The 50,092-nt window shown below is 42.4% G+C and carries 37 protein-coding genes and 1 other RNA gene (1 of these 38 running past the window's edge); 21 read left to right on the top strand and 17 right to left on the bottom strand.

Annotated features, from left to right (window positions below):
• From JMX91_RS07200 to JMX91_RS07160, 9 genes are all read right to left on the bottom strand, one after another.
• On the bottom strand, positions 1-184 hold a 184-nt coding region (locus JMX91_RS07200; protein WP_201548312.1), incomplete at its 3' end, for a transposase.
• 74 nt (positions 185-258) lie between these two features.
• Positions 259-2,703, bottom strand: a complete 2,445-nt coding sequence (locus tag JMX91_RS07195) for a site-specific recombinase (RefSeq protein WP_201548311.1) — start codon at positions 2,701-2,703, stop codon at positions 259-261.
• Between the two features lie 237 nt (positions 2,704-2,940).
• On the bottom strand, positions 2,941-4,725 hold the full coding sequence (locus JMX91_RS07190; protein WP_057760379.1) for an acyl-CoA dehydrogenase C-terminal domain-containing protein: 1,785 nt from the start codon (positions 4,723-4,725) through the stop codon (positions 2,941-2,943).
• Between the two features lie 348 nt (positions 4,726-5,073).
• On the bottom strand, positions 5,074-6,867 hold the full coding sequence (locus tag JMX91_RS07185) for an acyl-CoA dehydrogenase C-terminal domain-containing protein (protein WP_201548310.1): 1,794 nt from the start codon (positions 6,865-6,867) through the stop codon (positions 5,074-5,076).
• A 608-nt stretch (positions 6,868-7,475) separates the two neighbouring features.
• A complete protein-coding gene (locus JMX91_RS07180; protein WP_201548309.1) occupies positions 7,476-9,188 on the bottom strand; it encodes a putative bifunctional diguanylate cyclase/phosphodiesterase in 1,713 nt (570 codons plus the stop codon).
• A 173-nt stretch (positions 9,189-9,361) separates the two neighbouring features.
• Entirely contained in the window at positions 9,362-10,258 is an 897-nt protein-coding gene (locus tag JMX91_RS07175) for a 16S rRNA (uracil(1498)-N(3))-methyltransferase (RefSeq protein WP_201548307.1), read from the bottom strand.
• A 300-nt stretch (positions 10,259-10,558) separates the two neighbouring features.
• Positions 10,559-11,407, bottom strand: coding sequence for a methylenetetrahydrofolate reductase [NAD(P)H] (gene metF / locus JMX91_RS07170; protein WP_201548305.1), 849 nt, complete (start codon positions 11,405-11,407; stop codon positions 10,559-10,561).
• 13 nt (positions 11,408-11,420) lie between these two features.
• On the bottom strand, positions 11,421-12,845 hold the full coding sequence (gene ahcY / locus JMX91_RS07165; RefSeq protein WP_201548303.1) for an adenosylhomocysteinase: 1,425 nt from the start codon (positions 12,843-12,845) through the stop codon (positions 11,421-11,423).
• A 350-nt stretch (positions 12,846-13,195) separates the two neighbouring features.
• Positions 13,196-15,103, bottom strand: a complete 1,908-nt coding sequence (locus JMX91_RS07160; protein ID WP_201548301.1) for a TonB-dependent receptor plug domain-containing protein — start codon at positions 15,101-15,103, stop codon at positions 13,196-13,198.
• Between the two features lie 498 nt (positions 15,104-15,601).
• Between JMX91_RS07160 and JMX91_RS07155 the strand changes: the two genes are divergently transcribed.
• The gene (locus JMX91_RS07155) at positions 15,602-17,527 is read left to right on the top strand and encodes a mechanosensitive ion channel family protein (RefSeq protein WP_413786783.1); all 1,926 of its coding nucleotides are present in this window, start codon (positions 15,602-15,604) and stop codon (positions 17,525-17,527) included.
• Between the two features lie 60 nt (positions 17,528-17,587).
• Here JMX91_RS07155 and JMX91_RS07150 read toward each other — a convergent pair whose 3' ends face one another.
• From JMX91_RS07150 to JMX91_RS07130, 5 genes are all read right to left on the bottom strand, one after another.
• On the bottom strand, positions 17,588-18,220 hold the full coding sequence (locus tag JMX91_RS07150; protein ID WP_201548299.1) for a DNA-3-methyladenine glycosylase family protein: 633 nt from the start codon (positions 18,218-18,220) through the stop codon (positions 17,588-17,590).
• Positions 18,221-18,427: 207 nt separating this feature from the next.
• Complete coding sequence (locus tag JMX91_RS07145) at positions 18,428-19,159, bottom strand: Smr/MutS family protein (protein ID WP_057760364.1); 732 nt, start codon at positions 19,157-19,159, stop codon at positions 18,428-18,430.
• Positions 19,160-19,267: 108 nt separating this feature from the next.
• On the bottom strand, positions 19,268-20,137 hold the full coding sequence (gene trpC, locus JMX91_RS07140; protein ID WP_201548298.1) for an indole-3-glycerol phosphate synthase TrpC: 870 nt from the start codon (positions 20,135-20,137) through the stop codon (positions 19,268-19,270).
• A 170-nt stretch (positions 20,138-20,307) separates the two neighbouring features.
• Positions 20,308-21,429, bottom strand: coding sequence for an anthranilate phosphoribosyltransferase (gene trpD / locus JMX91_RS07135; protein WP_201548297.1), 1,122 nt, complete (start codon positions 21,427-21,429; stop codon positions 20,308-20,310).
• 97 nt (positions 21,430-21,526) lie between these two features.
• On the bottom strand, positions 21,527-22,150 hold the full coding sequence (locus JMX91_RS07130; protein WP_201548296.1) for an anthranilate synthase component II: 624 nt from the start codon (positions 22,148-22,150) through the stop codon (positions 21,527-21,529).
• 827 nt (positions 22,151-22,977) lie between these two features.
• Between JMX91_RS07130 and glnA the strand changes: the two genes are divergently transcribed.
• Complete coding sequence (glnA, locus tag JMX91_RS07125) at positions 22,978-24,387, top strand: type I glutamate--ammonia ligase (protein ID WP_057760355.1); 1,410 nt, start codon at positions 22,978-22,980, stop codon at positions 24,385-24,387.
• A 202-nt stretch (positions 24,388-24,589) separates the two neighbouring features.
• Positions 24,590-25,333 (top strand): DUF4124 domain-containing protein, encoded by a 744-nt coding sequence (locus JMX91_RS07120; protein WP_201548295.1) that lies wholly within the window; start codon positions 24,590-24,592, stop codon positions 25,331-25,333.
• A gap of 95 nt (positions 25,334-25,428) precedes the next feature.
• Here the strand turns inward: JMX91_RS07120 and JMX91_RS07115 are convergent, their stop codons facing one another.
• On the bottom strand, positions 25,429-26,145 hold the full coding sequence (locus JMX91_RS07115; RefSeq protein WP_201548294.1) for an SIMPL domain-containing protein: 717 nt from the start codon (positions 26,143-26,145) through the stop codon (positions 25,429-25,431).
• Between the two features lie 308 nt (positions 26,146-26,453).
• Between JMX91_RS07115 and ffs the strand changes: the two genes are divergently transcribed.
• The 12 genes from ffs to msrB all read left to right on the top strand — a co-directional run bounded on the left by ffs (position 26,454) and on the right by msrB (position 42,683).
• An RNA gene (gene ffs / locus JMX91_RS07110) (signal recognition particle sRNA small type) lies at positions 26,454-26,550 on the top strand.
• A gap of 266 nt (positions 26,551-26,816) precedes the next feature.
• Entirely contained in the window at positions 26,817-27,413 is a 597-nt protein-coding gene (locus JMX91_RS07105) for a LemA family protein (protein WP_201548292.1), read from the top strand.
• Between the two features lie 13 nt (positions 27,414-27,426).
• Complete coding sequence (locus JMX91_RS07100; protein ID WP_227679321.1) at positions 27,427-30,399, top strand: M48 family metalloprotease; 2,973 nt, start codon at positions 27,427-27,429, stop codon at positions 30,397-30,399.
• 114 nt (positions 30,400-30,513) lie between these two features.
• Positions 30,514-31,407: a DNA polymerase III subunit psi gene (locus tag JMX91_RS07095; protein WP_201548290.1), complete on the top strand. Its 894-nt coding sequence runs from the start codon at positions 30,514-30,516 to the stop codon at positions 31,405-31,407.
• A gap of 91 nt (positions 31,408-31,498) precedes the next feature.
• Entirely contained in the window at positions 31,499-32,626 is a 1,128-nt protein-coding gene (serC, locus tag JMX91_RS07090; RefSeq protein WP_201548288.1) for a 3-phosphoserine/phosphohydroxythreonine transaminase, read from the top strand.
• A gap of 288 nt (positions 32,627-32,914) precedes the next feature.
• Positions 32,915-34,747, top strand: coding sequence for an extracellular solute-binding protein (locus JMX91_RS07085; RefSeq protein WP_201548286.1), 1,833 nt, complete (start codon positions 32,915-32,917; stop codon positions 34,745-34,747).
• A 146-nt stretch (positions 34,748-34,893) separates the two neighbouring features.
• Positions 34,894-35,673 (top strand): hydroxyacylglutathione hydrolase, encoded by a 780-nt coding sequence (gloB, locus tag JMX91_RS07080; protein WP_201548284.1) that lies wholly within the window; start codon positions 34,894-34,896, stop codon positions 35,671-35,673.
• Between the two features lie 85 nt (positions 35,674-35,758).
• Entirely contained in the window at positions 35,759-36,829 is a 1,071-nt protein-coding gene (yejB, locus tag JMX91_RS07075) for a microcin C ABC transporter permease YejB (RefSeq protein WP_201548282.1), read from the top strand.
• Between the two features lie 62 nt (positions 36,830-36,891).
• Complete coding sequence (locus tag JMX91_RS07070; RefSeq protein WP_227679322.1) at positions 36,892-37,941, top strand: ABC transporter permease; 1,050 nt, start codon at positions 36,892-36,894, stop codon at positions 37,939-37,941.
• A 1-nt stretch (position 37,942) separates the two neighbouring features.
• A complete protein-coding gene (locus tag JMX91_RS07065; RefSeq protein ID WP_413786782.1) occupies positions 37,943-39,622 on the top strand; it encodes an ABC transporter ATP-binding protein in 1,680 nt (559 codons plus the stop codon).
• Positions 39,623-39,883: 261 nt separating this feature from the next.
• A complete protein-coding gene (locus JMX91_RS07060; protein WP_201548280.1) occupies positions 39,884-41,188 on the top strand; it encodes an iron-containing alcohol dehydrogenase in 1,305 nt (434 codons plus the stop codon).
• A 280-nt stretch (positions 41,189-41,468) separates the two neighbouring features.
• A complete protein-coding gene (gene msrB / locus JMX91_RS07055) occupies positions 41,469-42,683 on the top strand; it encodes a peptide-methionine (R)-S-oxide reductase MsrB (RefSeq protein ID WP_201548278.1) in 1,215 nt (404 codons plus the stop codon).
• 97 nt (positions 42,684-42,780) lie between these two features.
• Here the strand turns inward: msrB and folE are convergent, their stop codons facing one another.
• Entirely contained in the window at positions 42,781-43,377 is a 597-nt protein-coding gene (gene folE, locus JMX91_RS07050; protein ID WP_191113649.1) for a GTP cyclohydrolase I FolE, read from the bottom strand.
• A gap of 541 nt (positions 43,378-43,918) precedes the next feature.
• On the opposite strand from folE, the gene JMX91_RS07045 reads away from it, so the two are divergent.
• Together JMX91_RS07045 and JMX91_RS07040 are read left to right on the top strand one after the other, a co-directional pair.
• On the top strand, positions 43,919-44,728 hold the full coding sequence (locus tag JMX91_RS07045; protein WP_102091718.1) for an enoyl-ACP reductase: 810 nt from the start codon (positions 43,919-43,921) through the stop codon (positions 44,726-44,728).
• Between the two features lie 134 nt (positions 44,729-44,862).
• Positions 44,863-45,558 (top strand): YoaK family protein, encoded by a 696-nt coding sequence (locus tag JMX91_RS07040; RefSeq protein WP_201548276.1) that lies wholly within the window; start codon positions 44,863-44,865, stop codon positions 45,556-45,558.
• A gap of 82 nt (positions 45,559-45,640) precedes the next feature.
• Here JMX91_RS07040 and JMX91_RS07035 read toward each other — a convergent pair whose 3' ends face one another.
• Positions 45,641-45,802 carry a hypothetical protein gene (locus JMX91_RS07035; protein ID WP_201548274.1) on the bottom strand — a complete coding sequence of 54 codons (162 nt, stop codon included), beginning with the start codon at positions 45,800-45,802 and terminating at the stop codon, positions 45,641-45,643.
• Positions 45,803-46,177: 375 nt separating this feature from the next.
• Between JMX91_RS07035 and JMX91_RS07030 the strand changes: the two genes are divergently transcribed.
• The 4 genes from JMX91_RS07030 to JMX91_RS07015 all read left to right on the top strand — a co-directional run.
• Entirely contained in the window at positions 46,178-47,599 is a 1,422-nt protein-coding gene (locus JMX91_RS07030; protein ID WP_201548272.1) for an SLC13 family permease, read from the top strand.
• A 155-nt stretch (positions 47,600-47,754) separates the two neighbouring features.
• Positions 47,755-48,753 (top strand): alpha/beta fold hydrolase, encoded by a 999-nt coding sequence (locus JMX91_RS07025; RefSeq protein WP_201548270.1) that lies wholly within the window; start codon positions 47,755-47,757, stop codon positions 48,751-48,753.
• Positions 48,746-49,540: a metallophosphoesterase family protein gene (locus tag JMX91_RS07020; protein WP_201548269.1), complete on the top strand. Its 795-nt coding sequence runs from the start codon at positions 48,746-48,748 to the stop codon at positions 49,538-49,540. Before JMX91_RS07025 ends, JMX91_RS07020 begins: the two co-directional genes overlap by 8 nt.
• A gap of 85 nt (positions 49,541-49,625) precedes the next feature.
• Positions 49,626-50,092, top strand: the 5' portion of a protein-coding gene (locus JMX91_RS07015; RefSeq protein ID WP_102093020.1) for a DUF1543 domain-containing protein. Its footprint extends 124 nt past the window's final position; 467 of the gene's 591 nt are visible here — the first part of the coding sequence; it begins with the start codon at positions 49,626-49,628; the stop codon falls past the right edge of the window.

Genomic DNA, 50,092 nt, shown 5'->3' with positions numbered 1-50,092 from the left:
CAGGATCATATTGTTCTGTGCCAATAAGCTTGCCTTGATTGGCTTTGTTCTGCCAGTTCGATAACGTTTGCATCGCTATGCCAAGTTGCTTGGCTGTGGCTGAAACATTACCGTTATTGTCTGCTATTTTCTTAACGGCTTCTGCTTTAAATTCGTCACTGTAGGTTCTTACTTTCTTGGTCATGGTAAACTCCAGTTAATACGCTTAGTTTACCAAGTTTAGTTGTACGGTTTCTTCAGCATAGCTCAACTACCTATTTAACTAGGCAGCTTTGGTGGTTTTTTAGGTTTTGGTAAAGGTGTTTTTGCGTCACCAGTTTGCTTATCATCAGAGTCAGCATGGTGAGGCTCATCACTAACGATATCGCTATCAATCGCACTTATCGTTTTGGTGGCCTTATCGTATTGGATGTCATCGGTATAAGGAACGCTGTTTAGTTCGTCATCGACTAAACCATCGTCCAAATCCATTACCTTTTCAGGAGAGCTATACGGCTGCGTATGCTCATCTGTCGGCTGCTTTTCATAGTTGATGTCGGTGTTGGTATGTGAATGTTGAGCATCAGCATGTTTAGATTCAGGCAGGATTCTGACATCAGACAGACGCCTTACCACATAATTGCTTGGTATAGATTTGCCATTTTTTTGTGCGGAAGTATCATCAAATATCATGTGGCCCTGACTATCGATACGCGCATATTTCATCGGTTTATCACGTGGCCAGAAAAAGTCAGACGGATGACTAATAATATGGCCAAACACCAGTTTTGTGAGGCGACTCCATTCAAAAAAGCGAACTTCTTTAGAACGTAGGGCGACAAACAGTGCCAGTGAAAAGCTAACGATTAAGTTGACCAGACCAATAAGGGCCACGCCAAGTATAGAAATTAGGATGAGACTCCAGCTGATGTCATCAGCAGATATATTGAATAGCCCGTGTGCCAAGTTTGCTGAAGCAAAGGCAATGTGACGGATATCAATTGGTAAGCCGAAGATATAGCCAATAGTCGCGGTACTACCTAAGAACACCCCAAATAAGAAGTTACCCATGATAGCGCCCAAGTTGGCTTCTATAAAGCCGCCTAAACGCTGAAGCCATGAGCTAGGCAATATGTATTTCAACAATCTGTGACGTTGTATACGCGCGCCGACGTTGTTATAAACTGCCAAGTTGTCGTAATAACCGGCAATCAAACCAGATAAGAACAGGTAAACCCCAGCAATGGCAGCGTGGGGCAGTGCTAATGAGTGGAACGGGTCAAGATCATGTAGCAAATGTCCTGCTTTTTCGGTATCGATCATTGGCGCGCCAGTATATTGCAACCAAGCAAAAGAGATAATCAAAGCGACGGGTATCGCTAACATAACGTTACCCATGATAGCGATAAACTGGGTGCGCAAGATATCGACGACCAATTCTGATAGCTTGGTCAACTGATGTGATTTTTTACCAGAGCCTTCAGAAATGGTAGAGGCAATCGCAGCCGCGGTCATGGCTGGCTGCTTGGTCGCGACTGTGCCACGAATAACATGAATAAATACGAAACCCAAACCATAGATCATACTGTTGATGAACGCGCGACCCATAGGTGCGAGTGCCAATTGATAGGCCAATATTTTTATGGTTGCCATAAACGCAATCACAAAACCGCCGATAGAGGCTTTTTTGAACATTTTTTGGTAACCAGCTTTATCGGTACTAATATAATGCTCGCCGACGCGACTGGCATTTTCTGTGACTTTGCGAGAGAGTAGTTTGGTATTGTTATCAATTAAATAACCAATACTATAGCGCTGATTGGACGTAGTGATGAGCGCCTGTATCAGTTCGATCACAGCACGATCTCGCTTTTGATTATCGTCTGTAACCAACTCAGTTAAAATCCGCATACGCTGCAAGCTTTGATCTAAACGCAGCATCATATTAGTCAAACGAATAGAGATACCGGTCTTATAAATCCGCTTGCGTACGGTAGCGACGATATCTTCGCACTGCTCAATCATAACCAATAGCGGTGCAGGATCGACTGCTTGCTCGGGCGTAATATCTGTCAAGGTATCCAGCTCATGTGCTTGACGATATTGATTGACAAAGAGTACAGCTTCTTGATTTTGTGCAACAAAAGACGCTGAGTAGTTCAGTATCTGCGGATATGCCTCCATTAAATCAGGATGCAAGCCGATACCGCTGATGCGATAAGACAAAATGATAATGGCGTTTAAAATACTGTTTTTTGCAGTAGCGACTAGATTTAAGTGTTTCTCTTCTACGCGAACCAGCTCAACCAGTTTGTCCCATTTTTCCTTTTCAATATTGGCAAGCCAACGTTCATCAGAGCGCTTGTCAAATAGATAGCCTACCAGTTCTACGACAGAATCGTCTTGTGGTAGTAATGGTAAAAATCTATGGCCAATCAAACGGCGTAAACTGTTAAAGAACCCTTGGTCAGACATGATACCAGTGTCGGTATACAGTGCGATTTGCCGATATTGGATAATCAGTTTTAGCACAAAACTAGACAACCCATCTCCATATTCTGGATGTTGATGTATGATGTCAATAAGGGATTGAATTTTTTCGTTGGCCAATGCAGGTTCTTTATCACTGACTCGTAGCTCATCAATCAAGCGTTTGAGTACCGCAGGATCTGGCACGTCGCTCAAGGCGGTAATCTGTTGTAAAATGCGTTTTAATTCTGACACGTCGCACCCTTTATCATGGTTGTTTCAATCGTTTTTATTATTTAAATCGGTATAAGTGGTTGAGTGATATTTGCCAATCGTTCAATTGTAGTCGAGCAACATCTTGTCTTGCGTTATTTTAATCGGAACTGCCAATTGATATTGAATTATTTTGTTAGCAGTTATTTTGACAAAAAAAAGGACAGTAACACGACTGTCCTTTTAATCAAGGTATTTTAGGTTAGTTTTAAAGCTAGCTTAGCTTGCAGGAACATCGAAATAAGCAAGGTCAAAGTTCATCATTGGGTCACTACCAGCTTTGACCATCTGTGCATGAGCATCGATACGCGGTAAGACACGACCAACGAAGTAATCTGCAAGCTTGGCTTTGTTGGTATAAAACTCACCTTCTTTGCCATTAGCAGCTTCCACCATCAACGCAAACATGTATGAGTAAGCAAGGTAGCCAAACGCATGCATGTAGTCAACCGCACAGCCATTGATTTCGTTTTTGCGTTCGCCGATATTGTTAAGCACAGTGGTGGTTAACTCTTCGATGGTATCCGCAGCATCTAGAGTAGCTTGTTTGATAGCATGGTCTGCTTGCATATTGTTAACGAAGTCACGAATCTCACCCAAGAAATGAGTGACGTACTTACCATTGTTACGAGCAACTTTACGACCTAATAAGTCAAGCGCTTGAATACCGTTGGTGCCTTCATAAATCTGCGCAATACGTGTATCACGAACGATCTGCTCCATACCCCATTCGCGGATATAGCCATGACCACCAAAGACTTGCTGACAATCAACAGTGGCTTCCAGTGCTTTATCAGTCAGGAACGCTTTAGCAACTGGTGTCAGTAGGGCAACACGAGCTGCAGCCGCTTTGGCTGACTCAGGATCGGTACTAAACTTCTCTTCATCAAGGTTTTTGGCAACGTACATCGCAAAACAGCGTGACGCTTCAGTGTTTACTTTGGCGTTCAATAGCATACGACGGACGTCAGCATGATGGATAATAGCATCAGCGGGTTTTTCTGGGCTCTGTAGCTGGGTATCGCTACGGCCTTGACCGCGGTCATTGGCATATAACGCTGCATTTTGATAGGCAAGCTCAGAACCACCAAGGCCTTGCAAGCCCATAGTGACACGCTCGTAGTTCATCATGATGAACATTGATGATAGACCAGTGTTTTCCGCGCCAACCATCCAGCCTTTAGCGTTATCAAAGTTCATGACACAAGTCGCAGAGGCTTTAATACCCATTTTGTGTTCGATAGAGCCTACCGCTAACGTATTGCGCTCGCCTAAGCTACCATCTGCATTGACCAAGAATTTTGGTACGACAAATAGTGAGATACCTTTTGAACCTTCTGGTGCATTTGGTGTTTTTGCCAATACCAAATGAATGATGTTGTCAGTAAGGTCATGCTCACCACCAGTGATAAAGATTTTGGTACCAGAGATATCATAGCTACCATCATCATTAGGCACGGCTTTGGTTTTGATAATACCCAAATCAGTACCAGCATGCGGCTCTGTCAAGCACATGGTGCCAGCCCATTCGCCGTTGTACATTTTTTCTAGATAAGTTTGCTTTTGCTCTTCAGAGCCAGCTGCATTTAAACAAAGTGTCGCACCGACTGTTAGGTTTGGATACAGGGCAAATGATTGGTTGGCAGTGAAAACCATCTCTTCGGTGAGCATGGTAACCATTTTAGGGAAGCCCTGACCGCCGTATTCAGCATTACCACTTAAGCCGACCCAGCCTGATTCAGCATATTGCTTATAGGCTTCTTTGAATCCTGTCGGAGTCGTGACGACGCCATCACCTTCGAAAGTTGCGCCTTCTTCATCACCGCTACGGTTAATAGGAAGTAGAATGTTTTTTGACAGTTTTCCCATTTCTTCTAAAATCATATCGACAGTTTCCATGTCGACATGAGCCAAGTTTTCGTTGTTTTGCCAAAACTCTGGCGCCTTGAATACGTCATTTAAGATAAAGCGCATGTCATTAAGAGGGGCATTATAAACAGCCATAAACATTCCTTTGGTTCAAATAATTAAAATTGAAGTTGTTAAGATTATCAACTGTTCTTTTGGTATAACCTTAGCGATTAATAATCAAAGTTTAACAAATAAGCTTGTGAGCGAGTGTATTTCTTCGTGAATTGTGCGTACACCAAAAGTTAGCAGCGGCTATTGAAGTGCTTACAGACACCTCACTGATAATTATAATGTAAGAAGGTAGGCGGGTCGGTACTTATAGACTGTTGCTACAGTCAAAACTATGTTGATAGTTATTATAAGCATACGCAAAACAAAGCGGCAACACACCGAAGTATATTGCCGCTCAAGATTATACGATTACGAAGTTTATCGCTTTAATTAAAAGGCAAACTGATCAACGTCCATGCTCATGTATGGCTCTACACCAGTGCTGATACGCTGTACGTGCGTAGTAGTACGTGGCAATAGCTTAGCAAAGTAGAACTGAGCCGTTTTAACTTTAGCGTCATAGAATGCTTTTTCGCCAGTACCGTTTGCGATAGCAGTTTGAGCAACCAGTGCCATGCGTGCCCATAAGTAGGCTAGGGTCACATAACCGCTGAAATACATATAGTCTACCGCAGCGCCGCCGACAGCATCTGGCGTTTCAGTTGCTTGCATACCGATGCGTGCAGTTAAATCGCCCCATTCTTTAAGATGCTTGGCAAGTGGGCGGATAAACTGACCCATCTCGTCATTTTCTTTGTTTTCTTCACAGAATTCTTGGATAACGTTTACAAAGTTCGCAAGTAGCTTACCTTGTGAACCCAAGACTTTACGACCTAACAAGTCAAGCGCTTGAATCTCTGTGGTACCTTCGTATAAGCAAGAAATGCGCGTATCACGCACGTTCTGCTCCATACCCCATTCACTAACGAAACCATGACCACCATAAACCTGAATACCATGGTTGGCAGCTTCCAGACCTGTTTCAGTCAAGAACGCTTTAGCAATTGGTGTCAGTAGTGACAACATTTGGTCAGCAAACTTCAACTCTTTGCCTTCGCCTTTTGCGACGGTATCTGCAAAGTGTGAGAGATAATAAACTAGCGCACGACCACCTTCAGCAAAGGCTTTTTCAGTCAATAGCATGTTACGAACCGCTGGATGTACGATGATAGGGTCAGCTGCTTTTTCTGGTGCTTTCGTACCTGATAGTGAACGCATCGCTAAGCGGTCTTTTGCATAAGTCAATGAACCTTGGAACGCATACTCTGCTGCAGTCAAACCTTGCACAGCAGTACCGATACGTGCCACGTTCATAAAGGTGAACATGCACTGTAGGCCACGGTTTTCAGGTCCAATCAAGTAACCTGTTGCGCCATCGAAGTTCATGACACAAGTTGCAGAGGCTTTGATACCCATTTTGTGTTCGATAGAGCCACAAACGACATTGTTGCTTTCGCCAACGCTACCATCTGCGTTGACCGTCATTTTTGGAACGATAAACAATGAGATACCTTTGGTACCAGCAGGCGCGCCTGGTAGACGAGCTAATACAATGTGGATAATGTTACCGGTTAGGTCATGCTCACCAGCTGAGATGAAAATCTTTTGACCCGTGATGCTATAGCTACCATCTTCTTTAGGCTCAGCTTTGGTACGGATAATACCCAAGTCAGAACCCGCATGCGCTTCAGTTAGACACATGGTGCCTGACCATTCGCCAGTAACCATTTTTTCTAAATAGGTTTGTTTTTGCTCGTCAGTACCATGATGCTCGATGGTTTGAATAGCACCATGTGATAGGCCAGGGTACATAGAGAATGACCAGTTAGCCGTACCAACCATTTCATTGATGACAGTAGACAATGAGAACGGCATGTTTTGACCGCCGAAATCTTCTTCAGCAGATAAAGCAGGGAAGCCAAGCTCACAATACGCGTCATAAGCTTCTTTAAAGCCTTTTGGCGTGGTGACCTTACCATTATCAAACTTACAGCCTTCAGCATCACCGCTTTGGTTCAATGGTGACAGTTCGTTTTCAGCAAAGCTTGCAGCCATTTCAAATAGGCTGTCCATTAGCTCACGGTCAGCTTCTTGGAACGCAGGCAAAGTTTTGTAGTGGCTTTCACTATCGAGTAGTTCATGCATAACGAATTGGATATCACGTAATGGCGCTTTGTATTGCATAACTTCCTGTCCTTTTTGTAATGTAACCGAGTATAGCCAATAATGAGCATATGGTCGCACTATCCTCTAGTGCGTTATTCTTACCTAGCCAATCTGAAAATCTAAATAAAGGATAAACAGTAAAGCAGGTCAACCATGCTATCGATTACATAAAATAGTGTTAAAAAGAGTGGTGATTGTCAGAGTCAATGAGAGAATAAATGTGCTCTAACAAATTCACTATAAAAGATAGGCTTTCATAGGTGATTATACAAGTTTGGTGACAGGACTGATAAGTCATGAACCTATCTTGCATCGGTTATGCAATCGACGTTAGGCGCTAGGAAGCAGCAGCATTAAGCATATGAAAACTCTAATGTTACTAAGACAGATATTCCTCTATATGATTAGTATTAACATGAAAAAATGACAGCCAAAAAAATAGCGTTCGCCATAAAGACAAACGCATCGGTATAAATTACAGCACTATTTGGTAGAACCGAGCATGTAAGTTATGTCACAGATATAAACGTGATAAACATTAAACATGCTCGTATGCTAGGAGTCTGAACATAGTAGCTTATGGTTAATAAGTTATAAGTTATAAGTTATAAGTTATAGCTTAGCGTTTACTCAGAAGCATTTTGTTGAATCAGCATCGCAGTGGCGACATCAGCAGACACGGGTTTGCTAAACCAATAGCCCTGACCAATTTTGCAACCCATATCTAACAACACATCGCGCTGCTGCTCAGTTTCGATACCTTCAGCAACGACTTGCATGTCTAAAGCGACTGCTAAGTCTAAAATGGCTTTTACAATCGCGTGCTGGGTACGATCGGTTTCAATATTGGAGATAAAGCTCTTATCAATCTTGATAAAATCAAATGGATATTCTTGCAAGTAGCTCAATGATGCATAACCAGTACCGAAATCATCGAGCGCTAGACGTACGCCAAGCTCTCTAAGCGAGTTAAGCTGTTTTTTTACATTATCATGACGCTGAATCAAAGACGACTCGGTCACTTCAATATGCAACTGATGGGCAGCAACGTCATTCTCTGTCAGTAGTGTGCTCACCATATCAAAGAAGTCAGGGTGGCTAAACTCAGCAGCATCAGCGTTGATACAGACGTGTTGATGAAACCCTTGCTGTTGCCAAACGGCTAGTTGTTTGACGATTTTAATGGCCAGTTGCGAAAACAAATCAAAGGAGAGCTTGTGCGCGATAATGGCATTGATAAAATGAACGGGCTTGAGTAATCCGCGAGTAGGGTGCTGCCAACGTACCAATGCTTCAAAACCTGTAATAGCACCAGTCTCCAATGAGAACTTTGGCTGATAATAAGGAACAAATTGACCTTCAATGGTAGCAGTCCTAAGCTCAGACTCTAACTCTAAACTGCCAGCGGTAGCGCTTTCAATTGCCTCATCGTACCAACGTATATCATCGCCTCCATGCTGCTTGACATAGTCTAATGCTTTTTCTGCTTTGGTCAATAAACCCGTTACTTCATTATCGTCTTTTGGAAAACAGCTCACACCCACAGAAATATGGTAATAGATATTTGCATCTGTCGCATGGCTCTTGTCAGTAGAGAAGGGACGCTCACACATTTGCATGAGTGTGTCTAGCTGATGGCGTACCATATTGGCATCTTTAACTTCAAACAGTAGCGCAAAATCATCACCCCCAAAGTGAGAAAAAGAGCGTAAATTATGCAGTTTGAGCTTTTCGACTCCTTTTACAAAGTTTCTTATTAAGTCATTGGCACCATCAGGCCCTAGTAGGCTGGCAAGATTGCGATAACGATCAATATTTAAGCGTACAAGGACAATCTCTTGATAACTATCCAATAGCATATCACTTGTCTGACTCAAAAACACCTTGCGGTTAGGAAGACCTGTAAGCTGATCATAGTTGAGTAAATGCGCGACTTGTTTTTGGTCTTTGATAACGGATGACATGTCACGCAGCATACCGACATGGTAAGCCGTCTGTTCGACATAAATCTTGCGATAAGTGACATGACAATCAATAGGTTCGCCATAACGATTAATCATCGAAAAATCAAGTTCGTAAAATCCATGACTGTCTAGATTTTTACTAATGTCTTTTAAGATCAGCTGCTCTGCTTCTGATAAAAACTCAGCAGCATAAATACCAAGGGGCCGACCAACCAAGAACTCTTCTTTGTAGCCAATTATAAGCTCATAACTGGCATTAACCGCTAAATAACGTAAATTATTATCTAGTACAAATATGGCGTCTTCAAGTTGTTCACATAGCGTACTCATCAACTGCTGCTTGATTGATACTGGAAGAGTGTCAAAATTACTCATAATAGTGGCTCACAAAAGATAAAGGCTTATAAAAATAAGAACTGCATTATCAATTTATTTACATTGAGTTGACATCGCGTTTTACCATGTACGATGAAGAACAGACGTTATTTTTGACTATAAGCATAAAAGATGAAAACTACGATAGTCTTACTAGTACTTATCAGTTTTTACTAGGTGCTTAAAGCATGTAAAGTAGCTAATGCTACTACTGGTGCAGTTTCGGTACGCAAGACTCTTGTGCCGATTTGCCAACGCTCAAATCCAACACTTTCCGCTTGCTGACATTCATCTTGACTCAGACCACCCTCAGGCCCGATCAACAGTTTGATATAAGGGGTCTGTTGTTTAAGAATATCAGATAGAGCGTTAGGCATGGCAGGTTGTCCTGCTGCTGGTACACTCATTTGCATACATAGATCTGCAGCGTTTGCTAATACTTGGTAGTAAGGATCATGACTAAGTACAGAAACGATAGAACTGACGGCCATTTGCGCCTTCGTAACGTCAGTAGCCATAGCCTCAGTAGTCTTAGCGTCAGAATTGGTATTGCTTAGCCATTCGTTGATAGATTGTGGCGCAAGAATAAGAGGTAGGCGGTTAAGGCCGCATTGTTCACAAGCTGCGATCGCTATTTGTTGCCAATGCGCCAGTTTCTTTTCAACTTGAGCAGGTTTTAATGTGACTTCGCCATGGTGGCTGCTGAGCAACTGAATAGCAGTTACCCCAAGCTCAGTTGCTTTTTGAATAGCATAGTCCATACGCTCACCGCGGCTCATTACCAAACCAATCTGAGTGATAGTAGGCGGCGTACGATCGTCGTCTATATGTGTAAGCAAAGTAGCAGTGGCATTTTTTTTACTGATTGCCTGTAGCTTTACTATATATTCGCCGCCAAATCCATCGAATAAAATCCCTTGATCACCAATATTGGCTCGTAGTACACGGCACCAGTGATGGACAACACTATCGGGTAATTCGACATTACTACCTAGCGGTAACTCACCCAATTTAGGTAGTGGTGAGGCATCAGCATTGTCGTTGTTAACGGCATAAAAAAAACGTCGCACGTGGTCTTATTCCTATTGTTTGATTGATTATAGTTATTATTAGATCTATAGAATATCACTTGAGACAATTAATGACATTTGTTTTATGAGAATTTTTCTTAATAAAGATAATTATTTTTAGAGCAGCATTATTACATAGTGAAGAAATTTTTAAAAATCAAATAAGATAAAGTGTATGAATAAAACGGTAAAGGGTTATTGGTCAAAATTTTGACAATAAAAAACTGGCGCTCCTAGAAGCGCCAGTCATTAATAATGTATTCAAGAATGATTAAAGGATATTATAGAATGCTTAAGTGCTTAAGCAGTCAATCCCAAAGCTTCTACTAAGCGTTTGTTTGGCTCGACTTTATTCATGCTATAAAAATGCATGGCAGGTACGCCCTCGGCAATCAAGCGTTCACACAAGCGATAAACCACATCAAAGCCAAACTCACGAATAGCCTTACTGTCATCACCAAAATCTGTCAACTGCTTACGTACATAGCGCGGAATATCAGCACCACAGCTATCAGCAAAACGCAAGAGATTACTTGAATTAGTAATTGGCATGATACCAGCGACCAAAGGCTGAGCTACTGTATCAATACCGCGTTTCTCTAACTTATCACGCAAGTACAGATAGCTGTCAGCGTTGTAGAAAAACTGGGTAATCGACGCATTGGCACCAGCTTGGTATTTATTTACCAAGTTATCAATATCAAACTCAAAGCTACGCGCTTGTGGGTGCATTTCAGGGTAGGAGGCCACTTCGATATGGAAGTGATCACCTGAATGCTCACGAATGAACTTGACCAAATCTACTGCAAATGGCAGCTCACCCATACCCACCTGACCGGATGGCAAATCGCCACGTAGTGCGACAAGACGTCTGATGCCTAAGCTTTTATAAAACTCAAGTAACTCAGCGATTTGCGCTTTGTCATCGCCGATACAAGACATATGCGGCGCAATTTCAGTCTCACTGCGCGCGCTTAGTGCTTGTACAATGTCTAAAGTACGGCTGCGAGTTGACCCGCCCGCACCGTAGGTTACCGAAAAATACGCCGGTGACAACTTATTCAGCTCATCATAAGTGCCAAGAAGCTTTTCGTGACCTTGCTCGGTTTTTGCAGGAAAGAACTCAAAGGAGAAAGCAGGCTTACTCACAGTCAGGCTCCTTTTAGTATTTATAAGCGTCAGGCTTGAATGGACCTTCAACTGGCACACCCAAATACTCAGCTTGCTTTTCAGTTAGTTTAGTTAGCGTACCGTTAAAGCCTGCAACCATCGCAGCGGCCACTTCTTCGTCTAATTTCTTAGGCAATACTTTTACGTATAAGTTGTCAGTACGTTGGTCAGCTGGCAAATCAGCAAATTTTTCTTCGAACAGATACATTTGAGCCAATACTTGGTTAGCAAATGAGCCGTCCATCACGCGTGATGGGTGACCAGTAGCATTACCTAGGTTTACTAGGCGACCTTCGGCAAGTAAAATCAAGTAATCGTTTTCATCATCTGAGCGGAATACTTGATGAACTTGTGGCTTGATCTCAACCCAGCGCCAGTTATCACGCATAAACTGAGTATCAATCTCGGTATCAAAGTGACCAATGTTACATACAACCGCACCAGGCTTAAGGGCCGCTAGCATATGACGGTCACAAACGTGATAGTTACCAGTCGTGGTGACAATCAAGTCTGTGTCTTCAAGCAAGCGTTTGTTGATATTGTCCGCGCCGCCAGTGTTGTCACCGTCGATGTATGGTGATAATACTTCAAAGCCGTCCATACATGCCTGCATGGCACAGATAGGGTCAACTTCTGAGACACGGACAATCATGCCTTCTTGGCGTAAGCTTTGTGTAGAGCCTTTACCTACATCGCCGTAACCGATAACCAACGCACGACGACCCGCAAGGAACATGTCGGTAGCACGTTTGATAGCGTCATTTAAGCTATGACGGCAGCCATATTTGTTGTCGTTTTTAGATTTAGTCACTGCATCGTTGACGTTGATGGCTGGTACTTTAAGTGTACCTTTACCAAGCATCTCAACCAAGCGATGAACGCCAGTAGTGGTTTCTTCTGAGATACCATGGATGTTATCAAGAAGCTCAGCATAATCATCGTGAATCAAAGCAGTCAAATCACCACCATCATCCAAGATTAAGTTGGCATCCCACAGCTGGCCTGATGCTTCGCCGCCAACGTGTACTTGCTGTCGCAAGCACCATTCGTACTCTTCTTCTGTTTCGCCTTTCCACGCATAAACAGGGATACCAGCAGCAGCAATCGCAGCAGCAGCATGGTCTTGCGTTGAGAAGATGTTACATGAGGTCCAGCGGACTTCCGCACCTAGCGCGACTAGTGTCTCGATGAGGACAGCAGTTTGGATGGTCATGTGGATACAGCCAGCGATTTTCGCGCCTTTAAGTGGCTGGTCAGCTTGGTAGCGACGACGCAAACCCATTAGGGCAGGCATTTCGGCTTCGGCAAGGGTGATTTCACGGCGGCCATAATCAGCAAGGCTGATGTCAGCAACTTTATAGTCAGTGAAAGAGGGGTCGATCGTATGGGCAGAGGGTGTAGTAGACACTGCGTCCATAATATGCTCCTATCAGTGGTTAACGAATGATAAAAAGAATAAAAACGCAGGTGCCGTTGTTTGCGCTGTGAGCGACCAAAAACATGGTCTCTCGACAGTTAACCGAGCCTAACATAACCTGTGATTGCATAACGATAGAATGTCAAGGCAGTAAATCACTGTTATGGCGCAACACCTCTCGGAGGTCGTTATTGTAATAGATGAGGGGTTAATTGTCACCTATTGACTGAGATAAATGATAAGCAATCATGGCATAAGCACCTGTATGTTTTTCATAGGTATAAAAAAAGCCACCTGTAGATGACCTTTTATATTTACATAAGCGCTAGGTTTTTAATTGCTAAATTAGCTTAGTACCAGTTGTAAGTTAGGGAAGTGAAGTAATTGATACCGTCAGTGTTATAGCCAATATCTGTTATATAATCTTCGTTAGTGATATTGTTTAAACGTGCTGTCATGGATAGGTTATCAGTCAGTTCATAGCTACCACTGATATTCAGCAACCCATAATTGTCTACAAATTGAGCCTCGGTATTGGTAATTCTGCTGTAATAGTTACCCACATATTGATATTCAGCACGAATATCCAAACTTGGCAGACGGTACCCAATATATACTAAGCCTTTATGCTCAGGACGGTAGGGAAGATAGTTACCATCATTGCTTCCGCCACTATTGTCTTCTGCCTGCTGGTAGTCATAGCTACCACCAAATAAGTAATTATCAATGGCCCAATCTGATGTCAACGATAAACCTTTAATTTTGGCTTCGTTGACATTTTGAGTAGCCCCTGCATAAGGGTTGGTAGGCGTAGGACTTGCAACATAACTGATTAAATCTTCAACGTCGTTATAGTAGCCAGTTAGGCGTGTAGACTGTAAGGGCGTGCTGTATTCAACAAAGGCTTCATAGTTATCACTGGTTTCAGGTTTTAGATCCGGGTTACCACCGTATCCAGGGTATATATCATTGAAAGTAGGTGCGCGAAATCCTTTTGCATAGCTAGTACCAATACGCCAATCAGGGCTAATATGATAAGCACCGCCTAAGTTATAAGTAGTTTCATCACCATATTGTGAGTTGTCATCATAACGTAGGTTCGCTTGGCCATTGAATTGGTCGACATCAACTATATAGCCAAAAAATGCACTGGTTACATCACGGTCATCGATTTCATATGCACTGCTGTCCAAGCTCTGGTTAAGGTATTCGATCCCGTAAAAACCTTGACCAATCGAGATCTGATGTTGACCGAGTAAACTTATTTGGTCTTGCTTGGTATCAAATACCCCGCCATATTGACTAGAAGAGTCACTCTTATCAATTGAATGGCCATATTGTAGTTTCAATGAAGAACCTGGCATATACCTCCAGTCTACATAGGCTTGAGCACTACCGTTCTCTTGGTCAGCATGAGCGTTATCATAATCACCATCATCAAAATCAGTAGTAGACTTGCTGTATAAAGCACTGGCGCCGGCTAGCCATTGATCGTTAATGCGTTGATTTATAGCAATACTCATGTTGTCGCTTTCAAACCCGTCTTCATCTTTATTATAACCAGATGCATTGGGCAATTTGGCGCTAATACCATCGCTTTCATTATGACTGGCTGACAAGCTCAACGTGGTACCAGTATCATTAGCAAACTGCGCACTCGCACCATATAAGTATTGATCGTTTGAGCCAACGCCAGCAGTAACCGACATGCTGCTTTGATCTACATTGCCGCCTTTGGTGAATACTTGAATGACGCCGCCCATCGCGTCTGCACCATATATACTAGAGCCTGATGCACCATATAAAATTTCGATACGGTCAATTTGATCGGCAGGCAATAAGTTAAGTGCTGCTCCACCATTACTAACAGAACTATAGCGAACACCATCAATCAAGACTAAGATTTGCTTGCTATCGTAACCGCGCATATAAAAATTCGAAGCTGTACCCATGCCCCCATTAGTATAATGACTGATACCAGGTTGCTGCTTAAGAACTTCAAAAGCACTTTGGCCTTGATAGTGCTTTAGCTCTTCACTATTAACTACACGAGTTTGGGCAATCGTATTGCTAACTTTAGTAGGTGTACGAGTCGCTGTTACGACGATCTCATCAAGTTCAACTTGTGGTAGGTTACTATCGTTGATGGAAGTATTTTCAGAGGTAGCTGCCATTGCGGTATTTACTGCAAGTAAGCCAAGCGCGCTCAAAATACTTAAACGAAGATAGGTACGTGAAGATGCACGTGATACAGACATAGTCGATTCCAAAGTAATCAAGTTAAAAATGCAGAAATGAGAGGTAACTATTATGACGTAAAAGGGGTCAAAAGTTACAAAAAACAGTATATAAGCAAAACTGCGCTCATTATCTACAAATTAGCCTGCTTTATAAACTACTTTAACCTAATGTTTATTCAGGGTAGGCTGAATACTACTCATGTTAGCTTGCTAATAGTCTATTAAAAATTACTTTACTTAGATATTCTATGAGAATTTATACCACTGTATAAGAGAAGCCTATCCTTAAAAATACCTACTATATTAGAAGCGCACATAGAGTAAGAAACCAAATACCAATACAGTTAGCTACAAAATTGCGTAATCAAAAGCACTGCTGTTATAAATAATTGTTACTATAGTATGGACGCCACCTGTCATTTATCATGCCATTTTTAAACTAAGAGGTTTGTTTTGTCTATCAAGCATAATCTGACTCCCAGTCCTTCGCCTGATTTATTCTCTGCTATTACTAAGATGCCTTTTATAGTCGCAATGCTATTACTGACTACGCTGTTGAGTATTGGCTTGCCAAATAATGCTTATGCTGTTGAGGCTGGGGCTCTTGGAGTGGGTAATGACAGTAGTGGAGAGACAGTAAGTACGCCATTGCCTGATTCATTTGGCCGAGATACACCGCGTCATACGGTACAAGGGTTTATCAGTGCGCTGGGTGAAAATGATTATTTGCTGGCAAGTAATTATCTCAACTTATCTAAGTCTGACAACCCAACGACCGTTGTGCGACAGTTCAAACAAGCACTTGATGCAGGCGGGCGATTTCAGCCTGACCTGCAGATCAGCAATACCCCTGAAGGGAATCTGACCGACCAGCTGCCACCTAGCCAAGAAAATGTCGGTGTGATTAATATCGGCGAGCGAAGTGTTCCGTTACTACTCGAAAGGGTGGTCTCAAAACAGAATGAACAATATTGGCAGTTCTCTAGCGATACGCTGACCTCAGTACCAGAAGTGATAGAAAATACTGAGCCGACCTTGGTCTCTCGCTATACAGTTGATTCTTTAGATGGCAAAAAGCTTTTCGGCTATCAGTTAGCTGACTTGGTCGCTGCGCTCACCATGATTGTGACCAGCTTTGTACTCACTTATGTCGCGGTATGGTTGCTGTACCATTTATTAAGGATTGTATATCCGCGTGTGCGTGGGACGCCGTTGCCATTACCAGACAAAGTTATTTTGCCATTATCTGTCGTGATCATGGCACTGATACTATCCGAGGTTATGGTTTATGCAGGGGTTTCGGTGACCCTGCGTGAGCCGGTCAATCGCTTTACGGATATAGCCTCTTGGTTGGCGCTGACTTGGCTACTATTGCGAGTGATCGATGCGATATTCACCCGAGCGGTAAATTTAAGCTACAAGAAAAACTATACTGAGCGAGTCTCAATTTTGGGATTGCTGCGTAAAGTCGTCAAAGCGCTATTACTGATATTTGCAGTGATTGTCATTTTTGGCAATTTGGGTTTTGATTTGACCACTGGTATTGCGGCACTGGGTGTGGGTGGTTTGGCATTAGCCCTTGGTGCGCAAAAGACCATCGAAAACCTAGTTGGTAGTGTTGTAGTGGTGGCAGACTCACCTGTACGTATCGGTGATTACTGTAAATTCGGTACTTACGAAGGCACAGTTATCGACATTGGTATTCGCTCATCGCGTGTACGGACCTTGTCGCGGACGATTGTTACGGTACCAAATGGTGATTTTTCATCGATGCAGATCGAAAACTTTACCTCTCGGGATATGTTTCGTTTCTTCCATTACTTATATATTAAGCGTACCGCTGATCTTGACGTAATATTTAAAATGGTTAATGACTTGGATGAATTTATAAAAGAGCATGATTTGACCAATCAAGAATGGAATCAGGTCAATATTTTGGAGCTGCGCCAAGATTGCTATGTTATACAGTTGCAAGCTTATGTGAATGCTATTGGTATCATTGAGTTCTATGACAAACAAAACGCTTTGTTTGTCGATATATTAAAGAAAGTTGCGACATATAAAGTAGAACATGCATTGCCGACTCAGCAGTTGATTGTTAATCAAACGGAGCTTGAACATCATGTGGGAAGTAGCACTGATGAATCAGCAGCAGGAAATGAATCAGATAACAGTAGTAACTCTGCTAATAATGAAGTGTCTGATAACAAGGAAGTAAACACAAGCGTATACAGGAAAGATTGCAACGACGATGGCGTTAATATTCGTAAAGATAGCGACAAGGCTAAAAATGATGTCGCAAGTCACCACAAATTCTCTATGGCGACCGTCAGCAGAAGTGGTGCGCTTAAGGCACTAAAGCATAAAAGTCATATGCTAAGAAAAAGTAAGTTTAAGCACACTAAAAATAAATCTGGTTTTTCTATATGGAACCAGCCTTAAAAGAGACTCTTTGCTCACGAGTGGTAGTGAATAACACTAGCTATGTCTTTGCTCAATTATTCATAAAGGTACTGCAGTTTTATCACGTAATGAGCCGTAGTACGACCAAAGCAATAGACTGGCAGCACTGCGACAAGGTGACCAGTGCTGAGTTAAGTCTTTTAGCTGCTTGGGTGTTGGGCGCTCTGCTAAGCCTAACAACTCCATGGCTGCAACTTTAATGGCTAAATCATCGACAGCGAGTATGTCTGCACGTTTTAGTGAAAATAGTAAATACATCTCAGCTGTCCAGCGCCCAATGCCTGTCACAGCTGTCAAGGTTGTTATGACTTCTTCATTTGGAAAGGTTTCTAACGCTGCAAAGTCTATATCATGATCCACTAAAGAGCGTACATAACGAGTTTTCTGCTTGGACAATCCCTGTGTCTTCAAAGTATCGTCTGTCGCTTCACGTATAGCTTGCGGGGTGATCAATTCTGCATCAACCAACCGTTTCCAAATACTGGCAGCGGCGGCAACTGATAACTGCTGACCAACCATCGCTCTCATCAACTGCTCAAACCCACCTGCATTATGCCTAAGATTAGGTGTGCCAACCTGCTTATGCACAGGAGCAAACCTTGGTTCAATGGTAATCAGTGTAGCAATCTGCCTTTCTAGTTCGTTGGTGTTTTCAATAGTCTGTATGCTCATAGTGATTTCGCTTTGCTAATTAGAAGGTGCTCAAGTCAATATATTAATGCAGAATGAGAAGCTAACATTAAATGGAATGTACATTAAAGAGAGCGTTCATTAAAGGAAAAATTGTTGCAGTCTACCTCTAGACCATAAGTGATTGATAAAAAAAGGACTGCAAATAAGCAGTCCTTTTTATGTAGTACCGTATCACTAACAATAGACCTATTCGCCATCTGCTTTAGGTTTTTTAAGTAGTACTAGTACAGCACCGTTACCACCATCTTTTGGGGGCGCAGAGCAAAAAGCTAATACTTCTGGCAATTGACGTAACCAGCCGTTAATACAAGTTTTTAGAATCGCTTCGCTACCTTTACCATGTACGATTTTTACCATAGTTTCGTTTTTCTGCTTGGCTTGGCTCAATAGTTGAGTCATTGCTTCGCGAGCTTCTTCTATTGTACAGCCATGGATATCTACCGCATCATACCAACGCAGCTTGCCTTTTTTGAGCTGATCAAAGATTTTATTTTGCAGTGTAGGCTGCTTATAAGACAAATAAGCTTCAGCAGCGACAGGGTTTAGTAGTGCTTGCATATCTGACAAGCCTGCACCTAAATCACTGGCTTCACTACCTTGAGCCGCAGCACGTTTTGATAGTGTCGCTGCATCAGGTTTACCTGCTCTAGCTGCGCTGGCAGGTGAGCGGACATTTTTATCTTCTAACTGATTGACACCGTGCATGGCTTGCATAAATAGAACTTTATCGTCATCGATATGTTCACTATCTAGCTGCTTAACCGTCTTTTTTACTTGCTTTTGAGTCGGTAGCGACACCGGCTCAGTTGGCTTTTGATTCTCACCTTCAGGTGAATTGGTATCACGGCCTTTGCTCAGCTGGCCTTTGAGTTCTTTAAGCTGGTCTTGCATTTCTTTTGAAAACAGAGAGTTTGACATAAAAGTTAACGTATCGTTGATTGATGAATGGTTGATTGAACAATGTCTATAGCACAGACATTGTTCAAGCTATCGAGCATTTATTGAAACATAAATTATTGAGTTACTTTACCCGTCTGCTGCGACGCCCGCAAGTAAGGATTGTAACGCTTGCCCTGGATGATCAGTTTTCATAAATTGCTCACCGATCAAAAAGTGCTGAATATCATTATTTAGCATCAAACGAATATCATCACTGCTATGAATACCACTCTCGGTCACGATAAGTGGTTTTTGTTCAGCACTATCAGTAGCAAGTGCGTCGTTTAAAATATTCTTAAGATCAAGCGTGGTTTGCAGGTCAACATCGAAGGTATTTAAATCACGATTATTGATACCGTAAATATTGTGTACTGAACGTGGCAACTGTAGCGCACGCTCAAGCTCAGATTTGGTATGCACTTCTATCAATACGTCCATACCAAGCTCAATACTGAGTGCATGTAGCTCTCGTACTTGGGCATCATCTAGGCAAGCCATAATGAGTAGGATGCAGTCAGCGCCCATTAGGTAGGATTGATAAATTTGATAGACATCAATCATAAAGTCTTTACGTAATATCGGTAAGCTTGAGGTATTAGCCGCTTGAATAAGGTAGCTGTCATCGCCTTGAAAGTAATCACGGTCGGTCAATACAGACAGACAACTAGCGCCTGCTTGCTCATACTGCTGCGCAAATAGAGCAGGGGTAAAGTTATGATTGATAATGCCTTTAGACGGTGAGGCTTTTTTAATCTCAGCAATGATACCGATACCATTTTCTTTAGTGCCAGCAGCATGTAATGCCGCGGCAAAACCTCGACGCGGTTTATCATCAGCTGCGACCTGTGCTTTCAAGTCCTCTAAAGACAATGCTTCGCGAGCGGCTTTTACTTCTTCTACTTTGGTGGCGACAATGCGCTGTAGCACTGACGGTATGTCTGAATGGGTTGTGGTCATACTGGTATCCGAATATCGTTAAATGTAAATACAGTCAGAGAGCTATTAATAACTACTAAATGGCTACGGCGTTTCCCTTCCTAGATGTACGATTTGTACAATCTGTGGTCGGCTGCCTTGTATCCGTTTTAGATTTTTTTGACTATAGACAGTATATAAATGCGTATAGATTAACCTTGAGCGACTAGCTGTTGGGTATAGTTGGCTAAAGACTCAAGTTTGAGTAAAGAATCACCATTTTGAATGATTTTCTGTGCTCGGCTAACACCGTTAGGGTAGTTGCTGGCAAGTCCTGCGGTGTATATCGCGGCACCTGCATTTAGCGCAATCATGTCACGTGCTTTAAGTACGGCACGGTCATGAGTGTCGGCTCCAGATAGTGCAGCACGAATCAACTCAAGGCTTTGTGCTGGAGAGTCGACATCGAGGCCAATAAGGGTTTGAGATTCGATACCCGCATCTTCTGGCATCATGTCATAAACTGATATCTCGCCATCTTTTAGCTCAGCGACTGTGGTCGAAGTCGCAAGACTGATTTCATCAAGACCATCTTTTGCGCCTACTACCATGACATGACGTGCGCCTAAGTTTTTCATTACCTTAGCAATCGGCTCACATAACTGCGCGGTAAACACACCGATGACTAAGTTTGGCGTGCCAGCAGGGTTGGTCAATGGGCCCAAAATATTAAAGATGGTACGCGCTTTTAACTCACGGCGTACAGGGTTGGCGTAACGCATGGCGCTGTGATGATTGGGTGCGAATAAAAATCCAATACCTTGGTTTTCGATACAGTCTTTCGCCTGCTCTGGCGTGAGCGCAAGACTGATACCTGCTTGCTCAAGTAAGTCTGAGCTACCAGACTTGGTCGAAACGCCGCGATTGCCGTGCTTAGCAACTTGTGCACCAGCTGCCGCAACAACCAACGCCGATGCAGTCGAGACATTGAACAAGTTAGCACCATCACCGCCAGTACCAACGATATCTACCAAGTAATCGCAGTTCTTTGGTTCAATATTGGCGGCTAGTGCACGCATGGCACTGGCAGACGCAGTAATCTCGTCGATGGATTCGCCTTTCATGCGTAGTCCTGTCAAGATAGCGCCCATCATAGCGTCGCTGCATCTACCTTGCATGATAATCAGCATCACTTGATACATCTCATCAAAGGTTAAGTCAATGTGTTGAAATATTCTACCCAAAGCTGTGGTTAGCAATTGATGCGTTTGCTCATCAGACAATTTTGCAATACTCTCTGGCGTGTGCGTTTCTTCTATTTTTGTCGTACTCATTATGGTCTCACTTACTATTATTTTTTATGTGAATCTGTGTGAAATGTGGCATGGGCTTATAAAAGTAGTATTTTTATTAACATGCTTTTAGTAAAATCTAGCCAACTTGCGGTAGCTCATCGGATGTCAGAGTAGCTAAGCCATGAGTCTGTAAAAAGTTATTGAGCAATTGGTAACCTGCTTCGCTCAATATCGACTCAGGATGGAACTGGACGCCTTCTACAGTAAACTCTTTATGGCGAATACCCATGATTTCCTCAATACTACCTTCAGTATTCTGTGTCCATGCGGTGAGCTCAAGGCAGTCTGGTAGGCTTGTCTTATCAATGACGAGCGAATGATAGCGCGTAACCTGTGACGGGTTAGGTAATCCAGCAAACACACCTTGCTCGTTGTGATAAATAGCTGATAAGCGGCCATGCATGACTTCGCCAGCTTTGACCACTTGACCGCCAAAGGCTTGACCGATCGCTTGATGACCCAAGCAGATACCCAGTATGGGAATAATCCCTTTAAATGTCTCAATGGCTTGCAGCGAAATACCCGCGCGGTCAGGATCGCACGGACCTGGGCCAATCACAATGACATCAGGTGCAAGGGTTTTAATCTGCTCAATGCTGACCTGATCATTACGCCAGACAGTAATGTCCTGCTTTAGCTCACCGAAGTACTGTACGATATTGTACGTAAAGCTATCGTAATTATCGATCATCAAAATCATTAAGGCTTCAACTTATCAGTTTTATTATATTTTTAACATGAAATTTGTTCTCACTGTTATCGAGTCACTTGATTGCCAAACACAAGCAGCTATGACTATAACAGAGGAGGTTATTGCGCGCGGTTATCTTATCACTATTTTGTTTTCTATCAAATGTAGGGTATAGGCTATCTAAGTAAGCACCAAGTAAAAACATATTTTTTATTATCGTATCGATAACGAGGATAGTTTGACCAAGGGTAATGTTATGAATTCAACTATTGGCATTGCACTATAAAATAGCATTTTAATAATAAATATATTTGTATTTGCACCAATTGAGTGCTTTTAGTTCTCAACTGGTGCTCTAATTAAGTGATATTCTAAAACTGAATTTGATGGGAATTAATTAATATCCAATGATATTAATCGTATAAATCACTGTAAATATTGATAATTATATCTGCCTACAACTATATCTGTGGTTGGAGTGACAATACATTGGCATAGCCTTTGCATTATTGCTGTTATGATTATTTTAAAGCCAAGAAATTGGTCTAAAAATAATTATTAACAAGAGCCCGAAGAGTTCAGCATTATGAGTTGTATATTGCTAGAATGTCGTTAGGATTGAATTGGCGTATGTTAGACCATGTGCACAAATATTGGTCTGATTAAGTAAACGCTTTAGATGAGCATCTTGACTAATACGCAAAATAGTGCTGATAATAAGCATAATATCGAATGCGCTGTTTTAGTATTGAGAGCACATCTGACATTCTTGGACAAGAACATCATATTAATAATTTTAAATCGCAATTACGTGATCAACACAACGGAGACTATTCATGTCGAATAAACTATTAGATCTTATCCAATCCTCTAATGCTAAATGGGTTGATTTTCGCTTTACTGATACACGCGGCAAAGAGCAGCACATCAGCTTCCCAGCGCATACCGTTGATGAAGATGTCATGGAAGACGGCAAAATGTTTGATGGCTCATCAATCGCTGGTTGGAAAGGTATCGAAGCGTCAGATATGATCTTGCGTCCTGATCCAGAAACTGCTTTTGTTGACCCGTTCTTTGACGCGGTGACTGTGGTAGTGACTTGCGATATCATCGAGCCATCAACGCTACAAGGTTATGACCGTGACCCACGTTCTATCGCACGTCGCGCTGAAGAGTATTTAAAGTCTACTGGTATCGGTGATACTGCTTATTTCGGTCCAGAGCCTGAATTCTTTGTATTTGACGATGTTAAATGGTCAGTCGATATGTCTGGCGTTAGTCATAAGATCACGGCTGAAGAAGCAGCATGGTCGACTAACGAGACTTACGAGTGGGGCAACATGGCGCATCGCCCACGTGTGAAAGGCGGCTATTTCCCAGTACCACCAATCGATAGCTCACATGATATGCGTGCTGTTATGTGTGAACGCATCGAAGAAATCGTTGGTGAAGGTTCGGTTGAAGTTCATCACCATGAAGTTGCTTCTTGCCAGTCTGAAATCGGTGTTGCATTCAACACGATGGTACGTAAAGCGGATGAAGTTCAGCAATTGAAATATGTTGTTCATAACGTTGCGCATCAGTTTGGCAAAACAGCGACCTTTATGCCTAAACCAATCGTTGGTGATAACGGTTCAGGTATGCACGTACATATGTCAATCTCAAAAGACGGCGTAAATACATTCTCTGGTGATGAGTATGCTGGTCTGTCTGAAACAGCATTGTATTTCATTGGCGGTATTATCAAGCATGCTCGTGCGTTGAACGCGATTACTAACCCATCAACGAACAGCTATAAGCGCCTAGTACCACATTATGAAGCGCCTATCAAACTTGCTTATTCAGCATCTAACCGTTCAGCATCTATCCGTATTCCACACGTAAGCAGTCCGAAAGCGGTACGTGTAGAAGCACGTTTCCCTGATCCAACGGCTAACCCATACCTAGCGTTTGCTGCATTGTTGATGGCCGGCCTTGACGGTATCCAAAACAAAATGCATCCAGGCGAAGCTGCTGACAAAAACTTGTATGACTTGCCACCAGAAGAAGAAGCACAAATCCCAACGGTTGCAGAGAGCTTAGACGTTGCACTACAAGCACTGCGTGACGATCATGACTTCTTATTAAAAGGTGATGTGTTCACTGAAGACATGTTAGAAGCGTTTATCGCTTTGAAAGAAGAAGAAGTACAACGTCTGAACGTAACTGTACACCCTGTTGAGTTTGATATGTACTACAGCTGCTAATTAGTCGCTAAAGCACTCAGTTATTTTGAGTCGAAAAAACCAGCTAAGTTATTCTTAGCTGGTTTTTTTATGCGTATTAATAAAGTGTATCAGTCCAGTTGTCGAATTTTCTTTGAAATCGATACTGATTTCATGTCAAAACTCACGCATAATAGTTTGATAAAATTATATTAATAGTAGACACTATCTAGGTTGATGGATTATGACTTTATTAGCAAAACCGAGTTTCTTGAAGAGTAGGATTAGAGTTGGGTTATGGACTACGGTTGCTCTCGCTAGTCTTTGTACATCTCTCACGAATGCTGCACTTATTTATAAAGTGGTTGATGAGCAAACCGGTCAAGTCACCTTTACTGACCGTCCACAGGATTATGAGCAGCAGGCTGGTAAACAAGTCAGTCAAACGGCTATTACGACGGGTAATGAGACGAGCAGGTCAACTAGTCTGAATACGACAACCAATTCTAATACAAGTCGCCAATCATCAAGTGCATCGCAGACAGTGACTGCTACTGAGTCGCCTGCGATAAATACTAAGGTGACCACGCCAGTAAACTATCAGTTAGTAATTACTGAACCTAGCGAAGAGAGAGCTTATCGTCGTCCAGTACAGAATATCGATGTCAATGTGCAGATTAAGCCTGCGTTACAGGCAGGTGATAGTGCCCGTATTTATTTTGATGATAAAGAGGTTGCACAAGGTTTAAGTGCATCTATTGCTACTGTTGATGTTTTGCCAGGTGCTCATACAATCAAGGCGGTTGTACAAAGCGAAACTGGCCAAACACTTGAGCAAATCACACGTACTGTATACGTGATTCAAAATACGACCACATTGCAAGACAACAAAAGAAAGGCAGCGCAGCTGTTGGCTTATCAAAAGTTAGCTTGGTATCAAAAATTGATGCTAAAACTGCGTCAACAGGAAGTTGCTCAGTCACAATAATGGTCTCAATAATGATTGAATATAAAGGCAAGCACCGTTAACGATGCTTGCCTTTTTTAATGTAAATCACTTATTTTATTTAACTATAAGCTGTTTTATTTAGTTAACTCGATAGTACCGTTAGCAGTCACCGAAATAGTGCTATTGCCAGACTCAAAGCTTTGGCTTGGTACTGACTCATCTGCCATTCCTGATTTCATGCTCATAGCGCTATACATCGGACGTGGGTAGTTGCTACCTGTGTTTAGGTTAACATTGACGACGCGATAGCCACGAGCATCCCACGCGCGGGTAAGGCTCTTAGCTTGCTGCTGAAAAGCGCGAGAGGCTTCGGTCATTAATTTTTGCTCTAGAGCATCCTTTTTGGTATCTGATACGCCAAAATTAAGATTGTCCATCACCAAGGTTTCTTGCAAATCAGCAATTATTTGGCTAGTCGCTGAAAAGTCTGTACTTTTTAAGTCTATGTTTGCTTGACCTGTCCAGCCAATGATTTTATCGTTTTTGTCGTAGCGTGGATAGGTGCGCTGTTGCCCTGTGCTCACGGTCACGCTAGGGTAGCGCTTGGCGATTTTCATGGCATTGTTGATTGAAGTGTTAAGCATTGTGGCTAGGGTCTTAGAGTCAGTTGCTTGTGCTTTTTTGTACAGGCTGGCACGTACTTCGTCGTTCTGAATTTCTTCTTTTATTTCTGTCTGAAACGTTAGTTGATCATAGCCTGTTGGCTCGGCATGGGCGCTACCCATCATTGCTGTCATGAGACAAACCGTGCCAGAAGCTAGTGCTGCTTTATTCAATAAAGTATTTTTCATTATTATCTCCTAAGTTGATTCTAATAATATATAAATGACAATTATCAACGCTCATTTATACATGAAAAGTCGTCCCTATTGTTCTCTAGAAATCGACATGGGTGCAACTTCATTCACTAAAATAGCAAAATTCATATAAGTTGCTGTGAGAATTTTGTGACCTAAGTTACTGATATAATTTGTGCTCATACATTGCGGACCTGAGCTAATGAACTAAATGACAGTGCTATTTAGGGCCTAAAGCAAACAGTTTTAAGATAGGGGTTGTAAAATTAAAAATTTCTTGTATAATTTGCGACTGGTGGCTCCATTGGTAGCCTCGCAACATTGTTCTATGAATCCCGCCAGGACCGGAAGGTAGCAACGGTAATAGTTATAGTGTGTGCCGAGGATGTGCTGATGGAGTCGCTTTTTTTTGCCTAAAATTTGATAATTATATTTATAAAGTATCAAAGACATATTTGTAATGTATTAAGCCCTTCATTGTAAAGGGCTTTTTTTTGTCAAAATTTTGTCTGATGGTTATCTATTTGCTTATTTAATTTCGATTTAGTTCCCTGTTCGATTTCCTTTGTAGTTCCGATCTAGTTCTGAGGTTTTATTGATTAATATGAGTTAAAATACAATGTATTAACTTTTTATTAACATTCTAGACACCTTGGAGTTTGATTATGAAGATGTTTGTTTGGCTATTCATTGCATTTGTGGTGTTGGTGGTTGTGTTTGGGGTATCCATTTTTAATAGATTGGTACGCGCACGTAACCAAGCAAAGAATGGCTTTGCTCAAATAGATGTGCAACTAAAGCGTCGTCATGATCTGATTCCAAACTTGGTCGAAACCGCTAAGCGTTATTTGAGTCATGAAGAAGAAACCCTCACTCGCGTCATTAGTGCGCGCAATCACGCCCAAGATCTACAGGACTCTAATAAGCATCAGCCAGACTCGCTAGAGCATATGGCACTATTTGCAAAAGCAGAAGGTATGTTGTCTAAAGCGTTGAGTCAGTTCTCTGCTGTCGTCGAAGCTTACCCAGAGCTCAAAGCCGATAGTATGATCAAGGAGCTCATGGATGAGTTAACCAATACGGAAAATCGCATCGGGTTTGCGCGTCAGCATTATAATGACAGCGTGATGTTTTATAATAACGATCGCGAAGTATTCCCGAATAACCTCGTCAGTACGACCTTTGGCTTTCGTCCACTCAGTCCGTTGGTATTTGAAGATAGAGAAGCGATTGCTCAGGCACCGATTGTCAATATGGGCTAAGGTTGAGATAATTTTGGCGAACTCTAGGCAGCCTAATCTGATGGATTTTTTTGGTGAACAGCGGATACGTACGCGGCGCAGTCTATTACTTTATGGACTGTTTTTCCTGATTGTACTTGCTCATATGGCTGTAGGACTGGCTCTCATGTCTATACTGCTGACAGTATTTACAGGCGGCATATATCATTGGGTATTGGTTCTGGTCATTGTCTTGACGTTAGGCAGTTTCGTTGGTGGTAGTTTTTTAGAATATCGACGCCTGCGAACAGGTGGTCGCGCTATTGCTCAGCGAGTAGGAGCGGTTAGGCTGTTCATTGATAAAAGTCAAGAAGCATGGGAGCACAGTCAAGGAGTCGCTCATCAACACGAAGCTGAAGAAAAGGTTCGCTATAGTTCACGTCATATAGCAGTACGTGATGAGCGCGATTTTCCGCCCGTTTATCGTCGCTACTATGAAATCGCTCAACAACTGGCCATTGCGGCAGGTTTGCAAACCCCTATTTTGTATGTGTTACCTGACGAGCAGGGTATCAATGGTTTTGTCGCTGGTCGCCATAGCCAAGATATGGTACTTGTCGTTACACAAGGTGCGCTAGATAAACTGTCTGATGAGGCGCTATACGGACTCATCGGTCATGAATATGGTCATATATTGCACGGCGATGCTACGTTCAATTTACAGCTGATGGTGGTATTGGCAGGCTTGCAGATACTATACGACTGGAGTGACCCAATATCCAATCACATCTCTAATAGCCTCTCTAATTATAGTCACTTTGATAGCGATAGTATTTCCCAAAAGTCTCTATCACAGAGACAGGTTGATATGCTAGCGCGTAACACAGAAGCGCAAACGGCCAATTTCACCACGCATAGTGAATGGGTCGCCTACTGGCAGCAGCAATCACAACAACAGCAGTCCTCAGCCAAGCGTCAGTCTAAATGGGTACAAACGCCACCTATAATAGATCGTCAAGCCCCGCGTAGTGTCTGGACATTGCTACTGCATGGTTTAAGCTTCTCTAGCATGGCAAGCGCGCAGTTGATTAAGCACAGTTTTAATCGTGAGCGTGAGCTACTTGCTGATGCCACTAGTGTTCAATTGACACGTACGCCTGCGATTATCGAAACCTTAAAAGCCATTCATCAAGACTCGATCGGCTCGCGTTTGTCTGGCATCGCCGATATCAATGGACTCAGTCATTTTTTCTTTGCTAGTAGTGGGGCAGACTTAGGAGATGTGTCATGGTTTGCCACCCATCCAAGCTTGACTGAGCGTATGAGCGCTATTAATGCGGATGCTTATCATCAGTTTGCGGTACAAATCGCCAAAGAAAAGCGAATAAATCAGCAAAAGGTTAAAGAAATATATAGGCAACGCCGCTTAGGTGATTGGGGAGCAATAAAAGAAAATAGCCTAAGTGAAGATTTTCCAGAAAAAAACTTGCAGCAGTCGGCGTTACTTGGATCTCAAACAGCTGCAACGATTAATACAGGTGACACTAAACAGCCAAATGATAGAAAAGTTCTTGCTGAATCTATAAGCGACAGTCGTAATAAAGATAGTGGCGAATCAGAAGGTGATGATGGTTTAGAGTTTACCGTAGAAGCTGATGTGGTAATTGAGGGGCGGCTTCAAGTACAGTCCGAAGATGTTAGTACTCATCAGCTATTAAAACCGTGGCAGTCCAAACCTGACGCTGACCTACCAGAAAACACACTAATTGGATTTAATGATATTAAAAAGGTATCACTGCCTCAGTATATACTCAATCATAGTCATCATCCTCTAGGTGCGCTAGCATTAATCGAAGCTGTTTTGCTTTGTCATCAGCATCAATCATTATCAGCGACTGCCACTTATAGTTTGAATGATATTTGGAATGATGGCTTCTCTGTTGCGACTGACTCGACTTCCCATGAGCAAGTATTGCCACATAGGATAGATACTAAGCTGATGACAGTAGTAGCCAGTTTGGACAGGCGTTTAGACAGCGCTTTGATTGAGCTCGCCTTAAACCAATTGCATCAAAATAATTTATCTGAACTATGTATCGAAAGTCTAAAGCTCAAAAGTAAAGACGATCATAGTCACGACAGTCATCAGTACTATAAAAAACAAGAAAAATGCCGTACGATGTTGTTGCGTTATCAGCAGGGCATATTTAAGTTATTTAACCAACAACTGACATCTGACTTAACCAAAAGCTTAGCTTATGATTCATCAGATAAAAATATACCTAGTGATAACTCTCATGCGGCTGCTCTGAATAACTCGTTAGCTTTAGCACATCAAAAATCACCAATATTATCATTATGGCAAGCGTTACATTTGCAACAGTTGCTAACGATATTGTCTAAAGTTTTACAAGATACAGACGCGCGGTCTCTATGGTCACAGATAATGAATACTGGTATGGAAGACGTAAGGGCGCAACTAGATCCTTCAGGTCAGGTGTTTACAGGTCTTAATAAATCAGAAGTACCAGTTGTTGTCTTATTGGCTTATCGACTATCAAAAGATGCAAAAGGCCAGATGATCTCAATGCATGACCGATCGTTATTGAGTGAAGGTAACGACAGTGTGGCGCATTATATTGTAGATTTGAGACGGCATGCGCGCTTGATTAATATTGATCTCGTCACAGTAAGCGATGTTAATTTACAGTGGCTATTATTGACCGCACAGCATTTGAATAGCATGCAGTTATTGGCGATTATTTTAGCGGTTCCTGTCTCGGCCAATCACTCTTTCAAGCGCTTGGTAGGTGCTCAGAATGCTGATAATTATCGAGAGAAGCAACAGGAGGGTAGCCAAATAGATTATAATGAAAGTGAGATGAACCAGCCGACTCATAATGAGTATCGCCAATGGCTAAGTACGTTGCATACGGTGATGTTACACGATACGATAATTAGCCAAGATGAATACGATTGTTTGTTGGTAATATCAGAGCGTTGGCTGGGTATTCGACAGCTGTTTTGATGGGTATGGATCTAGTATTTGATTAATGGTGTGATGCATACTTAGTGAGAGCTGCCAAAACCATAAAAACATCTATAAATGATATAAACAAAATGAGTAGGATAGTAGAGTCAAATGAGTGATACCCAAGACCCGCTAACTGTATTACAGCGCCGTGTGCAGCAACGCCAAATTCTAGCGATGATGGGTATCAATCAGTGGGTACAACCTGAGTCAGAAACCATCAATATGGCTGACATTGCGACAGCTTCGGTTGAGCAGTCAAATATTGATTCCACTGATATTGAGTCTAACAACAATGAAGTAGTGAGTGCTAAAATTGTAGGCACAGTTGATCAACCGACTGATGGTTATGATATCAATGACTATAATGCTAACGGCTATGTTGCCGATGAGTATGAGACTGATTTGCAAGCTACCACTGAACAGACGGCTAGTGAGCAAAGCCCTGTTACTTATAGCTTTGATTCCGTTGATTCAAATACGGCCAGTTCGGATGCTGTTAATTCAAGTGCTGGGTCTAACTATCATGACATCCCAAGTACTGCATCGAACCAAACTGCTGTAACCTCTACGAATACACATATTGAGCAACCTCAATTTGCGCAGAGAGCTAGTGATGACAGAATAAATGATGATAGCTTAAAAAAAGTAGCACCATTTGACCTGCAAGGTGGTCGCTATGGTGACTGGGTAATATTGGTTGATATCAAAGCGCTAAATAGTGACAGTCAAAAACTATGGCAAAACATCACTAAAGCGCTATCAATCACTTGCGAGACCACCTCGTTTCCGATTTGTGATGGTATGGATACTGCTGAGCTTGCCAATGCCAGTCTTGCAGGATATATCTTTCGAATTGGCCGAAGCGAAGAGATACAAGTTGCTGCACTGACAGCGCTACCTGACGGCCTCCAATATTCCAATCTGACCACTGTGCCGACATTAGAAGAAATGCTCGCAGACAGTGATGCTAAACGTCAGCTATGGGAGCAGATATCTCATTGAGTTGTATGAAAACTAACATCGATACCAATGCCTTTATCAACAAACTGAAATAAAAAAATCCTTTTATTTCATCATACCTAGGACTGTGATTATGCCTACAACCCCAACGTCTACAGCAACTGCCACACCGCATCGCCTGCCAAATTTTTGTGCTGGACCTGCTACTATGCCAACAGCCGTATTAGAGCGCGCACAGAGCGAACTGCTTGATTGGCAAGGTCGCGGCCTGTCGGTCATGGAAGTCAGTCATCGTAGCAAAGAGTATATGGCCATTACTGACAAAGCGGAAGCTAAGCTACGCACGCTTATGGAGATACCAGATAACTATAAAGTGCTGTTTTTGCAAGGTGGCGCTAGCTTACAGTTTTCTGCGATTCCATTGAATCTGTTGAATGGTGGACGCGGTGACTATTTGACGACAGGTGCATGGTCAGGCAAAGCGATCAAAGAAGCCAAGCGCTATGAAGCCTTGGGTTTGGGTAGGATTAACCTAGTTGCAACTGGTAAAGAGAATAACTTTACTGACGTACCAGCGCAAAGCGACTGGAATATTAGTGAAGACGCCGCTTATTTTCATTACTGTGCCAATGAAACGATTCATGGTCTACAGATATTTGAGCCACCACAAGTAGATGCACCAATCATTGCTGATATGTCATCTTGTATCTTGTCACAGCCGATAGACGTGTCTAAATTTGGCATGATCTACGCAGGCGCACAGAAAAACATCGGTCCTGCAGGTCTGGTAATTGTCATTATCCGTGAGGATTTGATGGGGCAAGCAAGTGAATGGTGTCCTATGCTGCTGAATTATGAGCATCAAGCTGACAAAGAGTCTATGTCTAACACGCCAGCGACGTATTCTTGGTACTTAGCAGGGCTGGTGTTTGATTGGTTGGAAGAGCAGGGCGGTGTGGCTGCTATCGGTAAAATCAATCAGCAAAAAGCCGACTTACTTTATAAGACAATCGATGAGAGCAGTTTTTATAATAATCCAGTAGATTCTAAATATCGCTCTATCATGAACGTGCCGTTTACTTTAGCAGACAGCAGTCTTGATAAAGTATTCTTAGAAGAGTCAGAAAAAGCTGGCTTGTTAAATCTAAAAGGTCATCGTGACGTAGGCGGTATGCGAGCCAGTATCTACAATGCCGTGCCACTTGAGTGGGTACAGCAGCTGGTTGATTTTATGATTACTTTTGAAAAAAAGCACGCGTAAGCGAAATAGTAACTGCTAGCGTATAAAGTCTTCATATATATACTCATATCAAAAAAGGCGCAACTAGTCATGGTTGCGCCTTTTTTATATGTATAAGCAGACAGTTTGGTCGTGCTAGCGAGTAGTAATAATAGTGTAATGCTATCACCATTAAGTCATATCCTTGGCAAACCATTAGGTGAGACAGCCTAACTTTGTTATGATAAAGTTTTGCACTCAGGTTACTTCTCATTCAGTATTCTTGTTTTGATCCCTAAATTGGTTGGCATAGAGGTTTGTGATAACACCATGATAAAAAATGCCCTGTTAAAAGCTGTATTGCTAACCATCACCATCAGTTGGATACCGAGCAGTATCGCTGCACCTATTACGACGACCGCGCTTGGTCACAATAGCCCCACTGAGTACATCAATGCACCTTACTTACCTTATGCCAATCCAAAAGCGCCATCAGGGGGCACGCTTTCTCTAGATGCTCGCGGTACGTTTAATAGCGCCAATAAATGGATGACCACGGGTGTAGCGATGATTGGCACAGACTATCTGTATGATACTTTGATGACTGGCTCATTAAATGAAGCTTTTACGATGTATCCGCAGCTGGCAAGTAAAGTGACATATGACCCAAATGATACGAGCTGGATTATCTATCATCTCAATCCTGATGCTCGTTTTTGGGATGGGTCTACTGTGACCAGTCGCGATGTAAAAGCGACTTTTGAGGCAATATTGAACAAAGGCCCCATGTATATTCGCAGTTATCTTAGCGATATCAAAGACATTCAAATCATTAATGATCAACAAGTAAAGTTTGTCTTTGCATCTGCTGAAAACAAAGAAATTTTACTGACCGTTGGTCAGTTCCCTATTTTTGCCAAGTCTTCCATTGACACCGATTTTGAGAAAATCAGTCTGTCACCATTGATGGGTAGTGGTCCTTATAAATTGGGTCGCGTCGATGCGGGGCGTTCGGTAAGTTATATACGTGATCCCAATTATTGGGGTCGTGATTTGATGGTCAATCGTGGCCGCTACAACTTTGATATGATCAAGTTTGTTTATTATCAAAGTGATGAAATTGCCTTTGAAGGTTTTAAATCTGGTCAATACCGCTTTCGCCCCGAAAATAAAGCATCTAACTGGGTGACTGGGTATAATTTCCCCGCAGTCAAAGCAGGGCTTATCCAAAAAGAGACGATAACCAGCCAAAATCCAGTACCGATGCAAGCATTGGTGATGAATTTGCGTCGCCCAATCTTTCAAGATATCAAAGTTCGCCAAGCACTGACAGCTGCCTATGATTTTGAATGGATGAATAAAACCTTATTTCATGGGCAATATGAGCGTTTGCAAAGCTTTTTCCATGGCTCAGAGCTTGCCGCAACGGGTACGCCATCTGATGCAGAGATGCAGGTATTGACGCCTTTATTGTCTGAGCTCGAACCGATTCAGCGCCAAGCAACATTAGCAGAATGGCAGCTACCTACCAGTGATGGGAACGGCTTTAATCGTCAAGGGTTATTAGAGGCGCGTAAGCTATTGTTAGAGGCTGGGTTTTATTATGAGGATATGAAACTATATCAACCTGATGGGTCGCTTGCTCAGATTGAGATTTTGATGACAGGCGAGACCATGGGTCGTGTATTGTTGCCTTATATACGCAATCTAAAGCGCTTGGGATTTGATGCAACATTGCGCCAAGTCGATGGGCCGCAATATTATGAGCGTATGCGCCGTTTTGATTATGATATGGTCGTGGACGTGTTTGCCCAAAGTCTATCTCCTGGTGCTGAGCAAGCGGCATTTTGGGGTAGCGCTGCTGCTAACGAGTCGGGTAATCATAACAGTGCTGGTATCAAGAATGCAGCCGTCGATAAGGTCGTTGCTGCCCTTGGTAATGCTAAAAATCGTGACGAGATTGTACTGTATACGCAGGTGCTAGATCGGTTGTTGCGCGCAGGGCATTATGTCGTACCGCTATACGGCAAATCTGGCACCAATGTCGCTTACTGGGATCAGTATCGCCATACTGAAAAACTACCGACCAATGCTGTTGGTATCGATTACTGGTGGGTGGATAAAGAGGCAGAAGGGCGTATTAATAAATATTTAAAACAGTAAATAGTATTTACTATAAGGTTTTACCTTGTAACAACGGTCAGCTGAGCATATATGCTGTTTTTATCAAATATATGCTATCAAATAACAGTCAGATTAGATAATTCAAAATAACACGTAACAAAAATAACTACCGGTAAGGATTTAACATGAGTATCCGTATTCACCCAATCAAAGCATTTAGCGATAACTATATCTGGACATTGATCAATGAAAATAATAAGCAAGCAATTGTCATCGATCCAGGTCAAGCTCAGCCGGTTATTGATTATCTAGAGACGCATGAACTGGAGCTAACATCGATTTGGACGACTCACCATCATCATGATCATATCGGCGGCGTCGCAGAGTTACAGGAGTCGTATCCGATGACTCATCTGGTTGCGCATAGTGAGCATGGCGTCGATGAAGACCAAACTATCAAAGATGGTAGCACGGTAAGCGCATGGGGCTGCTCTGCGCAAGTCTGGGATGTGTCAGGGCACACCGCTAGCCATATGGCCTATATCTTAGATATAGATGGGCAAAAGCACTGCTTCTGCGGTGATACGTTGTTTAGTGCAGGTTGCGGGCGTGTCTTTACTGGTACGATTGAGCAATTGCACGAGAGTTTTAAACGTTTGAACGGCTTGACTCATGAGGCGCTACTGTATCCTGCGCATGAATATACAGCGAGTAATCTGCGTTTTGGCCTGTCTATTGAACCTGACAACGAAGCGATGCAGCAAGCATTAGCACGAGCAGAGGCGCAAACTGAGCAAGGCATGGCAACGCTACCAGTGACACTAGAGCATGAGCGCGCGATAAATGTGTTTTTACGTACACAAGAGCCAAGTGTAATCGCGGGAGTTAAATCAAAAATGTCTATCGATGATGAGAAGTCATTGACGGTATTTGCAGCGTTACGTGAGCTAAAAAACAACTTTTAAAAAATGCTTTTGTGTACTGCTTCAACAAAAATCAATTCGCTGCTGAACGTCATTGCTATCTCTCTTTATTTAGGAAGTCGCCATTATGGGTCGTTATATCTTAAAAAGACTACTACTGATATTGCCGACACTATTTTTGATCTTGCTTGCCAACTTTGTGATCGTACAGGCGGCACCAGGCGGGCCTGTTGAGCAGCAGCTGGCACTGATTGAACAGGGTGCAAAAGACAATGCGCTTGGCGGTAATATTGGTGCGGGCAGTGCAGGTGGCAATGACAGTACGTATCAAGGTACGCGAGGCCTCTCTGAGGAGATGGTCGCTGCAATCAATGTTCAATATGGCTTTGACAAATCCGCTCCAGAGCGATTTTGGCTCATGTTAAAGAACTACGCTCAGCTAGATTTTGGTGAGTCTTTTTTTAAAGGGCAGTCGGTGACCGAACTTATCGTAGAGAAGTTACCAGTCTCGATATCGCTTGGGCTGTGGAGTACGTTGCTCATCTATATGATCGCTATTCCGCTAGGAGTGTATAAAGCGATGCATCATGGCTCAGGCATTGATAAAGCCACGGCTATGCTGCTGGCGATCGGACATGCGATACCTGTGTTTGTATTTGCAGTGATTTTACTGGTGTTCTTTGCGGGTGGCAGCTACTGGAACATTTTCCCGTTACAGGGACTGACGTCCGAGAATTTTGATCAGCTAAGTGCGCTTGGTAAAGTAAAAGATTATTTTTGGCATTTGGCGTTACCTTTACTGGCAAGTACTGTAGGCGGTTTTGCAGGTTTGACCTATTTGACCAAATTCAGCTTTTTAGAGGAATTGGGCAAGCAGTATGTACTGACCGCTCGTGCTAAAGGCTTAGGTGAGCGTCAGGTGCTATACGGACATGTGTTTCGCAATGCGATGTTGATTATTATCGCAGGTATTCCAGCCGCTATTGTTGGTATCTTCTTTGCGGGTAATTTTTTGATTGAAATTATCTTTAAACTAGATGGCCTAGGCTTGTTAGGGTTTGAAGCCATTCAACAACGTGATTATCCAGTGATATTTGGCACGCTATTTATCTTTACCTTAGTGGGGCTGCTACTGCAATTAATCAGTGATTTGAGTTATCACTTAATTGATCCTCGTATTGATTTTGAGGGGCGCTAATGTCAAATAATCAACCTTCATCAAAGAGCAGTCCTATTAATAGCGAACCAGATAAATCATCGATGCCTGAGCAGCTATCTATCACAAAAAAGCAACGCTTGAACCCTATCTGGCAAGCACGTTTAAATCGCTTTCGCCAAAATAGACTTGGGGTGATATCGCTGTTTGTTTTCGCAGTGATATTTGTCATCTGCATGGCGGCTAATGTCATTGCCAATGACAAACCATTGTTAGTGCAGTATCAAGGCGATTATTACTTTCCAGTATTAAAGGCCTATCCTGAAACGACGTTTGGCGGTGTATTTGAGACCGAAACCAATTATAAAGACCCTGCAGTGCAGTCGCTGATTGATGAGCAAGGGTTTTATCTAATGCCGCTTATTCCGTTTGCCGACCAGACACCGAATGTCGAGCTTGGTCTACCTTATCCAGCAGCACCCAATGCTCAGAACTGGCTTGGTACTGATGATATGGGGCGTGATGTGCTGGCACGAATACTTTATGGTATGCGAGTGTCGTTACTGTTTGGTCTGGCTCTGACGCTCGCGGGCGCCTTGATTGGGATTATCGTCGGTGCGGTACAAGGCTATTATGGCGGCTGGGTAGATCTGGCAGGGCAGCGATTTATGGAAGTATGGGGCGGTATGCCTCAGCTGTTTATGATCATTATTTTGGTCAGTTTGTTTAGTCCTAGCATTATTATGCTGTTCGCCATGATGCTGTTGTTCGGTTGGATGGGTTTGGTCGGTTTGGTACGGGCAGAGTTTTTGCGAGCCCGCAACTTTGACTATGTGCGAGCTGCACGCAATTTAGGTGTTTCGGACAGCCAAATCATGCTCAGACATATCTTACCCAATGCGTTAGCTTCTAGCTTATCGCAGTTGCCATTTATTCTAACGGCCAATATTATCGCTTTGACTGCGCTGGATTTCTTGGGATATGGATTGCCACCTGGCTCGCCGTCTCTTGGTGAGCTAATGGTACAAGGAAAGAACAACCTTGATGCACCTTGGCTTGCTTTGTCAGGATTCTTTAGTTTGACCTTTATTTTGTCATTGCTCATCTTCGTTGGCGAAGCGCTGCGTGACGCGTTTGACCCGAGGCGTTCTTAATATGACTGAAAATATTATCGCTGCCGAGCATAGCAACGCGCCAGATGAAAGCCCTAATCGTGCACAAGATAAGCTTATGCTAACTGTAGATAAGCTCACTATCACGACGACTACAGGCGTCCAATTGGTCGATGCGCTTTCTTATGAGTTAAGACAAGGGCAAACCTTGGCCATCGTTGGTGAGTCAGGGTCTGGTAAGTCAATTGCCAGTCTTGCGCTATTAGGTCTGTTACCTGATAGTTTGACCATCACGGGTGTGGTACAGCTGGCAAGTACAACAGGCATGTCGACCTTGTCCATAGCAAATGATAAGACGCGTAATGCTGCATTGCGGTCTATTCGTGGACAGCGTATCGGTATGGTATTTCAAGAGCCAATGACCGCATTAAATCCGTTGCATACAGTCGCTAAACAAATTTCTGAATCGTTGCGTCTAAGCGGCGTACCTAAGAAGCAATGGCGAGACACCAGCATCGCTTTGCTAAATGATGTCAATATTGCAGATCCTGCTGACAAGTTGAACCGTTACCCACATGAGCTATCAGGTGGTCAGCGTCAGCGAGTGATGATTGCCATGGCATTGGCTCAGCAGCCTGATATTTTAATTGCTGATGAGCCAACAACTGCGCTTGATGTTACCTTGCAGCATGAGATTTTGGCGCTACTAGATGATCTCAAACGCAAGCACAATATGGCGATGATATTAATCAGCCATGATCTCAATCTGGTCAGGCGCTATAGTGATGAGGTTATCGTTATGCGCCAAGGTCAAACGATTGAACAGGGTCAAACGTCAGCGGTATTTGATCAGCCTAAGGCCGATTATACTCGCACACTTATCAAGCAAGACTTTGGGCAAGCATTAACCATAAAAGACGATAATGCAGACAAACAATCAAGCGTACTAGAAGTGAAGCGCCTTAATGTACAGTTCCCAATTGAAAAAGGTCTGTTTGGTGGTACCAAGCGCTGGTTTGACGCGGTCGAAAATGTCGATATGACACTGCAAAAAGGTCAGGCATTGGGTATCGTCGGTGAGTCTGGCTCTGGTAAAACCACCATTGCACTGGCGCTCAGCCAATTACTGAGCAATCAAGCACATGTGAATGGGCAGATAGTGGTCAACGGGCAAGATATCTCAGCATTGTCCAAAAAGGCGCTGCGTAACTTCCGCTCGCAGATTCAGATGGTATTTCAAGATCCATTTGCCAGTATTAATCCGCGTATGACAGTCATGCAAATCGTTGAAGAGGGTCTGCTGGTACAAGGCGTGGATAAAGTTGCACGTCAGCAAGCGGTGCTAGATAGTCTTGCTACGGTACATTTGCCTTTAGCATTTGCGCAGCGCTATCCACACGAGCTGTCAGGTGGCCAGCGTCAACGCGTGGCACTGGCGCGTGCACTCATTATGAAACCAAGCTTACTTATATTAGATGAGCCGACCTCCGCACTCGACAGTACCACACAGGTCACAGTAGTTAGTTTATTACGTGAAATTCAAGAAAGGCTAGAAATCAGTTATGTCTTTATCAGTCATGATCTCAAAGTAGTACGCGCACTGTGTCAGCATATTATGGTATTAAAAGAAGGCACTTGCGTAGAATCTGGACGTACCGAAGATCTCTTTAATCATCCACAACATACTTACACTCAGCAACTGTTAAAGGCAAGTACTGACTAGTTTAAACGACTTACTGTAGTCACTGAGACTGATCAATCAAACTAAGCAACTAAATCAAGCGGCTTGGTATAAAATTGACACATTGCAGTTCATAATAATAGCGACATATTGAAAAAAGCAGTGGTACAATAATTTTAGAGAGCTGCCCATTTTATAATGCTGTGATACATTCTGGCGCTCGTAAATTAGTAATATTTAACTGGCTGGCAAAAACGGTCTTTATAGCAGTTAAAACCATCATTAAAAAGGATTTTTGTGCTCATGAAAACACAAAACAGTATTACTAAATTGGTAAAGAACAACAGTTTGCAGCATGCTGGTTATTTGGCTGTCGCTAAGACTCGCGCAAAGGTATTAAAAGCAGTATCTTATGTGATACCTATCAGAAGACCAATGCTCTTTGTCGGTGAGACTGCCTGTGATGAGCTATGCGATATGCTTATCAATGAAGGCAATACCAATGTGTTTATTGTCACGGATACAGTGCTCAACAAACTGGGTATACCTGCAAAAGTTACCGATTATCTAGATGCGAAAAATATCAGTTATCACATCTATGATGGTATTACGCCAGATCCTACTTTTAAAGTAGTTGAAGAAGGGCTCCGTCAGTCTATAGAAGCCAATTGTGACTCTATCGTAGCCATTGGCGGCGGCTCAGTGATTGATGCAGCCAAAATGATAGCCATGTCTCAAGGCAATAAATGCAAGCCCAAACAGCTAATCGGTATTCTTAAGGCAAGAAAGCCTGCGACCCCGCTATACTGCGTACCAACGACAGCTGGCACGGGTTCAGAAGCGACGCTTGGCGCAGTAGTATCGGATGATAAAACACATCAAAAAGCATTGTCTATCGACCCAAGAATGGTACCGCTAGCCGCAGCGATTGACCCAGTTATTATGAAAGGTATGCCAGCCCATATTACAGCAGATACTGGTATTGATGTATTGACCCATGCACTAGAAGCATGGATGAGTGCCAATGCTAGCGTAGAGACAGATTACTATGCAGCCTCTGCCGTAAAATCTGTTATGCATTATCTACCACTAGCTTATAAAGATGGTGGCAATCTAAAAGCAAGAGAAGAGATGGGTATCGCTGCTCATTACGGCGGGATCGCCTTTAACAAAGCAGGTCTAGGCTATGTGCATGCTATCGCGCATCAGTTAGGCGCTTACTATAGTATTCCTCATGGTCGTGCTAATGCCATCGTGTTGCCTTATATGCTTGACGTCAATCGCAAAGTGAGCAAAAAAAGACTGGCTGCACTGGCGAAAAGAACCGGTATGGTACAGAATGGTCAAGCAGCTAATGGCGATAGTGAGATAGCAGATCACCTTATCACGCAAGTTAGAGACTTGATTGCAGATTTAAATATTGATCCGACTGTCAATGGTATGCAAACTAGCGACTTTGATGATATTGCAAAGGCTGCTGCAAAAGAAGTCAGTGACACCTATGCCGTGCCAACCTATTTATCAGCATCTGAAATCAAAGAAATTCTAACGAAAATTAAGCAGGCTAGTGACGAACGCGCTGATAGTAATAATGAAACAGCGTCATAGTTTTTTATAAAGCTAGTGTTATTAAAATAAAAAAGTCTATTACTCTTTGGATGATAGGCTTTTTTAATGCATTTGAGATAATAAAGCTTCTGTTCTGTTTCTATAGTTAACTCATAATAAAATATATAGTTGCTATCAAATAATTGTTTAATTTATCTTGCAATTAAACCCAGTTGATAAAAAATATCTTAATAAACTGTAAATATATAACAGTATAGGAATGTTTCAGTGATACAAAAGCGTTAGGATATTTAAAGGACATTACGCTTAGGAGATTTTCATGAACCGCATATTACCATCTAGAATTATAGGGCTAGTTATCATAGCGAGTAGTGCGATTTACGCAGGATGCGCATCAACTGAAAACAGCTCTACTGTAAAGAACACAACTGCCGCTAACCCATATGCACCGACTACACCAGGATTGGCAGTAGCCACGGTAGCGGGTGGGTGTTTTTGGTGTGTTGAAGCAGGTTATGAAAAAATCCCGGGCGTGGTAGAAGTAGTGTCTGGCTATACGGGTGGCACCGCTGAAAACCCAACCTACAAGCAGGTGTCAGCAGGTGGTACTGGGCATACCGAGGCAGCGCAGGTGTATTATGACCCTAAGAAGATTACTTACAATGGCATAGTACAGGCGTTATGGAGAATCGCTGACCCCACTGACGATCAAGGACAGTATGTTGATCGCGGTACACAGTATCGTCCAGCAATTTTTTATAATAATGCGCAAGAAAAGCAAATTGCAGAAGCGGCTAAGCAATCACTGCAAGCCTCTGGTGTTTATGACAAACCAGTAGTGATTGAGATTGTTCCTGCTAGCACTTTTTATCCTGCTGAAGAGTATCATCAAGATTACTATAAAAAGAACCCGATACGCTACAAAGCTTATACCTTCAATTCTGGTCGCTATCAATTTATCGAGAGTGTCTATGGTAAAAACTATGAGCTTGATTTTAGTCAGTTTACGCCTGAAGCAGACAGCACACAGCAAGTGACGTCAAATAACACATCGGATAGTAAGGTAGGCAAAGGTTTTAACCCAGATACATTTGTAAAACCTTCACAAGATACGCTAAAGAAGTCCCTTAGTGATATTCAGTACAAAGTCACCCAAAAAGAGGGTACTGAGCGCGCCTTTGATAATGAGTATTGGGATAATAAAGAACCTGGATTATATGTAGACGTCGTATCTGGTGAGCCACTGTATTCTTCGCGTGATAAATATAAATCTGGTACGGGCTGGCCGAGTTTTACTCGCCCATTGGATACGAGCTTAGTGGTTGAAAAGCCAGATCGAGGAATATTTGGAACCCGTACTGAAATTCGTAGCCGTTACGCGGACTCACACGTGGGCCATGTATTTGACGACGGTCCAGCACCGACAGGCAAGCGCTATTGCATGAATTCAGCAGCGCTTCGCTTTATTCCGCTTGCAGACATGGAAGCTGCTGGTTATGGTGATTGGATAGATGATGTAAAACCAGTTGGTTAGTACTATTTCCTATCGCTCAGCCAAATAAAAAGGACGCATCATATGCGTCCTTTTTATTTGGTTGTTATTCACAACAGCTTAAGCAATTAACAACGACTTAAAACGCTGGCTGACGCTTAGGTACCGCACCTAAAAATTCATTACGTGCTTGATTGTTATGTTGATATTCGCCAAGCATCGCGGTACTACGCGTGGTTGAATGCTGTTTGCTAACACCGCGCATCATCATACACATATGCGATGCATCCATAACAACTGCTACGCCGCGGCAGCCAGTAACATCCATAATGGTCTGCGCAATCTGCTCGCTTAGGTTTTCTTGTATTTGCAAACGACGAGCAAACATATCGACGATACGGGCAAATTTTGACAGTCCTAAGACTTGGCCGTCAGGTAAGTAGCCAATATGAGCGACACCATGGAACGGTAGCATATGATGCTCACACAGTGAATAAAACTCAATGTTCTGTACCAGTACCAGCTCGCGATTGGCTGATGGAAACACAGCATCATTGACCACTTCTTCTATGCTTTGATGATAGCCTTGGGTCAAATGGGCAAAGGCCTTTGCAGCACGTACAGGCGTATCTAGCAAACCCGGACGATCTAAGTCTTCGCCAGTTGAAGCAATCAGTTGGCGATAAGATTCGGTACTTTCTTTATAATCTGGGGTTATGATGGGGGTGTTACTCATAAGTTTGGCAGCCATCCAAAATGTGGGTGTAGCTTAACGTTGAATCCTATCATGTGAGGATTCTTATAAAAATTGTGCAAGCTGGGAAGGGCTGTGATTATACTCGAAATCTGCTGAACTTCATACTGCTGTAGCTAGCAGTTGAGTCTTTAATCAATAAAGGGGTGCTTGGTACTTAATGTAAACGGTTGTAGTGTTAATATTCGAAGTGCGATTTTTTCATGAAATAAGCAAACTACTATAGTCTGAGTATTTTATCGTGAAGCATTGATGCTAAAATGCAATCTAATAACTCGCGAAAAACTCTCATTGTCGATACTACTTTAAGCAATAAGTCGTTGTTAGGTATTTCTATTCTATTAGCTGTTTGTATTAGTCAGTCCAATAACAAGAACCAAATACAGTTTACGACTGTTTACTTAAATTAATTCGTGTATAATAACTCATCTTTTCATTTGTACTATTTAGTAGTCTCAATCTTCTAATTACTCTAAATAAATTCTTATTCTAAATCATCTCGATTGATTCAAAAGGAAATCTTATGCTACTGCAAGGACAACGATTTGTCGTAACTGGCATCGCAAGTAAACTCTCTATCGCTTGGGCTATCGCAGAAGCGCTGCACCGCGAAGGGGCCTCACTAATTCTGACTTACCCGAATGACAAAATCAAAAAACGCGTCGATATGGCCGCCGAAAAATTCGAAGCGGATTTGGTATTAGAGTGTGATGTCGCCTCTGATGAGTCAATTGCTTCGTGCTTTGAGCAAGTGACTGCTCACTGGGGCGACGGTATTGATGGTGTGGTACATGCCATTGGTTTTGCACCGATGGATCAGCTAGATGGGGATTTTGTGAATGCCACTACGCGTGAAGGCAGTCACATCGCGCATGATATCTCTAGCTACAGCTTTGTTGCATTGGCAAAAGCGGCTCGTGAGTTACTAGCGATGCGTCATGGTTCTATGCTGACACTGACCTATGAAGGTAGCATTTCAGTATTGCCAAACTACAATGTCATGGGTATGGCAAAAGCCAGTCTTGAAGCCAGCGTTCGTTATTTAGCAACGTCTATGGGCGGTGAAGGTATCCGTGTTAATGCGATATCTGCAGGTCCTATCCGCACGCTAGCGGCTAGCGGCATTAAATCTTTCCGTAAAATGCTCGATATCAGCGAAAAAATTGCGCCACTACAGCGCAACATCACACAGACAGAAGTAGGTAACGCCGCATTGTTCCTATTGTCGCCTTGGGCATCTGGTATCACAGGTGAGATTATGTTCGTTGATGCAGGTTTTAATACAGTAGCTATCAGTGAGCAGTTGATGATGCTTGATGAACCAGCACAGTAATTGTTATAGATGATTCGTTTGATAATAGAAAAGACAGCCAATTGGCTGTCTTTTCTAGTTATACTATGAGTCTTTTTGGCTATGTACTTTTTTAGCAGTGTGCACTTTTAGCTAAGTGCCTTTGAGCGAGGGATATGATAACCAAGTTACCAAAGTGGATACTATGGGGCGGGGCAGTATTGGCATTTAGTGCTGGTTGCGTGAATACGACGGCGTTAATGGGGTTTGCCAATTTATCAGTGTCGCACGTCACGGGCAATGTGAGCTTGTTTGCAGCGGCTATCGCTCATTCAGACGCGCGTAGTATTTTATATATTGGTACCTTGTTACTGTCCTTTTTGGCAGGGGCTATACTAAGTGGCTTAGTCATTGGACAGACATCATTGAAACTCGGCCGTCGTTATGGGCGAGCGCTATATCTAGAAGCAGCGCTACTGTTAGTTAGCTATTGGCTATATCAGCAGCATGATTACTTAGGGCAATTAGCAGCAGCGATGGCCTGCGGATTGCAAAACGCGATGGTGGCAACTTATAGTGGGGCGGTCATTCGTACCACTCATTTAACAGGGCTAACATCAGACATGGGGGCGGCAATTGGTAATTGGCTTGCTGGTCGTTCTATCAGTAAGCCAACCTTAGGGTTCCAAGCCATTATTTGGTATTGCTTTTGCGGTGGTAGCGCAGTAGGTGCTTTCTTGTTTGCAAAAGTCAGCTATGATGCTTTGTTTGTTCCCATCGCCATTGTGTCGACAGCAGCATTTGTGTACAACTATGTCTCAGATCATTTGCCAGAGGTGAGAGAACCAAAAAAAGATAGGCGCTTATCATAGTGATAAACGCCTATCTTTTTTGTTTGTACTAGATAAACATAATCTACTTAAAAATGAAGATAAACGTCATTGCTACTGAGATTTATTTTCTATCTTCTTCATGATTTTCATGTTCATGCATACCTTGCATCATATCTAATACAGAGTCGTCAGTACGCTGTTGATCTTTTTCGGCCAACCCATCTTGGTTAATGTCTTTTGGTGCCATTTTAGTGGTTGCATCAGTTTTATTTGCGTCTGTCATAAAGTTATTCCTTTTGTTTTTATTGATAATTTTCTATTTAACCTTTTGATTATGTGGTATCAGTTTTTGCTTGTATAGCCCTAAATGATAAATGTTTAGAGGCTTTATGTAATTTTTATAAATCAAGGTCTGTATGAAAGCAGTGAGAGAGCCATTGTTTAAAAATAAAACTAGTCGAAGGGTAACCGCTATTAACGAATCAAACAGATGAGCTAAAGAAACAAAATTAATCAGATTGTATTCATATATAAATTATTCTGATATGATATTTTCCCGCGTAATATTCGCTATATGAATATAATGATGTCATACAATAATTGTGTATTGCAATAATTTTTGACGTCATATTCCCTCTGGAGGCAATAAGGATAATTTATGTCAGAGAAAAAACTGGATAGCCATCTTCCTAATGATGGCAATGAATATTTATTTACAGATACATTCCCAAAGGGAACGGGAAAAGGGTTGATCGTGGTCGCCATCGCGGCAATCATTAGCTTTATTATTTATAGCGTATTACCATTTGAAGTTAGTGCAAATAAAGGGTTAGCGTTGTTATTCTTTATTGGCGTGCTATGGCTCACTGAGGCGATACACGTCACTATCACTGCGATTTTAGTGGTTGTAGTTGGTACTTTGGTTGGCATTCCTGATTTTAATGCTGAAGTCGGTCTGCAGAGCTTTGCCAGCCCCATTATTTATCTCTTCTTTGGTGGTTTTGCCTTGGCTGCCGCGTTACATGTACAAAAGCTCGATAGAAAAATCGCGTTAAAAATTCTATCGTTGTCGGGTGGTAAGCTCAGTACAGCAGTATTTTTGATATTTGGTGTGACTGCATTCTTGTCCATGTGGATATCGAATACAGCGACAACGGCAATGATGCTCCCATTGGCACTCGGTATTTTAACGCAAGTTGATAGTAAAGAAGATCGCGGTACTTTTGTGTTTGTACTGCTTGGTATTGCTTATTCAGCAAGTTTGGGTGGTTTGGGCACGATTGTCGGCTCGCCACCAAATGCCATTGCTGCAAAAGCATTGGATATCGCATTTGTTGATTGGATGAAGTTTGGTATCCCAATGATGCTGATACTATTACCAGTACTGTTGGGTGCGATGTATTTGTATCTAAAGCCGAACCTAAACCGTACTATGCAGCTAGAGCAAGATGAAATCATTCCTTGGACCAAAACCCGCCTATTAACAATTACTGTTTTCATTGTCACGGCAGCTAGCTGGATGTTGTCTAAACAAATTGGGGCTGCAGTTGGTATCGAAGATACAGATGCCGTTGTCGCGTTGCTTGCAGCAGTGGCGGTCGTGAGCTTGGGTCTAGTTTCTTGGAAACAGGTATCAGACAACACGGATTGGGGCGTGCTCATGTTATTTGGTGGCGGTATTGCGCTATCAAATATCTTAAAAGTATCAGGTGCGTCATTAGTGTTAGGCGAGACGGTTGCTAATGGCTTACAAACAGCACCACTATTGGTGGTGATGCTTGCAATCTCAGCCTTTATTATTTTCTTGACAGAGTTTGCATCAAATACGGCTTCAGCCGCGCTCTTAGTACCTGTGTTTGTGGCAATTGCCGAGCATATGGGTATACCGAGTGAGGTCTTAGTACTTATTATTGGTATCGGTGCGTCTTGTGCCTTTATGCTACCAGTTGCCACGCCGCCGAATGCTATTGTGTTTGGTACAGGTTTGATCAAGCAAACAGAGATGATACGTACAGGTGTCATCCTTAATATTATCTCTACTATCATCATTGGGTGTTGGGCATACTTTTTCTTATTGTAGTTAAATAGCTCATGTAGACACAGTCATATGTACAAATGCTAAAAACCCCGATGTTTAAGTGATTCTTAAACGTCGGGTTTTTTATGGCTTATCATACGAGATAACGGTATAGAATGTTTATTATTAACGTCATCTTATTGAATGGATTTGATCACATGACACAGTATTTATTAAAAGCAATTATTCTCATAGTGCTAGGCGCAATTGCTGTGATAATGGTATTTATAGCAAAATACTGGGCGCCTGATCGTACCATCGCTGAGTTAAAACAATGGCAACTACCCAACAGCGAATTTATAGACATACAAGGTATGCAGGCGCATGTAGTGCAGTCAGCTAATTGTCATACACACCGTGGCGATGCAGCCGAAAAGAATCAACCTGAAACAATCGTTTTATTGCATGGTACATCGGCAAGTTTGCATACATGGGAGGGCTGGACCAAGGCGCTGTCTGATCAGTACTGTGTCGTGAGCATGGATTTGCCAGGGTTTGGTTTGACAGGTCCTTATGTGGACGAGAGCACGCAATATAGCAGCGAAAATTACGCGGCGTTTGTTATTGAAGTACTCAATCATTTGAAGCTGGACCGCGTCACGCTAGCCGGTAACTCATTAGGAGGCAAGGTAGCGTGGCGTACCGCAGCTTTGTATCCTGAGCGTGTCAATCGATTGATACTGGTAGACTCAGTTGGTTATCCAGCAACACCCAAACATGTCCCTATTGGTTTTAAACTTGCTAAATATCCAATGATGTCACCAATTTTAAATCGTATCCTACCCAGAAGTGTCGTCGAAAAAAGCGTTTTAAGTGTGTATGCAGACAATAGCAAAGTAAACGATGCCTTGGTTAATAGATACTATGAATTGACCTTGCGCCAAGGTAATCGGCAGGCTTTGAGTCGTCGCCTAAATGAGAGCGATGATGCCAGTGTCCAAGCGCAAATAAAGCAGCTGGACATACCGACTTTAATCTTATGGGGTGCAAAAGATGATCTTATTCCTGTAGAAAACGCCGCGTTATTTCATAGAGATATACGTAATAGTCAGCTTAAGGTATTTGATGACTTAGGTCATGTACCGCACGAAGAAGATCCGTTAGCAACCGTTGACGTTGTAAAGCAGTTTTTGATTAGTGAGTCAGGAAATGGATAACTTAGAAAAGAAACAGATAACAACCATCGCTGCGATTTCAGATATTCATAGTAATGTCTACGCCCTTGAAGCTGTACTTGCCGATATAAGATATCGAGATGTTGATCAGATTGTCAATCTTGGTGATATTTTGTACGGGCCAATAGCGCCTTATGCTACCTATGAGCTATTAATAGCAAATCGAGATGATATTATTACTATTAGAGGCAATCAGGATAGGCAGATTTATGAAGCCACTACGGCAGAAATTGCTAATAATCCAACCATGGGTTTTATTATCAAAGATCTCTCTAAAAAAGCGATTGAATGGATGCGGTCTTTGCCATTTGATTTTCATGTAAGTCAGGATGTATACCTCTGCCACGGTTCGCCGACCGATGACATGATATATTTACTAGAGGATATCGAAACGGGTCAACCAATAGTGCGTAATGATGCGACTATATTGGCGTTACTTGATGGTATTGATAATGATGTTATCTTATGTGGTCATACACACATCCCGCGAACAGTAGTACTGTCGTCAGGACAAACTATTGTGAATAGTGGTAGCGTTGGCTATCCAGCTTACGAAGATGATTTGCCTATTATTCATAAGATGCAAACTTATTCGCCTCATGCTAATTATGCTCTTATCAAGTGTATTGAGACTCAACAAGGTAAACATTGGCAAACTGAGCATGTCAAAGTGGCTTATAACCATGAAGCAGCAGCAAATATGGCTCTAAGAAACGGACGTGAAGATTGGGCATTTGCATTGAAGACGGGTAGAGTAGTTCCAGTATGACAGTACTTAAAAACATTCTATCCTAGCACTAACAGCATTACCTTTAGATTAACTATGGATTTTGATTTAATAGAGATTACGTAAAATGGTAACACTATATATGGTTCAACTGGGCGGTCGTCCTAAAGGCCGTCTGATTGAGCAACACGATATTTTCTTTGGCGCAGCCAGCCAGGTGAGTGACTTGATAGGAGATATCAATGAGCATTGGCCTGAAGTAAAAAATAAATGGCATATTGATTCATATCGAGCAGTTACTAAAGTGGGTAGTTATGCCATCAAGTTAATTGAACCAAGTCAGCAAATAACGGCTGCTGCTGACTTAAAGTTATTCTTTATCAATCTAGGTGGCTATCAGCAGGGCAGTTTTGAAGAATTCCATTATAAGCTACTCATCGTTGCACCTAACCAAGCTGACGCGATCAAACAAGCGAAGAACAGTGATTTTTATAAGCAATTTACTTTTAAAGATGAAACATCACCTTTTGACGCTGCCTCACATATCGATGATAAGTTTGCAGTAGATATAGATGACATATATAACGTAAATGA

It is taken from the genome of Psychrobacter sp. Pi2-1, assembly GCF_904846645.1.
In the GTDB taxonomy this organism is placed as follows: domain Bacteria; phylum Pseudomonadota; class Gammaproteobacteria; order Pseudomonadales; family Moraxellaceae; genus Psychrobacter.
The sequence above is the reverse complement of the archived record's forward strand: the minus strand, read 5'-3'. Positions and strand labels throughout refer to the sequence as shown.

Coding starts and splice junctions, on each gene's coding strand:
- gloB (WP_201548284.1), top strand. CDS start 34,894: ATGAGTATCCGTATTCACCCAATCAAAGCATTTAGCGATAACTATATC.
- JMX91_RS07065 (WP_413786782.1), top strand. CDS start 37,943: ATGACTGAAAATATTATCGCTGCCGAGCATAGCAACGCGCCAGATGAA.
- JMX91_RS07070 (WP_227679322.1), top strand. CDS start 36,892: ATGCCTGAGCAGCTATCTATCACAAAAAAGCAACGCTTGAACCCTATC.
- folE (WP_191113649.1), bottom strand. CDS start 43,377: ATGAGTAACACCCCCATCATAACCCCAGATTATAAAGAAAGTACCGAA.
- JMX91_RS07035 (WP_201548274.1), bottom strand. CDS start 45,802: ATGACAGACGCAAATAAAACTGATGCAACCACTAAAATGGCACCAAAA.
- JMX91_RS07025 (WP_201548270.1), top strand. CDS start 47,755: ATGACACAGTATTTATTAAAAGCAATTATTCTCATAGTGCTAGGCGCA.
- trpC (WP_201548298.1), bottom strand. CDS start 20,137: ATGACCACAACCCATTCAGACATACCGTCAGTGCTACAGCGCATTGTC.
- ahcY (WP_201548303.1), bottom strand. CDS start 12,845: ATGGACGCAGTGTCTACTACACCCTCTGCCCATACGATCGACCCCTCT.
- JMX91_RS07085 (WP_201548286.1), top strand. CDS start 32,915: ATGATAAAAAATGCCCTGTTAAAAGCTGTATTGCTAACCATCACCATC.
- yejB (WP_201548282.1), top strand. CDS start 35,759: ATGGGTCGTTATATCTTAAAAAGACTACTACTGATATTGCCGACACTA.
- msrB (WP_201548278.1), top strand. CDS start 41,469: ATGAACCGCATATTACCATCTAGAATTATAGGGCTAGTTATCATAGCG.
- JMX91_RS07040 (WP_201548276.1), top strand. CDS start 44,863: ATGATAACCAAGTTACCAAAGTGGATACTATGGGGCGGGGCAGTATTG.
- JMX91_RS07145 (WP_057760364.1), bottom strand. CDS start 19,159: ATGTCAAACTCTCTGTTTTCAAAAGAAATGCAAGACCAGCTTAAAGAA.
- serC (WP_201548288.1), top strand. CDS start 31,499: ATGCCTACAACCCCAACGTCTACAGCAACTGCCACACCGCATCGCCTG.
- JMX91_RS07020 (WP_201548269.1), top strand. CDS start 48,746: ATGGATAACTTAGAAAAGAAACAGATAACAACCATCGCTGCGATTTCA.
- JMX91_RS07045 (WP_102091718.1), top strand. CDS start 43,919: ATGCTACTGCAAGGACAACGATTTGTCGTAACTGGCATCGCAAGTAAA.
- JMX91_RS07115 (WP_201548294.1), bottom strand. CDS start 26,145: ATGAAAAATACTTTATTGAATAAAGCAGCACTAGCTTCTGGCACGGTT.
- JMX91_RS07150 (WP_201548299.1), bottom strand. CDS start 18,220: ATGAGCATACAGACTATTGAAAACACCAACGAACTAGAAAGGCAGATT.
- trpD (WP_201548297.1), bottom strand. CDS start 21,429: ATGAGTACGACAAAAATAGAAGAAACGCACACGCCAGAGAGTATTGCA.
- glnA (WP_057760355.1), top strand. CDS start 22,978: ATGTCGAATAAACTATTAGATCTTATCCAATCCTCTAATGCTAAATGG.
- JMX91_RS07120 (WP_201548295.1), top strand. CDS start 24,590: ATGACTTTATTAGCAAAACCGAGTTTCTTGAAGAGTAGGATTAGAGTT.
- JMX91_RS07060 (WP_201548280.1), top strand. CDS start 39,884: ATGAAAACACAAAACAGTATTACTAAATTGGTAAAGAACAACAGTTTG.
- JMX91_RS07185 (WP_201548310.1), bottom strand. CDS start 6,867: ATGCAATACAAAGCGCCATTACGTGATATCCAATTCGTTATGCATGAA.
- JMX91_RS07130 (WP_201548296.1), bottom strand. CDS start 22,150: ATGATTTTGATGATCGATAATTACGATAGCTTTACGTACAATATCGTA.
- JMX91_RS07105 (WP_201548292.1), top strand. CDS start 26,817: ATGAAGATGTTTGTTTGGCTATTCATTGCATTTGTGGTGTTGGTGGTT.
- JMX91_RS07180 (WP_201548309.1), bottom strand. CDS start 9,188: ATGAGTAATTTTGACACTCTTCCAGTATCAATCAAGCAGCAGTTGATG.
- JMX91_RS07095 (WP_201548290.1), top strand. CDS start 30,514: ATGAGTGATACCCAAGACCCGCTAACTGTATTACAGCGCCGTGTGCAG.
- JMX91_RS07190 (WP_057760379.1), bottom strand. CDS start 4,725: ATGGCTGTTTATAATGCCCCTCTTAATGACATGCGCTTTATCTTAAAT.
- JMX91_RS07160 (WP_201548301.1), bottom strand. CDS start 15,103: ATGTCTGTATCACGTGCATCTTCACGTACCTATCTTCGTTTAAGTATT.
- JMX91_RS07155 (WP_413786783.1), top strand. CDS start 15,602: ATGCCTTTTATAGTCGCAATGCTATTACTGACTACGCTGTTGAGTATT.
- JMX91_RS07030 (WP_201548272.1), top strand. CDS start 46,178: ATGTCAGAGAAAAAACTGGATAGCCATCTTCCTAATGATGGCAATGAA.